We start from the raw sequence: 57,137 nt of genomic DNA on the forward strand, positions 1-57,137 counted from the left end.
CCCCGACGCCGACCCCCCGTCCCACGACCTCGGCGGCCAAGAAGCCGGCGCGTCCCCCCGCCACGGCGACCACCCGCAAGCCCGGTGCCAAGCCGTCGCACGGCTCGGGGACGATACGGCCGCGAACGTCCGCCTCCGCTCCGGCACAGGCGCACGTCACCAAGCCCGCCGCCTCGCCCTCCCCTCGCCCCACCGCGCCTTCACACTCCCCCAAGCCCTCCGCCTCGCCGTCACCCGCCCACGGCCACACCGGGCCGTCGCACGCCCCCACGCCTTCGCACACCGCGACCCCCACGGCGTCGCCCTCTCGCACCCCCAGTGCGTCGCCGTCCCCGGTCCCCACGCCCTCGCGTACGCGGACCGCGGAGCCGTCGCGGAGGCCGACCATCGTCATGCCGCCGCCCGGGAAGCCGGACGCCTCCCCCGAGCCGAGCCGGACCCCCACCGCCACGCCGTCGGCGAGCTGCGGGGCGCCCGACGGTCACGTCACCGCGACCCCGACGGCCAGGCCCAGCGGGCGGCAGCCCCAGGGCAGGTCCGGCCAGAACGGGCGGGGCGGCCAGGGCAACGGCGGCGGCCGCGGCCAGGGCGGTCAGGGCGGCCGAGGCGGTCAGGGCGGGCAGGCCGTCACGACCGTGGCGCAGGCCGAGGCGAAGATCAGCGAGGCCAGGACCGCGCTCCAGAACGCCGAGGACGCCCTCGCGGGAGTCCGGATCAAGGCTCCCGAGAAGGGCACGATCCTCAGCGTGGCGGGCGTCGTGGGCACGCAGGCCAACGCCGGGGCGGCGTTCATCACCCTCGGCGACCTGGACGAGCTCCAGGTCAAGGCCATGTTCTCCCAGACCGACGTGGGCCGGCTGAAGATCGGCCAGAAGGCGTCCGTCTCCCTCGCCACCCGGGCCGGCCGGACGTACGCCGGCGAGGTCACGCACATCGACGTGATGGCGACGAGCACCAACCGGCTCGTGCAGTACGGCGTGATGATCGCCTTCGCACGCCAGCCCGCGGATCTCCTGCTCGGCCAGACGGCGACCGTGCAGGTCACCGTCGACGAGGCGGAGGACGCCGTGTACGTGCCAGCGCAGGCCCTGCGGACCAGGGCGGACGGCGTGCCGACCGTGCTCGTCGGCAACGGCGGGCAAAGCGTCGAGCGGGCGGTGGAGGTCGGCGTGCGTGGCGACCAGTACGTGGAGATCCGTTCCGGCCTCTCGGAGGGAGACCGCGTCGAACTCCCGAACGGCGGCGCCTCCGGCGGCTTCCCCGACGCCACCTTCCCCAGCCTCCCCGCCACCCCGCCCTCGTCCTGAACCCCGAATTGTGATCTGGCTCACAGGCCGTCCCCAGGCGGGCGTGCGAGTGTCGGAGGTTGCCCGGAGGGGAGATTCCGATGCCGTCCGTGATCGCAGCGCGGGATATCAGGAAGACCTATGGCCACGGGGACACGGCGGTCGCCGCCCTGCGCGGGGTGTCGCTGACCGTGGCGGCCGGTGAGTACGTCGCCGTGATGGGCGCGTCCGGGTCGGGAAAATCTACTTTCATGCACATCCTCGGCTGCCTCGACGTCCCCACGGCGGGCCGCTACCTGCTGGACGGGGTCGACGTGACCCGCCTGGACGAGCGGCGGCTGGCGCTGCTGCGCGGCCGGAAGATCGGGTTCGTGTTCCAGACCTTCAACCTGATCCCCCGGATGTCGGCGCTGGCCAACGTGGAGCTGCCGCTCGCGTACGGCGGGGTGCCGTCCTCCGTGCGGCGCGGGCGCGCCCTGGCCGCGCTCGAACTGGTGGACCTGCTGGACCGCAGGCACCACGAGCCGAACCAGCTCTCCGGCGGCCAGCAGCAGCGGGTGGCGATCGCCAGGGCCCTGGTCACGGCGCCGGCCCTCGTCCTCGCCGACGAGCCCACCGGCAACCTTGACAGCCGCGCTACCGCCGACCTGCTGGAGGTCTTCGACCACCTCAACCGGGCAGGACGGACGATCGTCCTCATCACCCACGAACGGGACGTCGCCGACCGCGCCGACCGGGTGATCCGCCTGATCGACGGCCGGATCGCGGACGAGGACGCCTAGGGTCGCGTGTCGTCCGGTTCGGAGGTGTCCTGGAGGACGTCGGGAGAGAGCGGCAGGACCACACGGAAGGTGGCGCCCGCGCCCGGCGAGGTCTCGACGCAGACGGTCCCCCCGTGCGCGGCCACGTACCCCGCGACGATGGCGAGACCCAGCCCGTTGCCCCCGGCCGTCGCCGTCCCAGCGGGCACCTCCGCCGCACGGCCCCCGTCGCCGGTGCCGTTGGTGCGTGAGCGGGACGGGTCGGCGCGGTAGAAGCGTTCGAAGACGCGTTCGGCCTGGTCGGCGGCCAGACCCGGACCCTTGTCGATCACTTCGAGGAACGCGGTGGCCCCGTCGGTGCCCGCGCGGACCCTGATCGGCGTGCCCGGTGGCGTGTGCGCGAGCGCGTTGCTCATCAGGTTGCCGACGATCTGGCGGATCCGCACCTCGTCCCCGGTGACGATCGGCGCCACGTCCCCGGACACCTCCAGCGCGATGTCGCGGTCGTCGGCGAGGATGCGCGCGTCCTGGACGGCGTCGGCGGCCAGGGCGAGCAGGTCGACGGGCCGCATCGCGAGCGGCCGCTGCTGGTCGAGGCGGGCGAGGAGCAGCAGGTCCTCGACGAGGACGCCCATGCGGGCGGCGGCGTCCTCGACCCGGCGCATGAGCCGCGCCGGGTCGCCCGCGGGGTTCTGCCGGTAGAACTCGGCGAAGCCGCGGATCGAGGTCAGCGGGGTGCGCAGTTCGTGGGAGGCGTCGGCGACGAACCGCCGCATGCGTTCCTCGGACGTCCGGGCCGCCGCCTCGGACACCTCGCGGGCCCGGAAGGCGGTCTCGATCTGGGCGAGCATCCCGTTGAGCGACGCCGCGAGGCTGCCCACTTCGGTGCGCGGGTCGCGGTCGGGCACCCGCCTGCCGAGGTCGCCGGCCGCGATGGCCGCGGCGGTGTGCTCCATCTCGGCCAGCGGGCGCATGCTCCGGCGGACGATCACCACGCCGAACAGGGCGAGGACCACCATGACGACACCGCCGCCGAGCAGTTCGGTCAGGGCGAGGCGGGCGCTGATCTGGTCGACCGACGACAGGTCGATCGCGATCACGATGCTGCCCACGCCGGCCGCGGTGGCCACCCGGACGCGCCACTCCCCGCCGCCCTGCACGGCGGGCACGGTCCTCGGCGCCCACGCCGACGCCCCGGCCAGGTCCGGCAGCACGGGTCCTGGCAGGTTCTCGGTCTCCAGCCCGTTCGCCGCGATCACGATCTTCCCGTCGGGGTCGCGGACCTGGATCAGCCCGTCGGGCGGTACGCGGTTGCCGAGGCCGGGCCCGCGCTGCAGGCGCCGGGCGACGTCCTGGGCGAACGTGGCGAGCTGCTGGTCGACCCGGTCGACGAGGTAGCCGCGGAGCACGGACACGCTGCTCACGCCGATGCCGGCCAGCGCGATGGCGACCAGCGCCAGCATCGTGGCGATCAGCTTGATGCGCAGCGGCGTCCGCGCCGAGATGGACGAAATACGCCGCAGGGCCGGCCTCACGACCGATGGGTCCGGGTTCACGTCGGTGGGGTCCGCAGGACGTAGCCGACGCCGCGGAGGGTGTGGATCAGCCGGGGCGTCGAGTTGTCGATCTTCCGGCGCAGGACGGACACGTACGACTCGACGATCCCCGCGTCGCCCCGGAAGTCGTAGTCCCAGACGTGGTCGAGGATCTGGGCCTTGGACAGCACCCGCCCGGCGTTCGCCATGAAGTAGCGGAGCAGCTTGAACTCCGTGGGCGACAGCGGGACGACGGTGCCGTGCCGCCACACCTCGTGGCTCTCCTCGTCCAGCTCGATGTCGGCGAAGGTCATCCGGGGCGGCGGCGCCATCGGGTCGCCGGCCGTGCGTCGCAGCACCGCGCGGATGCGCGCGATCACCTCTTCCAGGCTGAACGGCTTGGTGACGTAGTCGTCCCCGCCCAGCGTGAGCCCCCTGATCTTGTCCTCGGTGGCGTCGCGCGCCGTGAGGAACACCACCGGCGTGTGAGCGCCGCCGCCGCGTAGCCGCCGTACGACGTCGAACCCATCCATGTCGGGCAGCATGACGTCCAGGACGATCAGGTCCGGCCGTCGGCGCTGGGCGGACTCCACCGCTTGGGCCCCGCTCCCTGCCGGGGTCACCTCGAATCCGGCGAACCGCAGGCTGGCGGCCAGCAGTTCGAGGATGTTCGGGTCGTCCTCGACGACCAGCAGTCGGGCTTCCGGCGAATCGGTCACATGCCTATAGTGACCTGGTTTTCTTAAGCCGGGATGAAAGACATGATGTGCCGGGCTATCGCCAGGCTCGAAGTGGCGGCCGGCGAAGGGGCATTGCGCACCAGGATGACCTTGCCGTGCACGTCGATGACGAAGTCGTCGATCAGGCTCCCGTCCCTGGCGACCGCCTGGGCGCGCACACCGCCGGGGGCCCGTACGAGGTCCTCGGCCGTCAGGATGGGGACGTAGCGGCGGGCGGCCCGGAGGAAGGCTTTCTTGACGAGCGAGCCGTAGACCTCGCCGACGCCGGTCCTCCAGTGCGCGGCGGCCATGCGGCGGGTCCCCGGCCAGGTCAGGATGTCGCGCAGGTCGCGGAACGACACGTCCCCCCACGTGTAGCCCTCGCGGGCCAGGGCGAGCACGGCGTTCGGCCCGACCAGCACCTCGCCGTCCACGCGGCGGGTGAGGTGGACCCCGAGGAACGGGTAGCGCGGGTCGGGCACCGGGTAGAGGAGCCCCCTGACGAAGTCCTTGGCGCCCCCGGCCAGCTTGTAGTACTCCCCGCGGAACGGGACGATGCGCACGTCCCCCGCGTACCCGGTCATCGCGGCGACGGCGTCGGATCCGAGCCCCGCGCAGCAGACCAGCCGGTCGAAGGCCAGCCGCGCGGTCCCCGCCAGCACCTCCACCCCGGAGGCCGTCTCGCGGACCGCGCGCACCTGGTGCCCGAGCAGGACCGACCCGCCCAGCTCGGCGACGTCGGCGGCGAGGCGGCGGGCCACGGCGGGGAAGTCGGCGATCGCGGTGTGCGGGGAGTGGACCGCGCCCACGCCCACGGCGTGCGGTTCGACCTCGCGCAGCCCGAGCGCGTCCAGCTCGGCGATGCCGGGGACGCCGTTCTCCCTGGCACGGCCGGCGATGCGCTTCAGGCCGGCCCGTTCGGCGGCCGTCGAGGCGACGACGAGCTTGCCCACCTCCTCGTACGGGATGCCGTGCTCGGCGCAGTATTCGCGGAGCAGCGCCCCGCCGTCCCGGCAGAGGCGCGCCTTGAGCGAGCCGGGGGTGTAGTAGATGCCCGCGTGGACGACGCCGCTGTTGTGGCCGGTCTGGTGGGCGGCGACGTGGTCCTCCTTGTCGAGCACGGTGACCGTGGCGCCGCGCGAGGCCAGCTCCCGGGCCACCGCCAGCCCCAGGATGCCCGCGCCGACGACCCCGATTCGCTCACTCACAAGGCGATATCTTCCTCGCTTTGCGAAGTGCGCGCCAGACGACCGATATATCGGGGTGCGATGTGCCCCGCCTCGGCCAGCCACCGGAGCGTGTCGGCCACCGACTCCTGGACGGGCCGCAGGCGCAGGGCCAGCGCGTCCATCGTCTCGGCGTCGTCGGCGGGGACCGTCGTCACCATGATGTCGACCGCGTCCCGGGTCAGCGGGTAGTCGACGGGCCGGACCTTCTTGACCGTGTCCAGGACGGCGGCGGCGGCCCTGAGCAGCGCCGCCGGGGCCGGGTAGCGGCGGCATCGCCGGCCGGTGACCTCGTCGCAGACGTCGGCCAGTTCGGCCCACCGCAGGAAGTGGCCGCCGAGCAGGAACCTGCGCGCCCCCTTGCCCGGTTCCAGGCAGCGGGTGAGCGCCACGGCGAGGTCGCGCACGTCCATGAGGCCGGCGCCGCCGGTGGTGATCGGCCAGCCCTGGACCAGGCCGCCGCGCAGGCCCTCGACCATCGAGTCAAGTTTGGGCTGGTGCGGGCCGATGACGCCCGGGGGGTAGACGATCGTGACCGGGTGCCCGTCGTCCTGGAGGGCCCGCGCGTACCGCTCCCCGTCGACCTTGGTCCTGCCGTACTCCGTCCTGGGCGAGGAGAGCGGCCCGTCGGCGGTGATCACGGGGCCGCGCGGCGGGATGAAGACCGTCGTCGTGGAGACGTGCACGATCGGGTCGAGGCCCAGCTCGGCGGCCTGGCCGAGGACGTTCCTCAGCCCGGTGACGTTGGTGCCGGCGAGGTCGCCGCCCCGGCCGGTGATGCCGATCTCGGCGGCGGCGTGCAGGACGGCCTCCCCGCGCTCCAGGCACGCCCGTACGGCCCGCGCGTCCCGGATGTCGGCCTTGTGCGTCTCCGGCGTCTCGGTGACGCCGACACTCGCGAGGACCCTCGCCGTCTTTTCGGGGTCGCGGATGAGCAGGACCGGTTCATGACCGGCGGCCTGTAACGCCGCCACCGCGTGGCAGCCGACGAATCCGGACGCCCCGGTGATCACAACACGCATGTAGGCAAGCTAACGCTTGGCCAGGGTAGGCGAAAGGGCCCCGGCCGCCACACCGTGATCGAACATGTATTCGATATACTTCCTGACGTGCACGTTCCGCCCGGGTGGCCCACCGAGGTCCTCCCGCCGGGGAGCCCCGACTGGGAGGCCTCGGCGGTGGCCTGGCTGCTCGACGCCGTGCCGCCCGACTACCGCGCGTACGGCGTGCTCCGGCGCCACCCCCTCGCCTTGGCCCGCATGGCCCGCCACCACGTGAACGCCTCCGTCGAGGCGGCCCGCGCCGGTTACCGAGGCGCGGCGGTCGACCTCAAGGAACACCTGCCGCCGCACGCCATCGAGGCCGTGCTCGCCGCCTACCGCCGCGAGGGCCCCCGGCTGGTGAAGCTCGCCACCTCGGTCGAACTGGTGGAACGCGCCCTCCAGGGAGAGCACTTCATCCCCCGCATGAACGCCTCCGAGCCCGGCCCTAGCCGGCGCGGCGGGCGATGAACGCGATGATGGCCGTGGCGCCGAGCGCGACGCCGAGCCACAGCGCGATCACCCCGGCGGGCACCCCGCCGTCGCCGTCGCGCCCGGCCGCGTTCGAGGCGGCGGCCTCGGGCACCCCGGCGACCCTGGACGGCGCGGCGCTCGACCGCGACGGCGTCCCCACCGGCCTCTTGGGCAGCGCCGACGCCGGGAGCGGCACCTCGTACACCGGGCTGTTCACCCCCTCGGACCCGGTCAGCAGGGCCCTGCCGTCCCGGGTGTAGGCGATCGACTCGGCCTGCCGCAGCGAGGGCATCGACACCCTGCTGATCAGCTCGCCCGGCGCACGGTAGAGCGACGCCGAGAAGTAGGTGCGGATCACGAAGCTCGACCCGTCGGGGGCGTACGCCGCGTCCGTCGCCATGATGGGGGCCGGGCCGACGCGGCGCAGGATGTTCACCCGGTCGGTGCGCAGCTTGGCCGGGGCCGCGTAGATCGAACCGGAGAACTCCTTGCTCACGACGTACAGGCGCCCGGTGATCGGGTTGACCATGATGCCCTCGGCGTTGCGCCCGCCGTCCTTGTACCGGAAGCGGTAGCGGGTCGCCTGGAGCGTCGCGTCGCGCATCGTCGTCGGCTCGGCGACCTTGTAGATCGAGTAGTCGGGCCAGGCGCCGTTGAGGTTGTCCCCGATGTCGGCGAACCACAGGACGCCCGCTCCGGTCGCCGGGTCGACCGAGGCGGCCATGGCCTCCCAGTCACGGGCCGCGGCCCCCGCCAGCGTGAACGCGGCCAGCGTGCGGCCGTCGGAGCCGACGGCGTAGAACCGCGGGCCGGCGCCGCTGTCGTTGTGGGTGTAGATCACGCCCTTGCGCGTGGGCGAGACGGCGAGGCCGCTCGACTCGGCGATCCTCGGGTCCTTGAAGTGGAACAGCAACCTCTCCTTGGCGGCCGACACGTCCTCGACGCCCGTGACCCCCTTGGCGGACGAGGCGCCCGTGACCCCCTTGGCGGACGGCGTTCCGGTGGCGGCCGAGGCGCCCGTGGCGGACGCCGCGAGCGGGCCGGCCACCGCCAGTCCCAGCACGGCAAGGACCCCTGCCCCCATGACCACCCGTCTGCTCCCCATTGGCTCATCATGCCCCGCGATCAGACACACCGCGCCCGACCTGGGCCTGACTTGGGACAAGACTGGCCGGCGCATCCCGCACCACGCCCGTCCCGATCGATCCGCTTGAGTCCTTCCGCCGCGCGCGGGCTGGGCTGGAGTGCACTCCAGGTGCTTAGGGTGAGGGCATGGAATACGTACACCTTGGACGCGCCGGTCTCTCCGTGAGCCGCCTCTGCCTGGGCACCATGAACTTCGGCCCCGAGACCTCGGAAGAGGACTCGTTCGCCATTATGGACAGGGCTCACGAGCTGGGGATCAACTTCTTCGACACGGCAAACGTCTACGGCTGGAAGCAGGGGGAGGGGATAACCGAGAAGATCGTCGGCAACTGGTTCGCCAAGGGCGGCGGGCGTCGCGAGAAGACGGTCATCGCCACCAAGCTCTATGGCTCCATGGGCGACTGGCCGAACGACGACCACCTGTCGGCCCTGAACATCCGGCGGGCGTGTGACGCCTCGCTCAAGCGCCTGCAGACCGACTACATCGACCTGTACCAGTTCCACCACGTCGACCGGAACACTCCGTTCGAGGAGATCTGGGAGGCGATGGAAGTCCTCCGCCAGCAGGGCAAGATCATCTACGCCGGCTCGTCCAACTTCGCCGGATGGCACATCGTCAAGGCGCAGGAGGAGGCCAGGCGGCGCGGCTTCTCCGGCCTGGTGTCGGAGCAGTCGCACTACAACCTGCTCACCCGCAGCGTGGAGCTGGAAGTGCTCCCGGCCTGCGACGACTACGGCCTCGGGGTGATCCCGTGGAGCCCCCTCGCCGGCGGCCTGCTCGGCGGCGTGCTCCGCAAGATCGACAAGGGCCGTTCCGCGTCCCCGACCATGCTTTCGGAGCTGGAGAAGCACCGCGACAAGGTCGAGCAGTACGAGGCGTTCTGCGATGAGCTGGGCGAGGACCCGGCCAACGTCGCGCTGGCCTGGCTCCTAGAGCAGACGGCCGTGACCGGCCCGATCATCGGCCCCCGGACGAACGACCAGCTCGAGGGCAGCCTCCGCGCCCTGGAGATCAAGCTCGACGAGAAGGCGCTCACCCGTCTCGACGAGATCTTCCCCGGCCCCGGCGGCCCGGCCCCCGAGGCGTACGCCTGGTAGACCGGCATCGGCCAGGTGATCGGCGCGGGCTAGGTGACCAGCGCGCCGATCACCACGATGACCACGAGCAGCACGAGCACCGTAGGCAGCAACCAGCGACGAGGACGGTCCACGCCATGGAGCCTAGCCGCGTCCGGTGAGTCGCCAGGAATCGAGCGTCTCGTAACGCACCACCGGCCCGAGATGGCTGCGCATCAGATGGACGGAGTCCGCGAGCCAGGGCGTCCCCGCGAACCCGCTCAGCCCCTCGATCAGCGGACGCGCGTCGACGCCCGTGCGCGGACGCGAGCGCGCGAGGGTCAGGTGGGGGTGGAAGGGCTTCCTGTCGGCGTGATCGGCCCCTGCGCGCCGCGCGCCCGCCGCCAGCGAGGCGGCCAGCCGGCTGAGGGTCGTCTCCCCGCCCGCCACGCCGAGCCACACGACCCGCGCCCGCGCGGCGGCGGGGAAGGTGCCCCCGGCCGCGAACGACAGCGTCATCGGGGGGTAGCGCGCCGCCGCCCGCGCCAGCCGCACGCCGAGGCCGGGCAGCACGCCCTCGCCGACCTCGCCGAGGAACGCCATCGTGACGTGCCACGTCTCGGGCGCCACCCACCGCAGCTCCGGCCAGTCCTTCCCGAGGGAGCCGACGGCCTCGGCGACCTCAGCGAGCCCCTCCGGGGGCGGCGACAACGCCACGAACAACCGCACCGCGCGTCCTTCCCGCAGCGAACCTGGTCAGCAGGATCGCGATTCCGACGCCCACCAGGCACATCACCCCGCAGATCACCATGCCGAGCCGGGGCCCGGCCAGCTCGCCGACCCAGCCGATCAGCGGCGCGCCGATGGGGGCGCCGCCGGTGAACACCAGGACATAGATTCCCATGACACGCCCGCGCATGGCGGGCGACGCCGCGAGCTGGACCGACGAGTTCGCGGCCGTGGTCGTCGTGATCATCGCCATGCCGGCGGGGACCAGCATGATCAGGAAGATCGGGTAGACCGGCGCCATGCCGGCGGCGATCTGGGCGACGCCGAAGCAGATGCCCCCGCCGATCAGCAGGCGGCGGGTCGGCCGCGCCCGCCGCGCGGCGAGCAGCGCGCCGCCGAGCGCCCCGACCGCGAACACGCTGGACGCCACGCCGAACGACGACGCGTCCTGGCCGAACACCTGCTTGGCCATCAGCGCGATGCTCATCGAGAAGCTGGTGGCGAACATCGCCGCGAACGCCACCAGCAGGATCGGCATCAGCAGCTCGGGCCGGTGCCACACGTACCGCAGGCCCTCGCGCAACTGCCCCTTGGCCCGGGCCAGCGGCTCGGGGGTGCGCAGCTCCGACGCGCGCATCAGGAACAGGCCGGTGATCACCGCCGCGAAGGACGCCGCGTTCACCAGGAAGATCGGTCCGGTGCCCCCCAGGGCGTAGATCAGCAGACCGGCGACGGCGGGCCCGACGACCCGCGCGAGGTTGAACGTGGAGCTGTTCAGGGCGATCGCGTTGGCCAGGTCGGCGCGGCCGACCATCTCCACGACGAACGACTGCCGCGTGGGCACCTCGACGCAGGACACCAGACCGAGCATGAACGCCATCACGTAGACGTGCCACGCCTGGGCGTGACCGGTGACGGTCAGCAGGCCCATCGTGAGCGCCAGCATGCCGAGCAGGGACTGGGCGGCCATGAGCAGTGGCCGCTTCGGATACCGGTCGGCCAGCATGCCGCCCCAGAGGCCGAAGACGACGATCGGCAGGAACTGCAGGGCGGTCGTGATGCCCAGGGCCGCCGAGCTGCCGTGGGTCAGCTCCAGGACCAGCCAGTCCTGGGCCGTGCGCTGCATCCAGGTGCCGACGTTCGACACCACGCTGCCGGAGACGAAGAGGCGGTAGTTGTAGTTGCGCAACGAGCGGAACATGCCGCCCGTCCGGGCGGCGGCGGCCGGGGGCCCGGGGGCGTCCTCGGCCTGGACGCCCCTGGTCTCCTCGGCCTGGACCTCACGGAGCTCCGCCCCCTCGACCTCGCGCAGCGCGGCCCGCGCCCCGGGTTCGGGAGGGTCGCCGGCGTCCTCGTCCACAACCTGTGGACGGATCACATCTGCGAGAGTTTCTCCAGGATCGGCGCCGCCGCCCGCAGCGCCGTCCGCTCCTCCGGAGACAGTTCCTGGAGCCGCTGGGCTAGCCACGCCTCCTTGCCCCTGCGCTCCTCCTTCAACAGTCCTCGGCCTGGCTCCGTCACGCTGACGGCCACCTGGCGGCGGTCGGTCGGATGCGGAGTACGGGCGAGCAGCCCCCGTTCCTCCAGCGCGGCGATCACCCGGGTCATCGAGGGGGGCTGCATCTTTTCGAGCTCGGCCAGCTCGCCAGGGGTTATCCCGGAATGCCGTTCGACGGCGGCGAGCGTCGCGAGCTGGGTGGGAGTCAGCTTGTGGGCTCCGGCCTGGCGCCGCAGCCGTCTGGTCAGTCGCGCCAGGGAGACGCGCAGCGCGGACGCCAGAACGGCGTCGCTGCGTAGGTCCAACAGGCGCCCCGTCTTGGGAGTGTTCATTAGCATAAGTCATTACCTTTGCTAACTATATACGACGTCTCATGATTCCTGATGGCCCGATATTTCTACAACCCCGTGCCCGCCGCACGAACCGGCCCGGATGCGAGGCTTCCGCTACCCGGCGGGGGCGGCGGGTACCGAGGGCAGCTCAGGTTCGCCGGAGGGCGAGCGCATCGTGCGCACGTCACGGGAGAGCAGGGCCAGCGCGGACGCCACGACGATCAGCGCCGCCGCGCCGTACTGCGTGGCCGAGAGCCCGGCCACGGCCGCGATCGGGCCGGCGAGCAGGGCGCCGAGCGGCATCGCCATGACCGAGCCGAGCGCGTCGTAGGCCGACACGCGGGCCAGCTTGCCGGGCGGGATGTTGCGGGCCAGCGTCACGCTCCACTGCACCATCATCATCTCGTTGGCCATCCCCAGGAACACGGCGGTCAGGCAGAGCGCGGGGAGCGGCCAGAGCATGGCCAGCGACAGCGGCGAGACCGCTATGGCGCCGCCGAGGCACACCACGAACAGCATGGGCCTGCGCGGCGTGTACCGCAGGGACACCACCCCGCCGACGATCAGGCCGAAGGCCTCGGCGGCGGCGATCGCCCCCCAGGCGGCCGGGCCGCCGAGATGTTCCTTGGCGGCGGCCGGGCCGAGGACCTGGAACCCTCCGTACCAGGCCATCATGATGACGCAGAACTGCGCCACGATCGCCCACAGCCAGGTGTGGGAGACGAACTCCGACCAGCCCTCCTTAAGCTCGCCGACCATACCGGGGCCGCGCGCCCGTTCGTGGCCGACGGCCCGGATGGCGAGCAGCAGGGGGATCGTGCCGAGCAGGCCGGTACCGCAGGCGGCGAGCGCCCAGCCGGGGCCGACGGCCGCGACGACCACGCCCGCGGCGGCGGCACCGCCCATCTGGGCGAGGTTCATCGCGAGCCTGCTGAAGGCGTTGGCCTGCTGGAGCATCGCGTCGGGCACGATCTTCGGCAGCAGCGCCTGCGACGCCGGATAGAAGATCGCCAGCCCCACGCCGGTCAGGGTCTCCAGCACGATCATCTGCCAGATGCGGGCGTGGCCGCTGAGCACCAGCAGGCCCAGGGTCCCCTCGCCCACGGCCATCATGACGTTGGCCGCGACGATCACCTTCTGCGGCGCGACGCGATCGGCGATGACCCCGCTGATCAGCGTGAACACCAGCGACGGGGCGATCTGCGCCGCCAGGACGTACGACAGGTCGGCGGTGGACCCGGTCAGGTCCAGGACGGCGAACGAGACGCCGACCAGCGAGAACGCGAAGGACGCGGGAGCGAGGAGGCGATCGGCCAGCAGGAGCCTGAAGTCGCGGATCGCGAGCACGGGGAAGCGGCGGGCGAGGGCACGCCACAGCATGGCCACCCTCCGATCACCTGCGAGAAACCGACGTTCGAGCCTAGCCACGCCGCCACGGGCCCGGCAATCGAATATCGGCCGCGACCTCGCCGAGCACGCTCGCGGGGGTCTCGCGAGGCACGCTCGCGGGGGTCTCGCCGGACGCGCTCACCGGGGTCTCACCGGACGCGCTCGCGCGGGGTCGTCCCGCGGGATTCTCGCCGGACGTCTCCCCGCCGGTCCTCACCCGAGCTGGGCCGCCTGGAGGCCGGAGTAGGCGCCGCGGCGGCGGACCAGTTCGTCGTGGGTGCCCGTCTCCACGACGCGGCCGTCCTCCATGACGACGATGCGGTCCGCCGTACGGATGGTCGACAGGCGGTGGGCCACCACGAAGACCGTCCTGCCGGCGACCAGCCGCGCGAGCGCCTGCTGGATGAGCGCCTCCGACCTGGTGTCCAGCGCGGAGGTGGCCTCGTCGAGGATGAGCACGCGTGGGTCCCTGATGAGGGCGCGCGCGATGGCGAGCCGCTGCTTCTGCCCGCCGGACAGCCGGGCGCCGCGCTCCCCCACCACCGTGTCCAGCCCCTCGGGCAGCCGGTCCACGAACTCCAGGGCGTTCGCGTCCCGCAGGGCGTCCCTGAGCGCCTCGTCCGGCACGTCCGTCAGCCCGTACAGGACGTTGTCCCGGACGCTCCCCTCGAACAGGATCGACTCCTGGGGCACCACCGACACGAACCGGCGGTAGGTGCGCAGGTCGAGCGACTCCATGTCGCGGCCGTCCAGCAGGATCCGCCCGGAGGTGGGCCGGAGGAAGCCGATGACCAGGTTGAGGATGGTCGACTTGCCCGCCCCGGAGGCGCCGACGAGGGCGACGGTCTCCCCCGGCGAGACGGTCAGCCCGAAGTCCGCGACCGCGGGGCGGTCCTCGCCGTAGGCGTACGAGACGTCCTGGAACTCCACGACCCCCCGGACCGAGTCGATCTCGGCCTTGCCCGCGTTGTTCTCCAGGTCCGGCGCCTGGAGCACCTCGCCGACCGAGCGCACGGCCTCCATGCCCTTGCTGATCACCGGCGTGAGGCTCATCAGCGTGGTCACCGCGGAGGTCAGCGTGGCGAAGAAGGCGCTGAGCATCACCACGTCCCCGGGGGTGATCGCGAGCACCTGGTAGTACGCGACCCACGCCGAGCCCGCGAGGAAGCCGACGCCGAGCGCGTTGAGGGTGATCCACGCCAGCGCGCCGAACCGGCCGTTGAGCAGGTCCAGCCGCAGGCCCGTCCGCAGGACCTTGGACAGCGTCCCGTCGACCCGGTTGATCGCGTCCTGCTCCAGGCCGTGCGCCCTGGTGATCGGGATGAGGTGCGTCATCTCGGTCACCCGCGAGGAGAGCCGCTCCACCTCCTGGCGGAAGCTCTCGTTGTCGGAGCGGAGCCGGTCCCGCATCCGCCTGACCAGGAAGGCGGCGGCCGGCACCACGACGAGGAACACCGGCAGCGCCGCCGGCACCCGCACGGCGATCACGACCAGGCCGCCGCCGAGCATGCACAGCGCCCCGAGGCCCATGTCCCCGCCCTGCTGGAGCATCTGCTCGACGCTCTCCACGTCACGGATGACCTTGGTCTGCAGCACGCCGGCGCTGACCCGCGAGTGGTAGCCGATGGAGAGCTGCTGCATCCGGCGGCACAGCGCCGACCGCAGGTTCGTCCCCATCCGGCGGACCGCCCCGCTGAGGAGGCGGATGTAAGCCAGGTGGAAGGGGTAGTTCAGGATCAGCAGGACGAGCAGAACGCCGATGTTGGCCCACAGCCGCCAGATGGGCAGGTGGCCCACCACGACGTCGACGATGTTCGCCGTGACCAGCGGCAGCAGCCAGGTCGGGCTGTGCTTGACCACGTACGCGCCGAACGCGAGGGCGATGCGGGCGCGGTCCTCGCGGAGCAGGTAGGCGAGCGTGCGTACCGGATGCTCACCCCGGTACCGGTGATCCAGCGCACCGTGCGACACGGCCACGCGACCACCCCTCCGCTTTTCCGACCTCCTACCGACACAAGATCATATATCAGGACAAAGCGCTACACCGTGAACTCCCCGTCTCGGCCAGGTGAACGCTCGGACCCCTCCGGACCCCTCCGGACCCCTCCGGACGCGTCACGGTGCGCCGGGGCCGGTCAAGGTGCGTCCCGGTACGTCCGGGTGCGCCGCGCGCGTCAGGGTGCGTCCGCGCGCGTCAGGTCGTGACCTCGCGCGAGGAGGCGGGGGGCGCCGGCTCGCCTGCGGCGCTCGACGGGCTCGGGACGTACAGCCACGCCTGCCGGTCGAACGCCTTGCCCCGCGCCCGGATCTCGGTGAACCGCGAGGCCGGCGGCTCGGTGCCGCCCGATTCGGTGAACGCGGCGAACCCCTCCGAGGAGAGGACCGCGGCGACGAGGGTGACGTCCGGGTCGCTGTCGTCGAGCGCCGCCACCAGGGGCTCGCACCGGAGCAGGCGGTGGACCTCGTTCACCGCCCTGGCGATGTCCGCGGTCGCGGTCCCCTCCTCCACCGGCCCGACGTGCAGGGCCACCCGCAGCCGGAGCCCGAGGCCGTGCTCGCAGATCTTGAGATCGCTGCTCGCGAGGTCGCCCTGCAGATCGTCCAGGAACGGATGGACCAGCAGGGGCAGCGTCTCCGCCGGGAGCAGCGCGACGATCTCGTGACCCGGGCGCTGCAGCAGCGACACCGACCGCCACGCTTCTCCGAGCGAGTTGCGCTCACAGATGCCGGTCAGCAGCGAATGGATCTCATGGTAGAGAACCGGCAGCAGCACATCGGGCTGCTGACCACACCCTTGCACGTCGACCGCGAGAACCGCGCGAAAAGGCTTCGTCTCAGACATCTAGCCCTCCGATCGTCTTGAGGAGTGATCCAAACTGTGCGGCACCGAACTTGATGCTTCTGTCAGAAACCGGACATCCGCGGGGTTCGGCCACCAAAGCCTCACCCACCGGCAACCCCGCACAACGTCATGGGCCAGTATCGCGCGGTCAGCACGACGCGGTCATCGTCACGCGTTCGCTGTCACGCGGTCCTGGACGACAAAAGGCGGCCCCCGCGGGCTCAGGAGAGGTCGAGCCGGTAGCGGAGCTCGGGCACGGCGGTGCCGCCGACCTCCCACATCGAGCGGGTGCCGTCCATGCCGAATCCGGCCGACCCGTAGAAACGCCGCGCCCGTGCGTTGTCCTCCAGCACCCACAACAGCAGCCGGCGCAGATGCCGTTCCTTGGCCGCCGCCAGCGCCGCGTCCATGAGGGCGTGCCCCGCGCCCGTGCCGATCACGTCGGGACGGACGTACAAGGCGTAGATCTCCCCGTCGCCGGCCTGGGCGTCGGGATCGCGGCACGGCCCCATGGCCAGCCAGCCCACCACGACGCCACCGGACTCGGCCACGAGGTCCAGCGCCCCGCCGTCGCGCCGGGCGAACCGCTCCCGCCGTACGCGGACGTCCTCCTCCGGCGACATCCCGTCCAGGTACGCCTGCGGCACCATGCCCGCGTAGGCGGCCCGCCAGCTCGCGATGCGCACCGACGACACCGTCTCGATGTCCGCCTCGCCCATCTCGCGCACAAACACCATGCCGCCCCGTATCCCCTCGCCCGCGACGCCGCGCCCAGCATGACACGCGGCACGGGTCGTGACGTGCACGGGGATGTCCATCTTCGGCAGGTGATTGAAGGGATACGGATCGTTATCTAGTCTCGCGGGATGGGCATTCCTACCGAACCGATCGGCAGTATCCCCCGACCCCCCGCTCTCCTGGCCGCACTGACCGACCACGCCGCGGGCCGCATCGCGGACACCGAGCTGGCCACGGCTCAGGACCAGGCGGTCGCCGACACGATCACGAGGCTGGAGCACATCGGGTGCCCCGTCCTGGTCGACGGCGAGCAGTCGAAACCGAGCTTCGCCACCTATCCGATCACCGGCCTGGCCGGCCTCGCCCCCGACGGCGCGGTCATCCCGTTCGCCGACGGGCACACCCGGCAACTGCCGCGCCTCACGACCGGCCCGTTCCGCTACGGCGTGCACGCCGACACCTACCTGCGGGCCGCGCGGCGGCACACCCGCCTGCCGCTCAAGCAGGCGGTCATCGCGCCGTCCGCTCTGAGCCTGTTGTATCCCGGGGACGGCATCGACGACTATCCGCGCAAGTCCTTCATCGACGACCTGATCGCCGAGGCCGAGGCCGACATCCGCGGCTGCCTGGACGCCGGCGCGCACGCCGTGCAGCTCGACTTCACCGAAGGGCGGCTGTCGCTCAAGCTCGACCCGAGCGGCGGGCTCCTCCAGGACTTCGTCGCGCTCAACAACCAGGTGCTCGAACGGTTCGGCGCGGAGGAACGCGCGCGGATCGGCGTGCACACCTGCCCCGGCGGCGACCAGGACTCCACCCACAGCCTGGACGTCGACTACGCCGACCTGCTGCCCAAGCTCTTCGCCCTGAAAGCGGGCAACTTCTACATCCAGCTCGCCAGCGAGCCCGACCCGTCCCGGGTGCTGGACGTCATCGCCACCCACGCGCCGCCGGAGGCCCGGATCTTCCTAGGCGTCACCGATCCGATCGACCCACGGGTCGAGACGCCAGAACAGGTGCGCGACCGGGTGCTGGAGGCCGCACGCCATCTTTCCGCCGACCGGCTGGGCACCTGCGACGACTGCGGGTTCGCCCCCTTCGCCGATGACACCTCCACCTCGCGCGAGATCGCGTTCGCCAAGATCGCGGCTCGCGTCGAGGGCACCGCGCTCGCCTCTGAGGCCCTGGGCCTCTGAGACCTCGCGGCCTCAGGCGACCGTGGCGGCGGTCACGGGAAAGCGACGCTCGATGTGGCGGGCGACCGCCAGGGCGACGTGGTCCCGCCACGGATGGGCGACGACCTGGACCGCGACGGGGAGCCCGTCCTCGGTCCCCACGGGGACGACGACCACCGGTGCCCCGGTGAGGCTCCACGGCAGCGTCCACAGGTAGTCGGTCTCGGCCGACTCACGCCACTGCGGCGCCGGGCCGCTCGTGGCGGGAGTGAGCAGGACGTCGATTCCGGCGGTGGCGATCAGGAGCCGCCGCCGGAACCGGTCCCGGTCCCACAGCAGCCGGACGTTCTCCTCGCCAGAGAGTCGGACACGGCCCCAGTGGCGGCGGGTCAGCTCCAGCGCCTCGTCACGGACGTCCGGCACCGCGTCCGGCACCACCGTGACGCCCGCGCGCCCCAGCGCCTCCACCGCCCGCGCCGTCGGCTCGTCGGCGCCCGCGATGACCCCCACCCGCAGCGCCCCGACCTCGACGTCGCCGGGGTCACCGAGCGGCACCGGGACGACCCCGGCGTCCAGGCCGTCGGGGCCCGCGATGACCGCCAGCACGGCGGCCAGGTCGTCGACGCCCCGCGCCAGCGGGCCGATGACGGTGCGCCCGTCCTCCAGCGACCCGCACCGAGGGAAGTGCCCGGTGAGCGGCACCCGGCCGAACGTGGGCTTGAGCCCCGCGACCCCGCACCAGGCGGCCGGCAACCGGATGCTGCCTCCCGAGTCGCTGCCCAGCGCGAACGGCGAGGCTCCTGCGGCGACCAGTGCGGCGGCACCCGACGACGAACCCCCCGGCGCCCGCGAGGGATCATGCGGATTCCTGGTGGGACCGTGCCCCGCGCTGCCGGCCATGGCGCTGCTGATGGCGATGACGATCGCCCCCTCGGCGCGCAGCCGGGCGACGGCGGTGGCGTCGGCGGCCGGCACCCGTCCCGCGCTCCCCGGGCTCGCGGCGGTCGCCCCGGAGACGGGCCAGCCCGCGACGTCGATCCAGTTCTTGACCGTGAACGGGACACCTTCGAGCGCGCCGCCGCCCCCGGCCCGCAGGCGCAGGTCCGCCGCCTCGGCCTCGGCCATGCTCCGCGCGTGGTCGGTGGCGGCCACCGCGCCGATCACCAGCGCCAGCCGGTCGAGCCGCTCCAGCGACTCGCCGACCACCTCGGCCACCGACGCCCGGCCCGCACGGAACTCCGCCGCCAGCCCCGAAGCCGTCCACACCACCCCGGCATCATAGGCCGGGCCTCGCCGCCGGACACGAGGCGCGGCCCTCCGCCACGGACCAACCGGCCACCAGACCGGTCCGGCATGAACACCTCTCGGCCGGCGCGGGCCGTGGGCCGCTATTTCCTCAGGTGGACGGCGAGCTGGGTGCGGTCGCGGAGGCCAAGCTTGCGCAGCACGCTGGACACGTGGTTCTTCACCGTTCCCTCGGTGATGTGGAGACGAGCCGCGATCTCCCTGTTCGCGGCGCCCGCGGCGATCATCCTGGCCACCTCGCCCTCGCGGGCCGAGAGCAGTTCCTGCCCCCTGAACGCGCCACGGTCGCCGTCGCCCTGGCGGAGCTCGGCGACCAGGCGGGCGGCCACCGGACCGCCGAGCACCGTCTCCCCCCTGCTCACCCGGTGCACCGCCGAGACCAGTTCGTCGGGCGAGCAGTCCTTGAGCAGGTAACCGAGGGCGCCGCCACGCAGCGCGCCGAAGATGTACTCGTCCTCGTCGAAGGTGCTGAGCACGATCGCCGCCACGCGCGGGTGCTCGGCGGACAGGCGGACGATCAGCTCGACGCCGTCCATCCCCGGCATCCGCGCGTCGACCAGCACCACGTCGGGACGGCACTCGATCACGGCCCGAAGCGCCGCCTCCCCGTCGGCGGCCTCGCCGACGACCTCGATGCCGCTCTCGACCTCCAGCAGCTTGCGCAGCCCCTGCCGCATCAGCACCTGGTCGTCGACCAGCAGGATCCTGACCGGACTCATGACCACCCACCCGTCCCGTGACCCGTGATCGCGCACCGACCCGCGTACCCGCCCTCGTCGCTCACGAGCGCGCGCCCGCCCGCCTGGTTCACGAACGCGCGTCCGAGGCCGCCGACGGCAGTTCGGCGCGCAGCTCGAAACCGCCGCCCGCCGGGCCGTGGCCGGTCAGCACCCCGCCGAGCGCCCTGGTCCGCTCCGCCAGCGACGTCAGCCCGAAGCCGCCGCTCGACCGGGGATCCCTGCCACGACCGTCGTCGGTGATCACGAGCGTGACCCGCCCGTCGCCGAAGGTGAGCTCACCGCGCACATTCTCCGCCCTGGCGTGCCGGAGCGCGTTGGTCAGGCCCTCCTGGAGCACCCGGTAGAGCACCAACTCGGTGTCGGACTCCAGCGGACGCTCCTCGCCCCGCACCTCGAAGGTGACCGTGATGCCCGTGCCGTCGAACGACGCGGCGAGCCGCGCGAGCGCCGTACTGCCGACCCGGCCGTCCAGCGCGAGCGGGCGCAGCGCGCGCACCCAGCGCCGTGCGTCGGCGAGCGCCTCGACGGTCAGCTGCTTGGCCTGGCGTATCTCGTCCCAGACCGCGTCGGGGCGCCGGTCGCGGAAGCGTTCCGCGTTCTCCAGGCCCATCTTGATCACGGTCAGGTGGTGGCCGATCGAGTCGTGCATCTCCGCGGCCATCCTCGCCCGCTCCTCCGCGACGGCCAGCTCCCTGATCCGCTCCAGCAGGCCCTGCGCCTCCTCGCGCCTGAGGCGCGCCTCCATCACCGCCGACGCCATCCCCAGCACGAACGCGGCGAATATCGCGAACACCGCGACCTGGAGCGCAGCGTCGGTGACCGGCTTGCCGAAGAGCAGCGGCACGGCGGCGAAGAGGCCCGCCGACACCGCGACCAGGATGGTCACGGCGGTGCGCATGCCGTACAGGAAGGCCAGGTTGGTGATGGCGATGAGCGTCATCAGCATGTGGGTGCCGGCCGAGCCGGTGATGCCCAGCGTCAGGGTGGCCAGCAGGAACGCCGGGGCCACCACGCGGCGGCCCTCCGATGGATCCCACGGGAGCGCCAGCCACAGGCCGGCGACCAGCACCAGGTTCGCCCCGAACAGCACGTCGCGCGCCGGGCCGCCGGGCGACAGGAGGTAGACGGCGGTGGTGGTCGCGAACACCACCCAGAACACGACGCTGAACAGGAATGGCCGGGCCGGATCACGCGCCTCACCCGCGCGCGTCCCGCCCGGCCACACCGTACGTGTCCCGAGCGACTCGCCCGTCATGAGCGACCCGCCCGTCCCGAGCGCCCCTCCCTAGGTCTCCTGAGTGACAGAACCACACGAACCATGAGACGAGCGTAAGGTCCGCACCGTGACCGTGTGATCCCCCCAGAGTGACCGTGCCAAAGGTCATGGTCGGTTCTATCCGCCGCTCGATGCGCCGCCCGGTGATCGTTTCCTAGCGTTGACGGTATGAAGGCAACGCACCCCGCATGGGCCGTACCGATCGCCATGGTGACCCTGTTCGCGCAGGTCATCCTGGGCACCGCACCCGTGGCCCTGTTCATGGACCCGTCGGACCCCCTCTACGAACCGCTGGGCATGATCGGCATCACCGTCGCCTCGGTCGCGCTGGTGTGGGCGATCCGCCGCCTGTCCGGCCGGCTCCCCTGGTCGGGCCTGCGGCTGACGCGGTCCCGGTCGGCGGTGCCGCACGCATTGCTGGGCGTGCTCGCCGGCGCGGCGGCGGTCGTCGCGGCGAACGCCGCCTCGGTGGCCATCGGCGTGGCCACCTGGCTGCCGTGGGACAAGGTGGTGGCACCGGCGCTGACGTCCCTGCCGGTCGCGGTCGCCTACATCGTGCTCGGCCAGGCGTTCCCCGAGGAACTGCTGTGGCGGGGACACCTGTACGACACGCTGTCGAGGCGCCTTTCGCCCCGGATGGTGCTGGTCGTCGTCTCGGTCGCGTTCGGCGCCATGCACATCGTCTCCCAGAGCCCGGCCGACACCGTCGCCGAGAAGCTCCTCTACCTCGTGCAGGCCGCGGCGCTCGGCTTCGCCTGCGCGGCGGCCCGGGCGCGCAGCGGGGCGCTGTGGATGGCGATCGGGGTGCACACCGGCTACCACCTCGGCGACACCCTGCTCCCCACCCAGGACCGCCAGTTCGGCGCGCAACTCGCCCTGCTGGCCCTCACCCTCACCCTGACCGGCCTGATCACGTTGCGCACGGCCAGGAATGACACCCACGATCCGAGCGAGCCGGTCTCACCTCACGGCGGTGTCGAGCCGCTCGACTTCCTGGCGACCAGCCGGGTGTGATCGGGTCGCTCTCCGGCCCGCCTCGCGACCGTCGGCGCACCCGCGGCGGGCTCCTCCGGGGAGTCCGGGCGGTCGAAGATGTCGATGTCGACCTCCTCGCCGCCGACGACCAGCGTGTCCCACGCCCCGCTCACCCGCAGGGCGCGCAGTGTCTCGCCTTTGAGCTTTCTGAGGTGCTCGACGAGGACCGTGTCATCGGGCAGGCCGGCGATACGCGGTGCCAGGCGGCTCCGGATCCGCCGGAGTTCGTCCATCAGCGCGTCGATGTCCGCGTCCTTGTCGGGCCCTTCGCTTCCTTCCTTAATGCCCTGGACGATCTTGTCCTTGATCGCGCACGTGACCCCGTTCTCGTCGGTGGTCACCATCGCCTTCCAGGCGCGGCTCTTGTGCCGGTACTGGAGCATCGACATCGCCGCCTCGTGGCGGATGAAGTCGGCGTCGCGGAAGGGCCTCCCGTGCCAGGCGCGGTTGAGGGACCGGGCCATCGAGATGGCCGACGCCAGCCCGCTGTTGAGCCCGCGCCCCGGCCAGAAGTGGATCGCGTTCGCGGCGTCCCCGAGAAGGAAGCCGTACGTCCCCGGGGTGGTCGACGTCGGCGAGTACAACTGGGCGGTGAACCTCGGCCGCTGCACCATGTCCAGCCGGAAGGCGGTGACGGCGCTCAGGTTCTCCTCCCTGACGCCGAAGAGCACCAGCCCCTCCATCACCCTTTTCCACAACGCCGAGCTTCTGACCAGGGCGGGCAGGAACAGGGTGCCGTGGGTGGAGCAGTGGAAATCGCCGTCGTCGGTGCGGCCCATCAGGCAGGGGCGGGAGGCGATGCACTCCTCGAACACGTGCCGGATGGGGTCGATCCCGATGACCTCCTCGGCCTCGTCGTCGGTGAGGCGCATGTTCAGGAAGCCCTCGCCTCGCAGGGCGTTCAGCAGGAAGCGGTTCTGGGCCACCGTCAGCAGGATGGTCATCGGATCCGACAGGTCGGACTTCACCCGCAGGCCCAGCACGACATCCTGAATGTGCCGGCCCTCCAGCGAGTAGATCGACGTGTCGGCGGCGCCGAACTTGGCGGTGAACAGGTCCCGCGTGCGCGAGCGCCCTCCCTCGCAGATGGCGAGCACGTGGTCCTCGGCCACGGTCTCACGGTGCTCGGCGAGGTCGAAGAAGGCGGGCACGAGGCGGATACGGTCGGATTTCTCGTTCGCGATGTCGAGCAGTTCGTCCTCGACGAAGGCGATGCGGACGTTGCGCGGGCTGAAGCCGCGCACCGAATCGGGGCCGGCCGGCCACATCTCGGAGTACGACCCGGCGCTGAACAGCCGCGCCTGGACCTCCTCGGGCAGGTTCAGGTACTGGCGGCTCTGGATCGTCACGACCTGCTGCCGCCGCACGTTGCCCTGCGACTGGTCCTTCCAGACGACCCGCGACCCGTCCCTGGTCCAGCGACCGTCGTACAGCGTGATGGACACCCGCTGGCCCATGAGGTTCTCGAGGAGCAACGCCAGACTCAGCCCGACCGGGCCGCCACCGGAGATCGTGACCCGCAGCACCGGGCCCGGATCCACGACGGACTTGATCAACGACCGGATCACCAGGGCATCCATGATCGTTTCCATCTCGCCCGGCGCCTCGAACGAGAACGTCTCGTCGCCGATGGCGATCACGTCGCCCTGCTTGAGCACGTGCGACGTCACGCGGTTCCCGTTGACCAGCGTCCCGTTGCGGCTGCCCCGATCGTGGAGCACGTAGCCGCCGGCCTCCCGGAGCACCTCCGCGTGCAGGCGCGAGGCACGTCCGCTGGCGATCACTACGGTGTTGTCGTCCCTGCGGCCGAAGGTGATCGGCGCCTCACCGATCGGAAATCTTTTTCCCGTGAGCGGACCCGCACTCCCGACGATCGCAGGTGGCATTGGTCGCATCCCTTTCCGCAGACCACAGAACCGCTGCATTCACCACAAAAGGCGCTTTCCACCACACCGTGCGCCACTCACCAGCTACACCACGATTTCCTCGCGTCCGGCCCCTCCCGCGACCGCCCATCGTGCCAGGCTTACCGCCCCCAGAAAATAACCCACACCCGCCCAAACGGCTTACCACCCCTCCCGAAACCTCACCAGGGTCGACCCGGCTGCGGCCCAGCGCGTCGAGCCGGCTCCTTTTAGATCAGCCCCAGCTCTTCACGGCGAAGCCGTACCGCCTCTATCAGTTCAAGGCGAATGCGAGCCGCTTCGTAGGCGGCACCGGCTCCCGGGCGGCCCATGATCTCCGCCCGCCTTTCGCTCCACGCTCCGTGTTCGGCCACTTCGCCCATCCTTCCTGCCATGCGATCCAGAGTCATCACAGACGTTATTCGCGAGGCGGGAGCCGGACATCCTGAACACGAAGCCGGTGCGATCTCCGGTGTGGTCAGCGGATGAGGCGGGCGTAGGTCGCGGGGGGCAGGCCGATGGCGGCGGTGAAGTCCCGGGTCAGGTGGGCCTGGTCGGTGTAGCCGAGTTCGGTGGCCAGTGTGGCGAGGTCGAGGCCCTGGTGGATCCGGTCCGCGGCCTCGTGCAGCCGGAAGCGGCGGATCACCCACTTGGGGCCGACGCCGACGTAGTCCCGGAACAGCCGTTGCAGCGAGCGCACCGACCGTCCGGACGCGGCGGCCAGTTCGTCCACCCTGGTCAGGGACACGTCGGTCTCCGCCATCGCCACCAGCGCCGCGACCTCCTCGGCCACCGGATCCGGCTCAGGCCCGAGATCCCGCAGGAACCGCTCGATGAGCGTGATGGCGGCCTTGGCGTCGGGCTCGGCCAGGACCTGCTCGACCAAGGTCGCGCCCGCCGCGCCGTACATCTCGCCGATCTCCGCGAAGCGGCCGGTCAGCTCCGATACGGGCCGGCCGAGGAACGGGCGGAAGCCGCCGGGACGGAAGCGCGTGCCGAGCACGCGGCCGGAACCCCGCATCGTGTACGCGAAGCCGCCCTTGATCACTCCCGCGACGCGGTGGAAGTCCTGGGTGATCGTCATGTTCACGGTGGGATGCGAGACGATGCGCTGTTCGTACGGTTCGGCGAGGCCGGTCCAGGTGACGACCCAAAAGTGCTCCACATACGCCGAAATTTCAGGCGACGGCGCTTGACGGGCGAAATCGAAGGCATCGAGTCCCGCGTACGGGTCGACCCAACCACGCTGTCGCGTTTCTACAAGCCGCGCCCCAGGTGGGCGGGGCACCATGGCCGCCATGAACGACATGATGCCGCTGATGACGCGCGCCACCGAACGAACCGCGCGATTGGTCCGCGCGGTCGGGGCGGAACAGCTCGGATCACCGACGCCATGCGCGAAGTTCGACGTCAAGGACCTGATCAACCACCTGGAGTGGGTGGCGACCATGTTCGAGTCGCTGGGCCGCAACGGCCCGCGCGTCGAGCAGGAGCCCTACGCGGGCGACTTCCCCGAGCGGGCGGAGCGCATGCTCGCCGCCTGGTCGCGCCTCGAGGCCTGGGAGGGGATCAGCCCCGGCATGGGCCTGCCGATGACCTCTCTGGCGCACATGTGGCTCGTTGACATGGTCGTCCACGGCTGGGACCTGGCCAGGGCCACCGGCCAGGCGTACGAGCCCGACCCCGAGGCCGTCGCGCGGGGCCTGGACTTCACGATTCAGATGGTGGAAATGGGCAGGCAACGCGGCGCCTTCGGCCCACCGGTACCGGTCCCGGACGACGCCTCGCCGTTCGACCACCTGCTCGGCACCATCGGCCGGAACCCCACCTGGACCCCGTGACCGCACCGGGCGCTATCTGCGCGGGTCGAGGACGAGCTTGCCGATGGTGCGGCGGCCACCGAGGTCGGCGTGCGCGCGCCGTACCTCCGACATCGGGTGGTCTCCGCCGTGGACCACACGCAGCTCACCCGTGGCCACCTGCGCGGACATCTCCGCGTACGCCTTGCCGAGCGTCGCCGCGCGGGCGAGGGCGTTCACCAGCCAGAAGCCGCTGACGGTGACGGACCGGCGCTGCAGCTCGCGCGGCGAGACCCGCTCGGGCTCGACCCTCCCGGCCATCCCGTAGAAGGCGAGCCGGCCGAAGGGGGCCAGCGCGGCGATGCTCTGGCCGGTGACGCGTCCGCCGATCATCTCCAGGACCACGTCAACGGGCTCGCCGCCGTTCGCCGCGCACAACGCCCCGGTGAGGTCCTCGGTCGCGGGATCCACGGCCGCGTCCGCGCCGAGGGAGAGCGCGAACTCCCGTTTCTCCGGCGTGCTCGCCGTGGCGATGACCCGGCCCGCGCCGCGCAGCCTGGCCAGTTGGACGGCGAGCGAGCCGACGCCGCCCGCCGCCGCGTGCACGACCACGCTCTCCCCCGGCCGCACACGGGTGGTGTGGTCGATCAGCCACCAGGCGGTCAGCCCCTGGGCGAGCAGCGCGACGGCCGCGACGTCGTCAACGCCGTCGGGCACCGGGAAGGCGGCGTCCTCCGCCACCACGGCCCGCTCCGCGTACCCGCCGTCAGAGATCAAGGCCGCCAGCCGCCGGCCGTCGTCGGTCCGGCCGACGACCTCGCTTCCGGGGATCAACGGCAGCGTGGCCGAGGCGAGGTAGGCGTTCTCGCGCAGCAGCGTGTCGGCGAAGTTCACCCCGGATCGCGCCACCTCGATGAGGACCTGACCGGCTCCCGGCCGGGGCTCGGGCACGTCTCGCACGGCCACGACCTCGGGCCCGCCGAACTCGGTGATCTGTACTGCTCGCATTGTCCACTCCATGAGGGATCAAGTACCTAATTGGTACTGAGTACCATAACGGATCGATGTTCCTCCGGGCTAGACTGACCTGATGTCCCGACCCACCCTCCGGGCGCGCAACCAGCAGCGGGCCCGCGACGAGATCATCGCGGCGGCCTACGAGCTGTTCTCGGAACGCGACTACGCCGATGTGACGGTGGCGGACATCGCCGATCGGGCCAAGGTCGGCCGGACCACGTTCTTCCGCTACTTCGGCGACAAGCAGGAGGTCATCTTCGCCGGCGAGGAGGAATGGCTGGACGGCGTCGCGCGACACCACCGCGAGCTGCGGCTCGACCATCCGCCGTCGCTGGCCGAGGCGCTGGCCATGCTGCGCGGCACCACGGAGGCCATCTGCGCGTCGGCCACCCAGGACACCGCGCGCTACGTCCTGCGCGCGCGCCTGATCGCGGAGAACCCCGAACTCGGCGACCGCGCGGCCCGCAAGCAGCGCCGTTTCGCCGAGCTGATGGCCGAGGACCTACGAGAGCAAGGAGCCTCGGCGGACACGGCCGCCCTGGCGCCCCAGCTAGCCCTGGCCTGCTACAAGACCGGCCACGAATTAGCAGCCAACGACCCGAACACCCTGTGGCCCAGCGTCGCCGCAGCCTTCGACCAACTCGGATTCGTCACTACCCCTGCCTGAAGGGACCCGTCACATCACAGGCACAGCGTCACGCCGAAGGCTCTAAAAAACACAGCCCGAGCGGAGCGAGGCCCTTTTCGAGCGGGGCGTAGGCCTTCCGGGAGAGCGAGGCCCTTCCGGGCAAGCGGGTCTCCAGGACGGCGGGGCCGGCCGTTCCGGGTGGGGGGGCGGAACGGCCGGGGGGTCAGGTGAGGCCGAGGAGGATTTTGACGGGGCCGATGGCGAAGTAGACGACGAAGAGGGCGGTGACCACCCAGAGGAGGGGGTGGACCTCGCGGGGCTTGCCCTTGACGGCCTTGATGAGGACGTAGGTGATGAAACCCGCGCCGATGCCGTTCGAGATGGAGTAGGTGAAGGGCATCAGGACGATGGTGAGGAAGGCGGGGATGGCGATCTCGTAGTCGGTGAAGTCGATGTCCCTGATCGCGGTCATCATCAGGAAGCCGACGACGACCAGCGCGGGGGCGGCAGCCTCGTAGGGGACGACGTTGACCAGCGGGGACAGGAAGACCGCCAGCAGGAAGAGCACGCCGGTGACCACGCTGGCGAAGCCCGTGCGGGCGCCCTCGCCGACGCCGGCCGCCGACTCGATGTAGGTGGTGTTGGAGGACGTGGAGGCGGCGCCGCCGGCGGCGGCCGCGATCGAGTCGACCAGCAGGATCTCCCGCGTACGCGGAAGGGTGCCGTCGTCGCCCACCAGCCCGGCCTGGCGGCCGACGCCCACGATCGTGCCCATGGTGTCGAAGAAGTCCGTGATGAGCAGGGTGAAGACGAAGAGCACGGCCAGCACCGCGCTGACCCTGCCGAACGAGCCGAACAGGCTGAACTGGCCGATCAGGCTGAGGTCCGGGGCGCCGACGATCTGGTCGGGGAGCGTGGGGACGACCAGGCTCCAGCCGAGCGGGTTCTTGCCGCCGAGGGACGGCCCGACCTTGGCGACCGCCTCCACGATGATCGCCAGGATCGTCGTGCCGACGATGCCGAGGAGGATCGCCCCCTTGACCTTGCGGGCGACCAGCAGCACGGTGGCCAGCAGGCCGATCACGAAGACGAAGATCGGCCAGCTCGTGAGGGAGCCGCCGATGCCGAGCTCGAGCGGCGTCCCGGCGGCCTTGCGGACGAAGCCGGAGTCGACGAAGCCGATCAGCGCGATGAACAGGCCGATGCCCACGCTGATCGCGGTCTTCAGCTGGCCCGGGATCGCGTGGAACACGGCCGTGCGGAACCCGGTCAGCACGAGAACCGTGATGACGAGGCCTTCCAGCACGATCAGGCCCATGGCGTCTTCCCAGGACATGCTGGAAGCGATGCCGAAGGCGACGAAGGCGTTCAGCCCGAGTCCGGCGGCCAGGGCGAACGGCACCTTGGCGACGACGCCCATCAGGATGGTGAGGACGCCCGCCGTCAGCGCGGTCGCCGCGGCGATCAGCGCGTAGTTGGGAGTGCTCCCGTCGCCGAGGTACTGGCCGTCCGCGTCCTTGACACCGCCGAGGATCAGCGGGTTCAGGACGACGATGTACGCCATCGTGAAGAACGTGGCCAGGCCGCCGCGGATCTCACGGTTCAGTGTGGACTGTCGCTCGGAGATGTGGAAAAAACGGTCAAGCCAGCCGAGACGTCCGGTCGGCTGGGTTACGGGGGCAGTAATCTCGCTCACGCGGGCAGAGTGGCAGGCGATACCACAGCCGCCAAGACCCCCGAGGCGCTCGTCGTCTGAATGAGACCAATTTGTTCATGATTTGGATCCGAGGGCGGTCACCGCAGGTCGGCGGAAGATCGACTGACGATCGTGGAACGCCGGACGTGCGGCCGCCGTGGGTTCCGCGGCAGGCCGGCCCGGCGTCCTTGGAGGTCGGCCGCCCCGGCGAGCAACGCGAGAAACGTTCTCGCCTAGGGTGGAGTGTGTGAACGAGCCGCGCCCCCCGGACCCCTCTCCGCTGGAGACCAACGACACCGCGACGATTCTCGCGGGTACGGGCCTGTGGGTCGTGGCGCTCGTCGTGATCCTGATCATGAACCCTTCGCCCGACCACCAATGGTGGATCTGGACGTGCGTGGCCGGCATCGGGCTCGGGATCTTCGGGTGCGCGTACGTCTGGCGTCGTGACCGCCACGCCACCGGCCAGGGCGAGGCCACGCCGAAGACGGACGACCCCACGGGCCGGTCCGTCCACGGCCACACCTCACCCTGACCTCATGGCCTCACTGACATCCCGCTGATCAGCTGTCGAGGTCGGCCTCGGCGAGCAGCAGTGGGACCGCCTCCGGGTCGCGCAGCAGGGCGGCCACGGCGAGGCGGTCGCCCCACTGGCCGCTCGCCCACGCGAGGCCCCGGGCCAGCCCCTCGACACCGGTCGCGTGGACGGCGCCCTCGTAGAACCGCCACGGCACCCGCACGCCGTCGACCATGAGCTCGGCGTGCTCGACGTAGGTCGCGGGCGCCGTCGGCAGCAGGGACCGCACCTGGGCGGGCACCGGGCGCCGCTCGCCCGAGGAGGTGACCTCTCCGGTGACCTCCTCGCCGATCACCGGCAGGTCGAGCAGCTCCGACAGCGCCTCGGCCAGGTCAAAGGGCGCGAGCACCAGCGGGCGCGAGGCGACCAGCGGGAGCAGGTCGGGCGCCTCGACCACAACCGGCCCGCCCTCGGGGACCAGGCCGCGCGGGACCTCCCCCGCGCCCAGCGTGACCCCGTTGCCGCCGATGACGTGGCCGTCGTCGGCGTCCGCGACGACGATCTCGCCGTTCAGCACGGCGCGCACGGCCGTCGGCGGGGCGACCCTGGAGGGTTCCACGGCGGCCAGCGCGATCCACAGCGACCGGAGCTGGACCCGGTCGACCTCCAGGGACGGATCGGCCAGCAGGTCGAGCAGCTCATCCGGGCCGCCGCGCCCGGCGAGGAGCTCGGCGAGCGTCGTCCGTACGCCGATCATGGCCAGCGCCGTCGCGTCCACGCCCTCCGGCGCGTCGCCGTACAGCCCGTACAGCAGGGGGTCGCCCGTGGCCAGGCGCAGCGAGGTGGGACGCCGGTCGCCGAGCACCGGGTGGTGCGACAGCCACCAGGCGGTGTACGACGGCGCCTCGACGATCTCGCCGTTGACCAGCGCGCGGAGCGGCTGGAGCGCGGCACGCAGGGGCGGCCGGGACAGCAGCGCCAGGGCGGAGGGCCAGTCGGCGACGTACTCCAGGTCGCGGATCGCGGTGAACTCGCGCGCCACCGGCGGCACGTCGGCCTCGGGCAGCGCGTCGAGCACCGCTTCGAGCCATTCGTCCTCGGCGTCGAGGTCGTGGTCGCACTCGTCGGGGTCGAGCAGCACGTCGGAGTCGTTGACCACCGCGAAGCCGTCCAGCACCCCCGCGGCCGAGAGGACGCGCGGGCCGTATCGCTCGACGAGGTCCGGGGCGGCGACGCCGAACGGCACGTCCTGGTCGATCAGGCCCGCCAGGGAACCCCCGCCGAGCAGCAGCTCGCCCGCCGGGTAGAGCTCGCCGTCGGCTCCGCGCAGCGCCAGCGCCGACAGCCACGGCGCCTCGCCCGCCGTCAGCCCGGCCGCGTCGACCAGCGCGAGCACGGCCTGCGCCACGGGCTCGGGGTCGGAGCTGTCGAGGGACTCGGAGACGGTCGCGCGGGTGAGCGGGTCGTCCAGGACGCTCTTGGGCGTCGCCTCGGCGGCGCCGAGGCGCAGCAGGAGGGGGTGGGCGGCGTCGGGGTGGACGATGCGCAGGCCGAGCGGTCCGAGCAGCGAGGGGTCCAGGGACGATCCGTCGGCCAGGATGAGGGTGCCGCGCGGGCCGCGGACCAGGCGGCCGTCCGCCAGCGGGACGGGCACGGCGCCGAGGGCCTCGCGGTCGTCGGCGGGCACCAGCTCGTACAGCGAGCGCCACCAGGCCGGGGACCTGTCGTCGACGGCGTCGCCGGACAGCATGTCGATCACGTCGGCCAGCTCGACCCGTTTGACCCCGAGCGTGGTCAGGGCGGGGTGCCGCGAGGCCCAGCCGGCCGGCAGCAGGCCGGGCACCACGCCGGAGACCATGTCGAGGAACTCGGCCGTCCCGGCCACGACGGACGCCTCCCGCCCGGCCACCACGAACGGCCCCGCACCACCGGACGCGGACCGGTCACGCGGGGCGGCGGGGGCCCGGCCGCCGTCGTCAGGGTCGCCGAAGTCGAACCCGGGCACGCCGGCCGGCACGGAGGCGTCGGCCGGCGGCGAGATCGCGGGAAGCAGAGGGGTGTCGGGAAGCCGGCGCAGGATCGCGCGGCGGATCGCCGCGTCCAGCTCGCCCTTGCCCATCAGCCCGGGGACCAGGTCCAGCAGGCGGGGCGTCTTCGGCAGCGACCCGAGCAAGGTCAGGTACGTCTCGGCGGCCCGCTCGACGAGGAAGTCGGCCAGCGGCCCGGGAGCGACGTGGCGCCGGTCGGTGGCGAGCGGGAAGGTGGCGATGAGCAGCGCCGGCAGGTCCAGGGGCTCGTCACTCGGCGTCGGCGCGTGCACGACGGGGGCGACGTCCTTGGGCAGGCGCCCGTGGTCGGCGGGCACGGCCCAGCGGACCAGCCAGAACGGCCGCGTCCGCTCCTCGGTCGGCCGGTCGGCGAACAGCTCGGCCACCTGCTCGGCGGTGAAACGCCCCGACTCCTCCACGACCTGCCAGCCGGTGGCCGTGACCTGGCGCGGGTCGCCGTCCACCTCGATCTCGATCGCGGCGAGGGCGGGCATCGCCAGCGGCAGCGCCGGGCCCGTCTCGTCCAGCATCTGCCGGACGGCCTGCTCGACCGACTTGTCCCTCAGCGGCAGGCGGATGACGGTGTCGAAGCCCTCGGGGACCTCCACGGGCCCGGCCTCGAACGGCAGGCGCAGCAGCGGGACGTGACCGCCCCGGGTGGCGAGCTCCTTGGCCAGGGCGGGCACGGCGCCGGCCAGGGAGGTGGTCTCCGCCCGCGACCAGCGCACGGCGCCCGTGGCGCGCGAGGCGATCAGCGGCTCGTCGCAGACGGACACGACGGCGGCGAAGCCGACCCCGAACCGGCCGATCGACCCCGCCTCGTCGCGTTTCCCCGACACGCGCAGCGTGGACAGGCCCTCGACACCGGCGGCGTCCAGCGGGGCACCGGTGTTGGCGGCGACCAGCACCCCGTTCTCCAGCGTCAGCCGGAGCCGTCCCGGGACGCCGGCGCGCAGGGCCGCGTCCGCGGCGTTCTGCGCCAGCTCGACGATCAGCCGGTCGCGGTACCCGCCGAGGGCGAAGTCCTCCTCGGCGTTGGCGTCCTCGCGGAACCTCGCGGGCGAGGCCGTCCAGGCGGCGAGGACGGTCGTGCGCATGCGTTCGGTGCCAAAGGTGTCAGTCACCAGTCATGTCCCAAGGTGGAGGAGGTGGGCCGGCCGCCGCCGGAGACCGTACGTGTGCGTGAGCGTTCACCGGCTCTGCCGCCGTACTGCGAGGCGCCGTACTGCGAGGCGCCGGCCGCACCCCGCCCGTCGAGCGGCGGGAGGGCCGGGGAAGGCGGGTGGTCACCGGGTCAGGAGTGGCCGAGGGGCTCGGAGACCTCTTCCTCGACGGAGCCGACGGCCGGAGTGCCCTCCTCCATCAGGTCGTAGCCGAGATCGTCCAGGATGGGCACGGCCTGCTCGACGCCGGCCGGGGTGACCACGGCCGCCTCGGAGTGCGCGCCGCACCCGTGGTCGGCGGCGACGACCTTGCCGTCGTCGGGGGCGTACTCGTTGGCGCAGACGCCGAAGCCGAGGCGGAGAGCGCCGGCGAGGGGCCAGTAGAACCCGCAGGTGGAGCACTGCGCGGGCGCGGCGTGGGCGAGCGGGGTGTGCGGGCCGGAGTCGCCGGCGTGCCAGCGGTGGACCGCGCGGTCACGCCCGATCGCCGAGAGCACCCGCGCCCGGCCGAGCCCGTACTCGAAGATCATCTGATGGTCGGAGTCGTCGTCGGTCTCGGTGAACCCGGGGGCCAGCCGGTCGTCGTCGTCCGAGGTCGGGAGCAGGTCGCCGACGCCGAGGTCACCGGGCAGCAGCCGCTCGCTCCACGGCACCCACGCCGGCGGGAGCAGCGCCCCTGCGCCCGGCAGCAGCACGGTCTCGCTCACCGTCACGTTGCGCGCGCGGGAGGCGCGGGTGACCGTGATGGCCCACCGCCAGCCGCGGTAGGCGCGGTCGAGGCACGCGAAGTAGTGCGTGACGAGGCGCTCGGCCTCGCTCTCGAAGCCGAGATGCTCGCCGACCTCGCCAGGACGGGCGATCTCCTCGGCGGCGGCCCTGGCCAGGTCCACGGCGGCGGCACAGGCCTGGTCGACGGCAAAGGTGCGGGAACGGGTGCGGCTCACACGTCAATTCTCACCCATGCTACGAGCGGACATCACGTGGACGGGTCAGGTATGACTGTAAACCAAAGCGGCACACCGGATTAGGGAGATCCACTGCCACGAGCGGACGTCACCGAACACGCAAGAGGAGGAAGCGTGGATCGCCTGGCCACGAGTCCAGGTGACCGGTCCACGCGCATGTGATGGCGGGTGCCTGGGACCGAGCTCGACATTCGCTGGCCCGCGCGGGACGCTCGGCGGCCGACGCGGGGCGCGGCACCCTGCACGCGAGCCGTACGGCGGCCAGGAAGACGGCGGGCGCGAGCCGCGCCGCCGCCAGGGGGACGGCGCGGGCGGGGCGGGGCGTCGGCCACGCCACCCGCAAGCTGACCCACGCCCAGGGCGCCGACCGCACGGGGCTCGGGCGCCTGATCGAGCTCACGGCCGCGCACAGCGCGGGGGACGCGCTCATCACGGTCGGCCTGGCCGGCACCCTGCTGTTCGGCCTGCCGGTGGACCAGGCGCGCGGGCAGGTGGCCCTCTACCTGCTGATCACGATGGTGCCCTTCACCGTCGTGGCGCCCTTCGTCGGGCCCGTGCTGGACCGGTTCAGGTCCGGCCGCCGCTACATCATGGCGGGCACGCTGTTCGCGCGGGGGCTGCTCTGCTGGGCGATGGCGGCGGCGATCGGCCCAGCGGACGGCCTCACGCTGTTCCCGGCCGCGCTGGCCGTCCTCGTCCTGTCCAAGGCGCTCAACGTGTGCCGCGCGGCCACGATGCCGAGCGTCCTGCCCGCGGACATCAGCCTGGTGACGGCGAACGCGCGGGTCGCCCTGTTCTCGCTGGTGTCGGCCGCGGTGGCGGCCCCGGTCGCCGTCGGGCTGACCGCGTGGCTGGGCGCCGCCTGGATGCTGCGCGGCACGATGGTGATCTTCATGGTCGCGGGTGTGGCCGCCGTACGGCTGCCGCGCCACGTCGACGCCCCCGACCTGGACATCGACGAGGACGACGAGGGCACGGCGCGGCCCCGGTGGCGGACCCTGCTGAACGTCGGCCCGGTGGTCGGCGAGGCCATGCGGGCGAACGCCGCGATCCGCCTGCTGTCCGGATTCTTGCTGTTCTTCCTGCTCTTCCTCGTCCAGGACGGGAACGTGCGCGGCGGCGGGCTGCCGGAACAGGTCATGATCGCGATCCTGGCGGGCGGGGCCGGGGCGGGCGGCCTGCTCGGCGCGGCCGTCGCTGCGTGGGTGCGCGGGCACTCCCCGCAGATCATCGTGCTGGCCGCCCTGGCGCTGGCCACGGCGACCGCCACGGGCAGCGCGTTCCTGTTCACCCTGTGGACGGCGGTCGTGCTGGCGGCGGTCGCCGGGTTCGCGCAGGAGGTGGGCAAGCTCGCGCTCGACGCCATCGTCCAGCGGGAGATCGGCGAGGAGGTCCGCTCGTCGACCTTCGGCGTGGTGGAGGCCCTCCTGCAGATCGCCTGGGTGGCGGGCGGCCTGGCCGGGCTGCTGCTGTCGCTGCTGTCGGGCCGGTCGGCGGGCCCGATCGGGCTGGCCGTGATCGCGGTGGCGCTCGTCGCCGCGCTGGCGTGGCTGCTCGTCACGCGCCGGCGCAGGCTGCGCACCCGCTCGGAACGCATCCGCGCCGCCCAGGCCCAGGCGCCGCGCGAGCCGGGCGCCCCGAGGACGCCGGACGCGCAGGCGCCTCCCGGGCCGCCACGGCCCCCGGCCCACGCGGACCCCGTCCAGGACGAGCCCCGCACGGTCGCGGAGCCCGGCAGGCCGGTGCAGGGCACGACGAAACCACTGACCAACCCGCACGGGTGATCTGTGGGCCCCCGGCGTGGACGCCGCCGGGGCCCGCGCGCTCAGGCGTCTATGTCGTCGGCGACGGCCCGCAGCACGGTCGCGATCTTCTTGCCGTGCGCGGCGTCGGGGTGCTTGCCGCGCTGGTAGGAGTTGGACACATCGTCGAGCAGTTTGATCAGGTCCTCGATGATGACGACGAGTTCGTCCGGCTTTTTGCGCTTGCCCTTGGGCTTCACCGTCTTGGCGAGCGTCGGCGGCTGCTCCAGCACGTGGACGGAGAGCGCCTGCTGGCCACGGCGGCCCTCGGCCACACCGAACTCGACCTTCTGACCTGGCTTGAGCGCTTCCACGCCCTTGGGGAGCGCTGAGGAATGCACGAAGACCTCACCGCCGTCATCGCGGGTGAGGAAACCGAAGCCCTTGTCAGCGTCGTACCACTTGACCTTGCCAGTAGGCACAGGGGTGACCTCGTTCAGACTGTCATGAATGGTAATGGATGTAGGTTATGCCCACCCGGGGCATCCCATGACCGTCGAATCGGCCCCGATTTCCGTGACCGGTCAGGGCTTTCGGGACCCCGCGAAGCCCGCCGGACCCGGGCGTACGGCATCGGCCGGGTGATCGCCGGGAGGGTGCTTGCCTGGGGACCGCGACCGGCGTCTGAGGGACCCTTCCTTGACGCATGCCGAACCTCATGGGCAACGCGTACCGGTGCCGGTTATGGGAACCTTGGCGGGGAGAAAGGGCTTACTTATTCGACGGCCCTCCGCATGCCGGCAGAGCGGTCACGCCACGCGGCGGAGGCGAGTGGGGACCACATGACCAGATCGACGCGTGAACGGATCATCGACGAGTCCCTGAGGTTGTTCGCCGAGCGCGGTTACGCGGCCACCTCGGTCGCCGAGATCGAGGCCGCCGCGGGGCTGTCGCCGGGGGCGGGCGGGCTGTACCGGCACTTCAAGTCCAAGTACGAGGTCCTCGCCGCGGCCATGAACGAGCACGCCACCCGCACCCGCTCACAGATCATCGAGACGCTGGCCGAGGTCGGCGCGGCCGGCACGTCGGTGCCGATCGAGGAGCGGCTGGCCCACCTGTGCAAGGCGGGCCTGGCGAAGGTCCGCGAGGAGAGCGAGCTGACCCGGGTCTTCTTCCGCGACCTGAGCCAGTTCCCCGAACTGGTCGCGACCGTCCGCGAGGGCTTGGCGCAGCCCATGTTCGACGCGATCACCACCTGGTTCCGCGACCAGCCCGAGTACGCGGGCGCCGACCTCGACTGGCCCGCCATCGGCGCGGTGCTCGGCGGCGCCGTCGTGCACTACCGGCTGTTCCTTGAGACGGTCGGCGAGCCGCCGGGGCGGGTGGAGCGCGACCGGTTCGTGGCCTCCTGGGTGACCCTGTCGATGGGCCTGCTCAGCGCGCCGTCCCGAGAGTCCCCCGCCGGGGTGGCGGAGGTGGCGGGTTGAACAGCCGGTAGGCCAGCCACAGCACACCGCCGGCGGTCCCGAGCATGAACATCAGCCCGCTGACCTGCCAGAAGGAGTCGACGAACGCCTGCAGGCCGCCGCCGGCCGTCTCCGGTGCCTTGAGCGCGCCGAGCGCCACGCCTCCGATGAGGTAGGCGGCGATGGGCGCCATGAGCCCGGTCATGCGGTCCCTGAAGATCCAGCCCTCGCAGGCCAGGACGGTCAGCGCGCCCACCGCCCACACGAGCACCGGCAGCGGGAAGATCGCGACGTTCGGCAGGGGGAAGGGGATCAGCAGCGCGGCGAGGGTGAGCAGCGCCATGGCCGCCACCTCGCGCCGGTCGTTGAGCAAGATGGTGCGCGCGTCGCGCCCGTCGGTGGCCATGGGGTTCGCGCCGGCCATCGCGGCCCGGCGCAGGCGGGTCATGATCGGCACCGGCGCCTCGCGCGGCACCGGGCCGAACGGGTCCTCGCGCGGCACAGGGCGGGACGGGCGCTCAAGGGGCGACGAGCCGGACGGGCGCCGCACCGGCGCCGAGCCGGACGGCCCCTTGCGCGGAGCGGAACCGAACGGCCCCTTGCGCGGCGGGGGGCCGAAGGTGGCGTTGCGCGGCAGCGGGGCCGATCCGCGCGGCAGCGGCGGCCCGGCGCGTGAAGGGCGGGGCTGCCGGGGCGGCTCGGTCTCGGCGGCCGGGGCGCCTTCGGTGTCGACGGCGGGGAAGACCTCGGTCGCGGAGTCGCCGTAGTCGTCCACGATGCGCGGCGCCGAGGCGGCGGCGTCGGCCCGGGCCCGGGGGACCGGCCGAGGGACGGGCGGCGGGGTGGTGGCCTGGGTCTCGCGAGAACGGCGTGCGGCCTCCTGCTCGGCGGCGGCCAGCCGCTGGATCTCCCGCTGGAGCAGCGCCGAGGGCTCCCCGAACATCGCGATGACCTTGCGGACGGCGGCGAGGTCGGCGCTGCCGCGCCGCTCCTCCTCGATGCGGGAGCGCAGCCGCCCCACGAAGTCGAGCCGCTGCTCGGTCCGGAGCACACCATGGGAGGCGTCCGCCACCTTGCTGACGAATTCCAGGACGAGCTGGTCGGCGCGCTCGATCACCCTCGTCATACTGCCCGAGCCCATCGGCCCGCGCATCCTTTCCCGGAAATGACCATCCGCTGCGCGGAAATGACCGTCCGCATACGCCCGCTCCGCACGGCTCGGTGAATTGGCAGGCCGTATCGGGATGTTTCGGTGATCAGCCAACTGGCGTGCGATGGTCCGTGGGCTCCTACGATGGAGGGACGGTCCCACCCGGTGGGGCGTGCGGTGACGGGTGACAGGGGGTTCGGTGGACCGTGACGAACACCGACTTCACTGAATGGCTGCGCGGCCTGGCGGACGACCGGCTGCGCGCTCTGGTGACGACGCGTCCCGAGCTGATCACCCCCGTCCCCGCACACCTGGAAGGCCTGGTGATCCGGGCGACCAGCCCGTCGGCGGCCGGTCGTGCCCTGGACCGGCTCGACCGCTTCGCCCTCGCGGTGGTGGAGACGTTTCTGGTGCTCACGGAACAGGACGGCGCCGGGCTGCCGTACAAGGATCTCCGCAAGGCGGTCGCCAGGTCCGTGCGGTCCGGCGAGGCGGGCCGGCTCGACGGCGCCCTGCGCGAGGCCGTCGACCATCTGCGCACGATGGCCCTGCTGTACGGCCCCGACACCGCTCTGCGGCTCGCCCCCGGGGTGCGCGAGGTCTCCGAGGCGCCCGCCGGCCTCGGGCCGCCGGCCATCGAGGCCTTCAGGCACCACCCGCCGGAACGCCTCCAGGAGCTGATCAGGGCCGTCCACCGCGGCAAGGACGGCCAGGGCGAGGTGGCGGCCGAGCGGCTGGCCGGGCTGCTGGCCGAGGGCGGCGTCGTCGGCCGCCTGCTGGACGACGTGGGCCCGCAGGCCCGCGCCGCCCTGGACGAGCTGGCGTGGGGCCCGCCGGCCGGACGGCTGCCGAACGCCCGCCGCGAGGTGAGCGTGGCGACGGCCCAGTCGCCCATCGAGCAGCTCCTGGCCCGCGGCCTGCTCGCCGCCACGGGCGAGGACAGCGTCGTGCTGCCCCGCGAGGTCGGGCTGGCCCTGCGCGGCGGACGCATCCACCGCGACCTGCGCCCGGAGGCGCCCGCGCTCGACGGCGCGGGGCGCGAGCAGGGCCTCGCGGACCGCACCGCCGCGGGGCAGGCGTTCTCCTTCGTGCGCATGGCCGAGGAGCTGTGCGAGCGCTGGAGCGTCGACCCGCCGGGCACGCTGCGCGCGGGCGGCCTTTCCGTGCGCGACATGAAGAAGACCGTGCAGCTCCTGGACGCCCCCGAGTGGATCACCGCCCTGGTGGTCGAGGTGGCTCACGCGGCGGGCCTGGTCGCCTCCAGCGCCCCCGCCGACGGCGAATGGCTCCCGACCACCGCCTACGACGGCTGGCGCGTCAAGGCCACCGAGGACCGCTGGGAGGCCCTGGCGGCGGCCTGGCTGGCCGGTGACCGGGTCCCTGGGCTCGCGGGCGAGCGTGACGACCGCGACCGCCTGCTGAACGTCCTGCACCCCGAGCTGCGCAGGCCGGCCGCCGCCGAGGTGCGCCTGCGCACGCTGCGGGTGGTCGCCTCGGCGGGCCAGGGGCTCGCGCCGTCGGCGGGCAGCGTGCGCGAGCGGCTGGCGTTCGAGCAGCCGCGCCGCCGGGGCACCTACCGCGACCAGTTGGTGGACTTCACGCTGCGCGAGGCCGAGCAGCTCGGGTTCACCGGGCTCGGCGTCATGTCCGTCTTCGGCCGTGAGCTGCTGCCCGCGAGCTCCCCGGAGCCCGCGAAGCCCCCCAGGAGCCCGTCCTCCAGGAGCCGGGCCGTCGCGCCGGCCACCCCCGCCCAGTTGCTGGCGCCGCTGCTGCCCGAGCCCGTCGACCATGTGGTGCTCCAGGCCGACCTGACCGCCGTCGCCCCCGGCCCGCTGACCAGCGAGCTGGGACGCTGGCTGACGCTCGCCGCCGACGTCGAGTCCAAGGGCGGCGCGACCGTCTACCGGTTCGGCGAGGGGTCGATCCGCCGCGCGCTGGACGCCGGGTCCAGCGCGGACGACCTGATCACCATGCTGGAGAAGCACTCCACGACCCCGCTCCCCCAGCCACTCCGCTACCTGGTGACCGACGTGGCCCGCCGGCACGGCCGCATCCGGGTGGGCACCGCCAGCGCCTACGTCCGCTGCGACGACCCGTCGGTGCTGGACGAGGTGATGGCCGACAAGCGTGCGGTGGCGCTGCGGCTGCGGCGGCTGGCGCCCACGGTGGTGGCGTCCAGGAGCACGCGGGCGGCGGTGGTCGACTCACTGCGCGCCATCGGGTACTCCCCGGTGGCCGAGTCCTCCGACGGCGACGTGCTGGTGACCCGCTCCGACGCGCGGCGCACCGAACGGCCGTCCTCGGCCCGGCCGTCGCTCGGCCCGGCCGGTCCCGACCCCGACCTGGTCGCGGCGGCGATACGGGCCGTGCGGGCGGGCGACGAGGCCCACCAGGCACGCAGGAAGCCGGTGGCGGCCCCCGACGGCCAGGTGCCGCGCTCGCCCTCGACGAGCACGGTCCTCGCGCTGCAGGAGGCCATCCGGCAGGGGGCCCGCGTCTGGATCGGCTACCTCGACTCGCAGGGTCACGCCACCAGCCGCATCCTGGAGCCCGCCCGTATGGAGGGCGGCTACCTCACGGCGTACGACGAGACCCGCGCGGCCGTCCACCGCTTCGCACTTCACCGCATCACCGGCGTCGCCGACGTCGGCTGATCACGATCTCCGCCGCCGGAAGGGTTGACGGTGTTCACCGACCGGATCAGTTTGGCGTGCGAAGGAGTAAATCCCCCTGGGAGAAGGTGAGCGCGATGAGCTCGGAACGTACGCTCGGCCGGCTTGCGGAAGATTCGTGGAACAGGCTCGGTGACCACGACGCGCTCTACTACGAGGGGGTCTGGCATCGCGGCCACGACCTCGCGGGGCGCGCCAGGCGGGTCACCGGCGGTCTGAAGGCGCTCGGCGTGCTGCCGGGGGACCGGGTCGTGGTGATGATGGTGAGCTGCCCGGAGGTCCAGATCGCCTACCAGGCGCTGTGGGCGGCCGGCGCGGTCGTGACCCCCGTGGTGTTCCTCGTCGGCGCCGAGGAGCTGCGGCACATCGTCACCGACAGCGAGCCGCGCGCGCTGATCGCCTCCGCCGAGCTGCTGCCGGCGGTGCTGGCGGCGACCGAGGGCCTGGACGTCGCGGTGGTCGTGACCGGCGACCCGGTGACCGGCGACCCGGTGGACGGCGGCCGGCGGGTCACCTCCTTCGCCGAGCTGGAGGAGGCCGCGGAGGCGGGGGCGGCGGTCCGCGACGAGGACGACCTCGCGGCCCTGATGTACACCGGGGGGACCACCGGCCGCGCCAAGGGCGTCATGCTCAGCCACGCGGGCCTGTGGCACGTCTCCAAGGCCGCGCACGACCTCACCTACCGGCCAGAGGTGAACCGGGCCATCGTGCCCGTGCCGCTCTCGCACTCCTACGGCCTGATCATCGCGATCACCAAGATGCACTCCCCCGAGCCCGTGCACACCGTGCTCATGCGGTGGTTCACGCCGAAGGCGTTCCTCCAGCTCGCGACCGAGCAGCGCGTCCAGTACGGCGCGGTGGTGCCGACGATGCTGAGTGAGCTGCTGGCGGAGCCGCTGGAGAGCACGCCGATGCCCGACCTGCTCTACCTGACGTGCGGCGCGGCGCCGCTCGGGCGCGAGGTGCTCGCGGAGTTCGAGCGGCGCGTGCCCTCGGTGCGGGTCATCGAGGGGTACGGCCTGACCGAGACCAGCGCGGTGACGACGTTCAACCCGCTGGACGCCAGGAAGACCGGAAGCGCGGGGCTGCCGCTCCCCGGATACACGATCACGATCAGGGACGACGACGGGGAGCCGGTGGAGCAGGGCGATATCGGCGAGATCTGCGTGCGGGGCGACTCGATCATGCGGGGGTACTGGCGGTCGCCCGACGAGAGCGGCCACGCGCTGGTGGACGGCGAACTACGCACCGGGGACATCGGGTGCATGGACGACGACGGCTACCTTTTCGTGGTCGACCGCAAGAAGGACCTCATCATCCGCGGCGGTTTCAACATCTTCCCCCGCGACGTCGAGGACGAGCTGAACAGGCATCCCGACGTCGCGCTGTCGGGCGTGGTGGGCCGCCCCGACGCCAGGCTCGGCGAGGAGGTCGTGGCCTTCGTCCAGCTCAGGCCGGGCGGCTCGGTCACGGCGGACGGCCTGATGGACTGGGCCAGGGAACGACTGGGCAGGGTGCGCTATCCGCGTGAGGTGCATTTCGTCGAGGAGATTCCGGTGACCAGCGTCCTGAAACTCGACAGGAAGCTCCTGCGCTCGCGGTTCATCTGAAACGCACCGCGTAGTGGGGATATAACTGGTAAAGCTTGGCATATTCGTATTGCCATAGAAGTGAGAGCAACGTGAGCAGCGGCCCTCCCGAGCAATCCGGTCAGGATCCGAAGGACTGGCAGAGTCCCTACGGACCGCCCGGCGGGCACGACGCGTACGGCGACCGGCCGCCGGACGGCGAACCGTACGGCGGCGGCGCCCAGTCGCCGTACGACCAGCGGCCCTACGACCGGCCGCCCGCCGGGTCGCCGTACGACCAGGACCACTCCTCGCCGTACGACCAGCCGCACGACCGGCAGGGATACGCCCAGCCCACCTACGACCAGCAGGGATACCCGCCGCAGCAGGGGTACGCCCCGCAGGAGGGGTACCCCCCGCCGGGCCAGAACCCGTACGCGGCCGGATACGACCCGTCCTACGGCACGCCCTCCCAGGGCCCGTACGGCCAGCCCGGGTACGGGCAGCAGGGCTACGGCCAGCCCTACGGTTACGGCCCCCCGTACGGCTACCCGCCGAGGCCCCCGGCGGACAGCCAGCGGACGCACGCCATCGTCGCCCTGGTCATCAGCCTCGTGCTGGCGATGAGCTGCTACGTCTCGCTGGGCGGCATCGCCGGCGCCATCCTGGCCGGCATCGCGCTCGGCAAGGCCGACACCGATCCCCCCGGGGCGAGGTCGCTGCTGAAGTGGTGCTGGATCAGCATCGGGATCAACGTGGTGCTCCTGGTCGGCGGCATCGCCACCATCATCATCATCGGCGTCACCAACTCCTGACCGGGCGCCACGCCGCGCGCCAGAGCGTCAAGCCGAGGGAAAACGGGACTGATCCGGCCCGCTCTCTTGTTGGATAAGCGGACGGGACCGCCAGCACGGTGGCCGTAGGCGAACCGGGAGAAGGAAACGTGTCTGATGGCCCGCTGATCGTCCAGTCGGACAAGACGCTGTTGCTCGAAGTCGAGCACGAGCGAGCCGACGAGTGCCGCAAGGCCATCGCGCCCTTCGCGGAGCTGGAGCGGGCGCCCGAGCACGTCCACACCTACCGCGTGACGCCGCTGGCGCTGTGGAACGCCCGGGCCGCCGGGCACGACGCCGAGCAGGTCGTCGACGCGCTGATCGAGTTCAGCCGCTACCCCGTGCCCCACGCGCTGCTCGTGGACATCGCCGAGACGATGTCCAGGTACGGCCGGCTCAGGCTGGAGAAGAGCGAGGACCACGGCCTGACGCTGACCAGCACCGACAAGGCCGTCCTCGAAGAGGTGCTGCGCGCCAGGAAGATCCAGCCGATGCTGGGCGAGCGCCTCGGCGAGGACTCGGTGGTCGTCCACCCGAGCGAGCGCGGCAACATCAAGCAGGCCCTGCTGAAGCTCGGCTGGCCGGCCGAGGACCTCGCGGGGTACGTCGACGGCGAGTACCACGAGATCACGCTGACCGAGGACGACTGGACGCTTCGCTCCTACCAGCGGGAGGCGGCGGACGCGTTCTGGCACGGCGGGTCGGGCGTGGTCGTGCTGCCCTGTGGCGCCGGCAAGACGATCGTGGGCGCGGCGGCGATGGCGCACGCCCAGGCGACGACGCTCATCCTGGTCACCAACACGGTCTCCGCCCACCAGTGGAAGCAGGAGCTGCTCAAGCGCACCTCGCTGACCGAGGACGAGATCGGCGAGTACACCGGGACCAAGAAGGAGATCAGGCCGGTCACCATCGCCACCTACCAGGTGATGACGACCCGGCGGCAGGGCGTCTACCGGCACCTTGAGCTCTTCGACGCGCGCGACTGGGGCCTGGTGATCTACGACGAGGTCCACCTGCTGCCCGCGCCGATCTTCCGGATGACCGCCGACCTCCAGGCCAGGAGGCGGGTCGGGCTCACCGCGACGCTCGTCCGCGAGGACGGCCGCGAGGGGGACGTGTTCTCCCTCATCGGCCCGAAGCGGTACGACGCGCCGTGGAAGGAGATGGAGAACCAGGGCTGGATCGCCCCCGCCGACTGCGTGGAGGTCCGGGTCACCCTCACCGACCAGGAGCGGCTGGCGTACGCGATGGCCGAGGCCGAGGACCGCTACCGGTTCTGCGCGACGACGCCGTCCAAGACCCGGGTCACCGAGACGCTGGTTCGGCGGCACGCCGGCGAACAGGTGCTGGTCATCGGGCAGTACATCGACCAGCTCGACGAGCTGGCCGAGCATCTCGACGCCCCGGTGATCAAGGGCGAGACGCGGGTGAAGGAGCGGGAGCGGCTGTACCAGGCCTTCCGCGAGAAGGAGATCCAGGTGCTGGTGGTCTCCAAGGTCGCGAACTTCTCGATCGACCTGCCGGAGGCGTCGGTCGCCATCCAGGTGTCGGGGACGTTCGGCTCGCGCCAGGAGGAGGCGCAGCGGCTCGGGCGCGTGCTCCGCCCGAAGGCGGACGGCGGCGGGGCGCGTTTCTATTCAGTCGTCAGCCGGGACACCGTCGACCAGGATTTCGCGGCGCACCGGCAACGCTTTCTCGCCGAACAAGGTTATGCCTATCAAATAATCGACGCGGACGACGTGCTCGCCAGCGAGTGAACTGATTCGCTGAGCGGCACGCCGTCCCCCCCCTGCACCCGTCCCCTGAAAACCTTTGTTCACAGGACGGGTATTCAGGTCCAGGAAAGACCTTCGGCCCTGTGCAATCGCCTCACCCCCTCGCTTGTTGGCCCCCACAGCGCCAACTGCGACGTACCCAATGTTCTAACCCGGCCACCGCGACTGTCATGCTTTATCGCGATTTTGGTATGTATTAACGGAACGTGTTGCCGGGGTCACCGGCCGACCAGCCCGCCGACGTAAAGCACCGCCAGGGCGATTAGCCAGGAGGCGGTGGCGATCCCGACGAGCACGAGCGACTTTTCCGGAAATCTGCGCATTACCGGTGGCAGCAGTCCCGCCGCCGTGCAGATGGCGGCCACGAACGCGAACAGCCCCGACATCGTGGAGACCATGGTCAGCCGTTCCATGCACGAGTCGGGCGACTCCCCTTTTCCACAGAACGCGGCCAGCCCCCATCCCGCGAAGACCGAGAACGTCCACAACCCGCCGAGGAGCAGATTGGCCACGGCGGGAATAACAGGCGAGACCCCCACCTGAGTACGTGTCATCACCCTCACGGCGTACCCAACGCTCAAGAGTCGGCAAACTCCGGACAAGCAATACATCGTACGGCCATCCGGGCGGGCCCGGGCCATCGAGCACGCCGGCGACCAGGCGTAACCATATAGGCTTGTTGGTTCGCTGCCTTTGTCCACCGCCCTCCGGCCCCCAAGGAGCCCTTCAGCATGCCCGGACACCAATTGGCCCCCGACATATCCGGCGACGACGACCCCTCTGACGTCCTGTCCGCCGAGCGGGCCCACCTCACCACCTCGCGCGCCGCGCTCCGGGCGATGCGCGAGCACGCTGGCTCGCTGTCGGCCGACGCCGCGGGCGACTGGGTGTCGCGCCAGGTCCTGCAAGGTCTGCTCGACCAGCGCGTGGCCGCGCTCGCCGACCACCCCGACACCCCGCTGTTCTTCGGCCGCCTCGACAGGACCGGCGACGACGATCTCCCCATGACCATCCACGTCGGGCGCCGCCACGTGCACGACGACAACAGCCGCGCCCTGGTGATCGACTGGCGTGCGCCGGTCTCCCGAGCCTTCTACCAGGCCCGCCCGTCCGACCCGATGAACGTGCGCCGCCGCCGGCGCTTCGGGTTCCACGGCGGCGAGCTGACCGCGTACGAGGACGAGCCGCTCGACCAGGGCGTGCCGCTCCGGGAGTCCAGGATCCTCACCGAGGAGATCGAGCGGCCGCGCACCGGCCCGATGCGCGACATCGTGGCCACCATCCAGCCCGACCAGGACGAGATCGTCCGCGCCGACCTCGGCCAGACCGTCTGCGTCCAGGGCGCGCCCGGCACGGGGAAGACCGCCGTCGGCCTGCACCGGGCCGCGTACCTGCTGTTCACGCACCGCGAGAAGCTGGCCAGGTCCGGTGTGATGATCGTCGGGCCGAACCGCGCCTTCCTGTCCTACATCTCCTCGGTGCTGCCCGCCCTTGGCGAGGTGAAGGTCGACCAGACCACCGTCGCCGGGCTCGTCGGCGACCACTCCGCGAGCGAGGACGCCACCGTCGCCACCATCAAGGGCGACGCCCGGATGGCGCCGGTCCTGCACCGCGCGCTGTGGATGCACATCAGCAAGCCCGAGGAGGGCCTGCTGATCACCCGTGGCGTCAACCGGTTCCGGGTCCCCGACCACGAGGTCCGCGAGATGGTCGCCTCCCTGCGCGGGACCACCCGGTACGGCCCCGGGCGCGCGGCGCTCGCCCAGCGGCTGGCGCACGCGGTCCTGGTCCGGATGGAACAGCGCGGCGAGTCGCCCGACGACCGCGTGCAGGACGCGGTGGCCCGCTCCAAGCCCGTCAAGCAGATCATCGACCAGGTGTGGCCGCGCGTGACCCCGGGGCAGGTGCTGTTCCGGCTGCTGTCCGACGCCGAGTTCCTCGCGCGCGCCGCCAAGGACGACCTGACGGCCGGGGAGCGCGAGACGCTGCTGTGGGCCAGGCCGCCACGGTCGTGGAAGTCGGCCAAGTGGTCCGCCGCCGACGCGGCCCTGCTGGACGAGCTGGCCGACCTCCTCGAGCGCACGCCCACGCTCGGGCACGTCGTCGTGGACGAGGCGCAGGACCTGTCGGCCATGCAGCTCCGCGCGCTCGGCCGGCGCTGCCGCACCGGCTCGGCCACCGTGCTCGGCGACCTCGCCCAGGGCACCACCCCGTGGTCGGCCCGGTCCTGGGAGGAGGTGCTCGGGCACCTCGGCTTCACCGACGGCGCGGTGACCGAGCTGACCCTCGGCTTCCGCGTCCCCCGGGAGGTGCTCGACTTCGCCGCCCGCCTGCTCCCGTCGGTGGCGCCCACCCTGGCGGCCCCCCGTTCCCTGCGCCCCGGCGCCGGCTCCCTGTCCGTACGGCGCACCGCCGACCTGGCCGAGGCCGTCACGGCGGCCGTGCGGGAGTACGCCGGGCACGAGGGCTCGATCGGCGTGATCGCGGCCGACGCCGCCGTCCCCGCGCTCGCGTCCTGCCTCGCGGCGGCCGGGGTCCCGCACGACGTGCTCGGACCCGACTCCTCTCCCGAGCAGCGGATCTCCCTCATCCCCGCCTCCCTGGCCAAGGGCCTGGAGTACGACCACGTCGTGGTCGCCGAGCCGGCGGACATCGTCGACGCCGAACCCCGCGGCCTGGCCCGTCTCTACGTCGTCCTGACCCGGGCCGTCACCTCCCTCACCGTCCTGCACGTCCGCGACCTGCCCCCGCATCTGAGCTGATCCGCACCGGGCGATCACGGCCCCGGTCACGGCGAGTCGTCGCGGAGATCGTCTTCCACTCATGTCCGGCGCCGAAGCGGTGGAAGGTGATAAAGAGATACCGGTGCCGCCCTACGGCGGCGGAACGGTGAACAATCGCCGCCACGGATGCGCGCGCCATTTAAACGCAATACCTAAATCGGAACAGTGATAATTTTCCGTTTTAAGCATCCTGACCTAGATTGGGCGATTTGCACATACCAGCAGGAGGGCAACTGTGCAGAGTCCGACGGTCAAGCGGCGTCAACTCTCCGCGACGCTTCGCCAGTTGAGAGAGAGAAGCGGTCTCACCTCCACCGAGGCCGCGAAACGTCTTGAGTGGACGGCCAGCAAACTCACCAGAATCGAACGCAACGAATGGAAGCTGCCCAACGTCCACGACATTCGCCTGCTCCTTGATATCTATGGCGTCACCGACCAGCGTCAGCGGGAAGCTCTCATCACCCTCGCCCGTGAGTCGCGCCGGCGGGGGTGGTGGGCGGATTACAAAGACGTGTTCCGCAGCAACCTGCCGGCCTTCGAGGCCGGGGCCTCGGTCATCAGGACCTACGAGGCGGTCCTGGTCCCCGGCCTGCTCCAGATACCGGAGTACACCGCGGCGGTCTTCCGGGGAAGCCAGGTCCTCGACGACGCCGTCGTCGGCCGGCACGTCGAGGCCAGGCGCGCCCGGCAGCAGATCCTCGACCGCGAGGACCCCCCCTCGCTCATGGCGCTTATCGACGAGGCCGCGCTTCTCAAGTTGATAGGCGGAAAGTCGGTGATGCGCGACCAGCTCGCCCATCTCATCACCATGGCGGTCCGGCCGAATATCACGATTCAAGTCGTCCCGAACACGGTCGGCGCGCATTCCGCGGTGACCGCCGGTCCCTTCGTCATTCTGGACTTCCCGGGCGACCCCAGTCTGGTGTACATGGCGACGGCGACCGACAGCCTCTGGCTGGAGCAACCAGAGGAGTATCAGCGGTATAGCCTGATTTTCAATCACGTGTCGACGTCGGCCCTTTCTCCCGAGGAGTCGGCCGCGTACATGACCACCCTGATGGATGGACAGACGAGGTAAACGAGAACCGTGGACTTACGCATGCTCACCTGGCACAAGAGCAGTCACAGCGGCACGGACGACAACTGCGTCGAGGTGGCCGGCCTTCGCGGCGGCCGTGTCGTACGGGACGGCAAGAACCCGAGCGGGCCGATGCTGCGCTGCAGCGAGAATGAGTGGCAGGAATTCATCGGCGGTGTCAAGGGCGATCGGCTCCGCTGAACCACGAGAAGACCGTTAAGGGTGGTCCTCGACACAGGCGCCCCGGCGTACCGGGGACCACCTCGCTCAACGATCAGGCGCGCTGAAAGCGGCCTGCAAGCGACGCGCCTTATCAATTGAGGTGTACGGTGCCGCCCCCTGACGGCGGCGCCCCTCCAGGGGGAGACTTCTCATGGATTCACCTGATGACCCCGTGCATTCGAAGAAACACGTTTTCGACTGGCGCCGCCCCCCGAAGTGGTTCAGCCTGCTGCTGATTCCCATCTACGGCATGGTGGCCGTCGACCTCGCGCGCGAGCGCGGCCCGGTGGTCGGCATCGCCGCGGGCGTCCTCTACGGCCTGTTGATCGTCGTAGGGCTGACCCTGAAGTGGTGGACGTCCTGGGCGCAGGTGCATCCGAGGCTGGACAGCCTCGTCATCGTCCCGCTGATCTTCGTCGCGCTCGCCTACCTCACCTCCCTGTCCCTGCTCACCTGCGGGATCATCACCGCCGCGATCTCCGTGCCCGTGCTGGCCGTCTCCGTGCTGACCCGGCGCCCGAGGACCGGCGCGGCCGAGGAACTCCCCGGCGGGTGACCCCACCGGGGAGCGGCCCCGCCGGAACCGGCCGCGGACCGGGCCGTGCCGTCAGTGGGCGGGGCGCCCGTAGTCGAGGGGAAGCGCCTGGAGCCGCTCCACCGGGATCTCCGAGAGGACCACGTACTTCTCCGAGCCGTCCGGCACCACGTCGTCGGGGTCGAAGAGCGCGGTGTAGGGGTCTGCGCCGCCGTGGGCGGCCATGTACGGCCGGGGGTCCTCGGCGTAGGTGACCAGCGCGCCCCCCTTGTCGGTCATGATCAGCCCGTACTCCTGCATCGCGCGGGCGATCGTGCGGGCGGCCGGGCTCGTCAGGGTGCGGACGTCGAAAGCGGGATCGAGCCGGAACCGCTGGCCCTCGCACGGGATGTCCTCGCCCTCGGCGAAGCCGTCGTTGCGGGTGGCCGGCCATGAGGTGCATCCGGCCCGGGTGCGGACCGTGACGATGTTGAGCGCGTGGTCGATGCGGCCCCGCCGCAGTTCCTCGATCCGGATGGTGAACGCCCCGAAGGGCAGGCCGGTGGCGGTAGCGCCCAGCGGGTTGTCGAAGATCCCCGGGTTCTTCGAGTAGTGCTCGATCTTCCCGCCCCAGCAGGCGGACCAGTGCCCGGCGGCGTCCTTCTCGGCGCGCCAGAAGTCCCAGTAGGTGTCGGTGGACGGCTGGTAGATCGTGACCGAGGCGTCGGTCCCCTGGGAGGCCAGCATGTCGGGCGGCGTGGGGACCGCGGCGAGACTGCCGGCGATCACCGGTCCCAGTTCCGGCATGTTCAGGCAGTCGGAGAAACTCCACCGCTGGGTCGGCGTCCGGCGGCCGACCTGGTAGATGGGCGTCGAGTAGGTGTCGGTGTTGACCGCCCACGAACCGTAGTTGTTCACCTTGTCGAGCTTGATGTTGTCCACGATGGCCTGCGAGTTGGGCGCGAGCGGCACGTTCCTCGGCAACCTGGTGTTCCACGGGCCGCGCGCGGAGAACCCGTTGACCGGATCGGGGTGCGGCCGGTGCGCGCCGGCCCTGCCGGGGCCGTCCGCCGTCGAGGGCGGCGGGACGACCAGGCCCCCGGCGAGGGCCATGGACGCGGCCGCCAGCACCGAAATCGCACGTCTCGCACTTGCGCGCATGTGAAAAGGCCTCTCCCTTGTCGCCGCGCCGGCACGGCCCCGACGGCCCGGTCGTACTAGACACTGGATCGGCGGGGGGACCGCGACAAGGACCCGGTGACCGGCGCGCACCCGACCTGGCACGGACGCTGAAACTTTCAGCCGCACCCACCACGGACGCCGGCCCCGCCCGCCACGAACGCCGGCCCGGCCGCCACGGACACCGGCCCCGCCCGCCGCCGGCGACACTCTCACCGTCTGGACGACCCGATATCCTGCTTTCCGATATATCCTGGCGTGTATGAGTTCCCGAGCGATGACGGAGCCCGCGTTCCTCGTGCTCACGGCACTGGTCGACCGGCCCCGGCACGGGTACGGCATCGTCCAGGAGGTCGAGAAGCTGTCGGAGGGCCGGATGCGGCTGAAGGTCGGCACCCTGTACGGCGTGCTCGACCGGCTGGCCGCCGACGAACTGGTCTCCCTCGACCGCGAAGAGGTGCTGCAAGGGCGGCTGCGCCGCTACTACCGGCTCACCGAGCACGGCGTGCGCGCCCTGGACGCAGAAGCGGCCCGGCTGGCCGAGAACGTCAGAAGCGCGCGCGACCGGCTGCGCGACCGGCACGCGGAGGGCACGGCATGAGTCTCCTGGAGGACCGTTACCGCCACGTGCTCCGGCTGTTGCCCGCCTCCTACCGCGCCGGGCGGGAGGAGGAGATGGTCAGCGCCTTCCTCGAAGGATCGGCGGACCTGTCGGACGAGGACGCTCCCCGCCCGCGCTGGTCGGAGATCGCCAGCGTGGCCGCCCTGTCGGTGCGGGTGCGCCTGGGCGGCACGGGGGCGGCCCCGAGGTTCCTCGCCTGGGGCGACGCGGTCCGCCTGGTGGCCGTGCTCGGGCTGGGCTTCTCCGCGACCCTGGGCTGCGTCTGGTTCGGCGCCTTCCTGGACCGGTACGGCCTGTTCGGCCCGCCGTCCGCCGGGCAGGCCGACCTCGGGCCCGGCGGGTCGGCGGGCCGGCTCTGGGACATCGCCCAGGGGTTCGCGAACCTGCTGTGGCTCGCCGCCTTCGCCGCGCTCGTCCGTGGCCGGCTCCGCGCGGCGAAGGCCCTGGTCCCGCTCGCTCTCGCCGCGACCTGCGCCGGCGTCCTTGGGCAGGTCGCCACCGACCGGGACGCGGCCCTGTCCGGCCTGGTCCTCCAGGGCGTCCTGCTCGCGGTCCCCGTGCTGGCGCTGGCGGCCGGGTTCCACCGCGACGCGCCGCGCACACGCCACCCCGCCTGGGTGGCCGCGCTCCCCGCCGCCACGGGCGTCCTGCTCTACGGGCTGCTGACCCTGCTCGGCGTCTGGTCGGCGGGGCCGGTCGCCGACCCCCGGGCCTGGTCGTGGGTCTGGCCGTGGCTGGACGAGCCGGGGCTGGCCTGCCTCGCGCTCCTCGCCGCGGGCGTGGCCTGCCTCCGCCGGCGGGAGCGGACCTTCGCCCTGCCGATGGCACTGGCGATCCTGACCGTGCCCGTGGCGCTCGCCCGGATCCTCCGGCTGGACCCGCGCGGCGCCGACCCGGCCACCCAGACCGTCGCGGCCGTGAACGCCGGCCAGATCATCGCGCTCGTGCTCTGCGGTGTCACCCTGGCCGTGCTGGCCGTGCGGGCGATGCCCGCGCGGGCACCCCTGGCCGAGGAGGGACCGCGCTGACCCGGCCTAGGATCGAGGCCATGAGAGAACCGGTCGGCCTGCGCGAGCGCAAGAAGCGGGAGACGCGGCTGCGCATCGCCGACGTGGCCATGGGCCTGTTCATGATCCGCGGTTTCGAGAGCGTGACCGTCGCCGAGGTCGCCAGGGCGGCGGACGTCTCGGTCAACACGGTCTTCAACTACTTCAAGACCAAGGAAGATCTGTTCCTCGACCGGATGGACGTCGTGGAGGACCTGCCGAGCCAGGTCGTCCGGGAACGGCGGCCGGGCGAGTCGGTCGTCGCCGCCCTGCGGCGCGACTTCCTCGACGCCCTCGACGAGCGGCACTGGCGCATCGGGCTCAACGAGGGCGTGGACGTCTTCACCCGCCTGATCAACGAGAGCCCGTCGCTGGTCGCCAGGGTGCGCGAGATGGCCGAGCGCCGGGAGGAGCTCCTGGCGCGGACCCTTGCGGAGGACGCGGACGCCGACCCGGACGACATGACCCCCTGGCTGGTCGCCGCCCAGATCTGCGCGGTCACCCGCCGGCTGACGGACCACGCGGTGCGCCGCAAGATGGCGGGCGAGCCCCTGGACCGGATCGCCGCCGACCTGCGCGTCCAGGCCGAGCTCGCGTTCGGCATGCTGGAGGGGGGCATCGGCGGCTACGGCACCCGCCGGCCACCCCCCTCCGCCTCCCGCTGAGCCTCGCTCAGCGCGGCCGGATCCCCTACGCGGGGCTGCCGAGCCAGGTGAGCAGGGCCTTCTCCAGCGACCCGAGATCGACCTCACCGGCCGCGCCCGGAACGCCCGTGCCGCCCGTACCGTCCTGGGCCTCGCCGCCGTCCAGGATGTCGCCGTCGCCCAGGGTCCCGCCGGCGGCCCAGGCGATGAATCCGTCGGGCCTGACGAACAGGCCCGACAGCTCCGGCCGGTCCGGGCAGCCGAGCGTGAGCGTCTTGAGGCGGTCCTCGTACCCGGCGGCCACCTCGCGTGCCGCGCCGGCCGGGTCGAGCAGGACGGCCAGGCCGTCCTGGAGGTGCTCGGCCAGCTTGGACCCGTCGGCGAGCTCCAGGTCCGGCACGCTGGCGCCGGTCAGCGGGTGCCCGCCGCCGAGCTCGTAACGCTGCCAGACGCCGGAGATCCTCTTGGCGAAGTACGTGGTGCCGGTGACGGTCTCGATCAGATCGTTGACCACGCTCCGGAGCGCACGCGCGCGCGGGTCCGGGCGCATCAGCGCGATCTGGGCACGGGTCCAGTCGAGCACCCAGGCGCCGATCGGGTGCCGCTCGGTGGTGTAGGTGTCCAGCAGCCCCTCGGGCGCCCAGCCGCGCACGGTGGCGGCGAGCTTCCAGCCGAGGTTCACGGCGTCCCCGATGCCGAGGTTCAGGCCCTGCCCGCCGAAGGGCGAGTGGACGTGCGCGGCGTCCCCGGCCAGCAGCACGCGGCCGATCCGGTAGGTGGCAGCTTGGCGGGCGTTGTCGGTGAACCGGGTGGCGCTCCTGATCCCGGTGACGGTCACGTCGACGCCCGTGACGTACCGGATGGACTCCTGCAGCTCGTCGTTGGAGACGGGGGTGTCGCGGTCGGCGCGCGGGCCGGTGAACCGCACGGTGAGGATCCGGCCGGGCACCGGGCCGTGCGCGTACACGCCGGTGGGGGTGGCCCGCCACCCCGGGAGCAGGTCCTGCGAGCCCTCCATCTCGGCGATGGCCTGGTAGGCGGTGATCTCCGGCTCGGTGCCGGGGAACTCGAAGCCGGTCAGCTTCCTGACCACGCTCCGGCCCCCGTCGCAGCCGGCCAGCCACCGGCCGCGGACCATCCCCTCACTGGTGGTGACGGTGACCCCGTCGGCGTCGGCGTCGAGGCCGGTGACCTCGACCCCCCGGCGCACCTCGACACCAAGCTTCCCGGCGCGCTCGGCGAGCATGGTCTCGACCTGCTGCTGGCTGACCAGGCCGATCGCGTCGGCCGGGCCGTGGCCGGTGAGGTCGGGGTCGGCCGCGTCCAGCCGATCGCCGCTCAGCATGATCCCGGCGAAGTGCCCGGCGAACCTCGGCGGCGTCTTCGGCGCCTTGGGCGGCCCCGCCGGAGCCCCCTGGGACCCCTCCCGCCCCGAGGGACCCTCCGCCGCCCCGGGCGCCGAGGCGGCGCCCTGGCGCTGGCGCATGAAGGCGGCGAACTGCTCCAGGTTGAGCTTCTGGGCCTCCTCCAGCGCGGGCAGCAGACCGCGCCGGTACAGCGCCTCCACGCTGGGCGTGGTCAGCGCCCCGGCCTTGATGGTGGGGTCGATCTCGGTCAGGCGTTCCAGCACCACGACCGAGACCCCGTGGATCGCCAGCTCACAGGCCAGCATCAGGCCCACGGGGCCGCCCCCGGCCACCACCACGTCAGCGTCGTACGACATGTCGTCCTCCCGTTGAAATCTACCCTCGATAAAAAGTTACTCTAACAGTACTTTTCTACCAACTGTATAGTGCTCTCGTGAGCACCGAACTCGGGTTGCGCGAACGGAAGAAGCGGCAGACCCGGCAGCTGATCTCCGACGTGGCCTCGGGGCTGTTCATGCTGCGCGGGTTCGACAACGTCACGGTGGCCGACGTGGCCGAGGCGGCGAACGTGTCGACCAAGACGGTGTTCAACTACTTTCCGCGCAAGGAGGACCTGTTCCTCGACCGGATCCCCGAGGCCGTCGAGCTGGTCACCCAGGCCGTACGCGGGCGGCGCGAGGGCGAGGAGCCGCTGGCGGCGCTGCGCCGGCTCTTCCTGGACCTGCTGCGGGACGGTCACCCGCTGGGCGGGATCGGCGACGGCTACGAGATCTTCTGGCAGGTCATCCTGGACTCGCCGGCGCTCCAGGCGCGGGCCAGGGAATGGGTGCAGGAGATGGAGGACCGGCTGGCCGAGCTGCTGGCGGAGGCGAAGGGGACCGGCCCCGGGGACCCGGGGGCCCGGATGGCGGCGGCCATGATCGTGACGGTCTACCGCACGGCCTACGTCATCACCGCACGCAGGATCCTGGCCGGCGAGAGCGGCGCCGGCCTCGTCCAGGACCACATGGCCCTGCTGGACCGCTCCTTCGCCGCCCTGGAACTCGCCCTGACGGCCCTGTGAGCCCTACGGGAACGCCAAAGGGCCACCCCCGGTGGATCCGGGGATGACCCTTTCGGTGACTCGCGAGCCGGAGGCTCAGAAGTCCATGTCGCCGCCGCCGGGCATGGCGGGAGCGGCAGGGTTCTTCTCGGGCTTCTCGGCGATGACCGCCTCGGTCGTGAGGAACAGGGCCGCGATGGACGCGGCGTTCTGCAGAGCCGAACGCGTCACCTTGGCGGGGTCGATGATCCCCGCCTCGAGCATGTTGACGTACTCGCCGGTCGCGGCGTTGAGGCCGACGCCCAGTTCGAGGTTGCGAACACGCTCGACCACGACGCCGCCTTCGAGGCCGGCGTTCACGGCGATCTGCTTCAGCGGCTCCTCGAGCGCCTTGCGCACGATCGCGGCACCGGTGGCCTCGTCGCCGAAGAGCTCCAGCTTGTCGAACGCCTTGGCGCCCGCCTGCAGCAGAGCCACACCACCGCCGGGGACGATGCCCTCCTCGACGGCCGCCTTCGCGTTGCGAACGGCGTCCTCGATGCGGTGCTTGCGCTCCTTGAGCTCGACCTCGGTCGCCGCGCCGGCCTTGATGACGGCGACGCCGCCGGCCAGCTTGGCGAGGCGCTCCTGGAGCTTCTCGCGGTCGTAGTCGGAGTCGGTGTTCTCGATCTCGGCGCGGATCTGGTTGACCCGGCCGGAGATCTGCTCGGGGTCACCGGCACCGTCGACGATCGTCGTCTCGTCCTTGGTGATGATGACCTGGCGCGCCCGGCCCAGAAGGTCGAGCGTGGCGGTCTCGAGCTTGAGGCCCACGTCCTCGCTGATGACCTGACCACCGGTGAGGTAGGCGATGTCGCCCAGCATGGCCTTGCGGCGGTCGCCGAAGCCCGGGGCCTTGACGGCCACGGACTTGAACAGGCCGCGGATCTTGTTGACGACCAGGGTGGCCAGGGCCTCGCCCTCGACGTCCTCAGCGATGATCACGAGCGGCTTGCCGGACTGCACGACCTTGTCGAGCAGCGGAAGCAGGTCCTTGTTCGCCGACACCTTGGAGTTGACGATCAGGATGTAGGCGTCGTCGAGGACGGCCTCCATCCGCTCCGGGTCGGTCACGAAGTAACCGGAGATGTAACCCTTGTCGAAGCGCATGCCCTCGGTGAGTTCGAGCTCCAGCCCGAAGGCGTTGCTCTCCTCGACCGTGATGACGCCTTCCTTGCCGACCTTGTCCATGGCCTCGGCGATCATCTCGCCGATCTGGGTGTCGCCGGCGGAGATGGAGGCGGTCGAAGCGATCTGCTCCTTGGTCTCCACGTCCTTCGCAATCTTCGAGAGCTCCTCGCTGACGCGCTCGACGGCGGCCTCGATGCCCTTCTTCAAAGACATCGGGTTGGCGCCGGC

The 57,137-nt window shown here is 71.9% G+C and carries 50 protein-coding genes and 1 pseudogene (1 of these 51 running past the window's edge); 23 read left to right on the plus strand and 28 right to left on the minus strand.

The features are described from left to right. A pseudogene (locus NYZ98_RS33720) lies at nucleotides 1–394 on the minus strand (hypothetical protein); the annotation flags it as partial. On the opposite strand from NYZ98_RS33720, the gene NYZ98_RS33725 reads away from it, so the two are divergent. Together NYZ98_RS33725 and NYZ98_RS33730 are read left to right on the plus strand one after the other, a co-directional pair. Then, nucleotides 393–1,307, plus strand: coding sequence for an efflux RND transporter periplasmic adaptor subunit (locus tag NYZ98_RS33725; protein WP_262847858.1), 915 nt, complete (start codon nucleotides 393–395; stop codon nucleotides 1,305–1,307). The pseudogene NYZ98_RS33720 and the gene NYZ98_RS33725 sit on opposite strands and share 2 nt — an antisense overlap. An 80-nt stretch (nucleotides 1,308–1,387) precedes the next feature. Further along, nucleotides 1,388–2,068 carry an ABC transporter ATP-binding protein gene (locus tag NYZ98_RS33730; RefSeq protein ID WP_262847859.1) on the plus strand — a complete coding sequence of 227 codons (681 nt, stop codon included), beginning with the start codon at nucleotides 1,388–1,390 and terminating at the stop codon, nucleotides 2,066–2,068. Here NYZ98_RS33730 and NYZ98_RS33735 read toward each other — a convergent pair. Genes NYZ98_RS33735 through NYZ98_RS33750 form a run of 4 tightly spaced genes read right to left on the minus strand, consistent with a single transcriptional unit; the run spans nucleotide 2,065 to nucleotide 6,549 of the window. After that, nucleotides 2,065–3,582 carry a sensor histidine kinase gene (locus NYZ98_RS33735; RefSeq protein ID WP_316249631.1) on the minus strand — a complete coding sequence of 506 codons (1,518 nt, stop codon included), beginning with the start codon at nucleotides 3,580–3,582 and terminating at the stop codon, nucleotides 2,065–2,067. The two genes, NYZ98_RS33730 and NYZ98_RS33735, sit on opposite strands and share 4 nt — an antisense overlap. 17 nt (nucleotides 3,583–3,599) lie before the next feature. Further along, on the minus strand, nucleotides 3,600–4,301 hold the full coding sequence (locus tag NYZ98_RS33740) for a response regulator transcription factor (protein ID WP_262847860.1): 702 nt from the start codon (nucleotides 4,299–4,301) through the stop codon (nucleotides 3,600–3,602). 23 nt (nucleotides 4,302–4,324) lie between these two features. Beyond that, nucleotides 4,325–5,509, minus strand: coding sequence for an L-2-hydroxyglutarate oxidase (gene lhgO, locus NYZ98_RS33745; protein WP_262847861.1), 1,185 nt, complete (start codon nucleotides 5,507–5,509; stop codon nucleotides 4,325–4,327). Then, entirely contained in the window at nucleotides 5,506–6,549 is a 1,044-nt protein-coding gene (locus NYZ98_RS33750) for an NAD-dependent epimerase/dehydratase family protein (RefSeq protein ID WP_262847862.1), read from the minus strand. The genes lhgO and NYZ98_RS33750 overlap by 4 nt, the downstream gene beginning before the upstream one ends. A gap of 87 nt (nucleotides 6,550–6,636) precedes the next feature. Here NYZ98_RS33750 and NYZ98_RS33755 point away from each other — a divergent pair, with 87 nt between their 5' ends. After that, entirely contained in the window at nucleotides 6,637–7,038 is a 402-nt protein-coding gene (locus tag NYZ98_RS33755) for a hypothetical protein (RefSeq protein ID WP_262847863.1), read from the plus strand. Here the strand turns inward: NYZ98_RS33755 and NYZ98_RS33760 are convergent. Then, nucleotides 7,016–8,146 (minus strand): hypothetical protein, encoded by a 1,131-nt coding sequence (locus NYZ98_RS33760; protein WP_262847864.1) that lies wholly within the window; start codon nucleotides 8,144–8,146, stop codon nucleotides 7,016–7,018. The two genes, NYZ98_RS33755 and NYZ98_RS33760, sit on opposite strands and share 23 nt — an antisense overlap. Nucleotides 8,147–8,313: 167 nt before the next feature. Between NYZ98_RS33760 and NYZ98_RS33765 the strand changes: the two genes are divergently transcribed. Further along, nucleotides 8,314–9,285 (plus strand): aldo/keto reductase, encoded by a 972-nt coding sequence (locus NYZ98_RS33765; RefSeq protein ID WP_262847865.1) that lies wholly within the window; start codon nucleotides 8,314–8,316, stop codon nucleotides 9,283–9,285. Nucleotides 9,286–9,408: 123 nt separating this feature from the next. On the opposite strand, the gene thpR is transcribed toward NYZ98_RS33765, so the two are convergent. The 7 genes from thpR to NYZ98_RS33800 form a co-directional block, all read right to left on the minus strand. Then, nucleotides 9,409–9,972, minus strand: a complete 564-nt coding sequence (thpR, locus tag NYZ98_RS33770) for an RNA 2',3'-cyclic phosphodiesterase (RefSeq protein ID WP_262847866.1) — start codon at nucleotides 9,970–9,972, stop codon at nucleotides 9,409–9,411. Next, complete coding sequence (locus NYZ98_RS33775) at nucleotides 9,926–11,350, minus strand: MFS transporter (protein ID WP_262847867.1); 1,425 nt, start codon at nucleotides 11,348–11,350, stop codon at nucleotides 9,926–9,928. Before NYZ98_RS33775 ends, thpR begins: the two co-directional genes overlap by 47 nt. Beyond that, nucleotides 11,347–11,808 carry a MarR family transcriptional regulator gene (locus tag NYZ98_RS33780; RefSeq protein WP_380708704.1) on the minus strand — a complete coding sequence of 154 codons (462 nt, stop codon included), beginning with the start codon at nucleotides 11,806–11,808 and terminating at the stop codon, nucleotides 11,347–11,349. The genes NYZ98_RS33775 and NYZ98_RS33780 overlap by 4 nt, the downstream gene beginning before the upstream one ends. A 108-nt stretch (nucleotides 11,809–11,916) precedes the next feature. Continuing rightward, on the minus strand, nucleotides 11,917–13,182 hold the full coding sequence (locus NYZ98_RS33785; protein WP_262847869.1) for an MFS transporter: 1,266 nt from the start codon (nucleotides 13,180–13,182) through the stop codon (nucleotides 11,917–11,919). A 222-nt stretch (nucleotides 13,183–13,404) separates the two neighbouring features. Beyond that, nucleotides 13,405–15,168: an ABC transporter ATP-binding protein gene (locus NYZ98_RS33790; protein WP_262847870.1), complete on the minus strand. Its 1,764-nt coding sequence runs from the start codon at nucleotides 15,166–15,168 to the stop codon at nucleotides 13,405–13,407. A gap of 217 nt (nucleotides 15,169–15,385) precedes the next feature. Then, entirely contained in the window at nucleotides 15,386–15,964 is a 579-nt protein-coding gene (locus NYZ98_RS33795) for a hypothetical protein (RefSeq protein ID WP_262847871.1), read from the minus strand. Between the two features lie 290 nt (nucleotides 15,965–16,254). Continuing rightward, nucleotides 16,255–16,770 carry a GNAT family N-acetyltransferase gene (locus NYZ98_RS33800; RefSeq protein WP_262847872.1) on the minus strand — a complete coding sequence of 172 codons (516 nt, stop codon included), beginning with the start codon at nucleotides 16,768–16,770 and terminating at the stop codon, nucleotides 16,255–16,257. A 129-nt stretch (nucleotides 16,771–16,899) separates the two neighbouring features. Between NYZ98_RS33800 and NYZ98_RS33805 the strand changes: the two genes are divergently transcribed. Beyond that, nucleotides 16,900–17,964 (plus strand): cobalamin-independent methionine synthase II family protein, encoded by a 1,065-nt coding sequence (locus NYZ98_RS33805; protein WP_262847873.1) that lies wholly within the window; start codon nucleotides 16,900–16,902, stop codon nucleotides 17,962–17,964. Between the two features lie 12 nt (nucleotides 17,965–17,976). On the opposite strand, the gene NYZ98_RS33810 is transcribed toward NYZ98_RS33805, so the two are convergent. From NYZ98_RS33810 to NYZ98_RS33820, 3 genes are all read right to left on the minus strand, one after another. Beyond that, nucleotides 17,977–19,212, minus strand: coding sequence for an amidase (locus NYZ98_RS33810; protein WP_262847874.1), 1,236 nt, complete (start codon nucleotides 19,210–19,212; stop codon nucleotides 17,977–17,979). A gap of 119 nt (nucleotides 19,213–19,331) precedes the next feature. Beyond that, the gene (locus tag NYZ98_RS33815; protein WP_262847875.1) at nucleotides 19,332–19,967 is read right to left on the minus strand and encodes a response regulator; all 636 of its coding nucleotides are present in this window, start codon (nucleotides 19,965–19,967) and stop codon (nucleotides 19,332–19,334) included. Nucleotides 19,968–20,055: 88 nt separating this feature from the next. Further along, nucleotides 20,056–21,243 carry a sensor histidine kinase gene (locus NYZ98_RS33820; RefSeq protein WP_262847876.1) on the minus strand — a complete coding sequence of 396 codons (1,188 nt, stop codon included), beginning with the start codon at nucleotides 21,241–21,243 and terminating at the stop codon, nucleotides 20,056–20,058. 189 nt (nucleotides 21,244–21,432) lie between these two features. On the opposite strand from NYZ98_RS33820, the gene NYZ98_RS33825 reads away from it, so the two are divergent. Next, on the plus strand, nucleotides 21,433–22,278 hold the full coding sequence (locus NYZ98_RS33825) for a CPBP family intramembrane glutamic endopeptidase (protein WP_262847877.1): 846 nt from the start codon (nucleotides 21,433–21,435) through the stop codon (nucleotides 22,276–22,278). Here the strand turns inward: NYZ98_RS33825 and NYZ98_RS33830 are convergent. Beyond that, complete coding sequence (locus NYZ98_RS33830) at nucleotides 22,230–24,224, minus strand: FHA domain-containing protein (RefSeq protein ID WP_316249632.1); 1,995 nt, start codon at nucleotides 24,222–24,224, stop codon at nucleotides 22,230–22,232. The two genes, NYZ98_RS33825 and NYZ98_RS33830, sit on opposite strands and share 49 nt — an antisense overlap. Before the next feature lie 457 nt (nucleotides 24,225–24,681). After that, a complete protein-coding gene (locus NYZ98_RS33835) occupies nucleotides 24,682–25,512 on the minus strand; it encodes a helix-turn-helix domain-containing protein (RefSeq protein WP_316249633.1) in 831 nt (276 codons plus the stop codon). Here NYZ98_RS33835 and NYZ98_RS33840 point away from each other — a divergent pair. Then, nucleotides 25,502–26,044, plus strand: coding sequence for a TIGR03086 family metal-binding protein (locus NYZ98_RS33840; protein WP_262847883.1), 543 nt, complete (start codon nucleotides 25,502–25,504; stop codon nucleotides 26,042–26,044). The two genes, NYZ98_RS33835 and NYZ98_RS33840, sit on opposite strands and share 11 nt — an antisense overlap. Nucleotides 26,045–26,056: 12 nt before the next feature. Here NYZ98_RS33840 and NYZ98_RS33845 read toward each other — a convergent pair whose 3' ends face one another. Beyond that, nucleotides 26,057–27,010, minus strand: coding sequence for a quinone oxidoreductase family protein (locus NYZ98_RS33845; RefSeq protein ID WP_262847886.1), 954 nt, complete (start codon nucleotides 27,008–27,010; stop codon nucleotides 26,057–26,059). An 82-nt stretch (nucleotides 27,011–27,092) separates the two neighbouring features. Between NYZ98_RS33845 and NYZ98_RS33850 the strand changes: the two genes are divergently transcribed. After that, complete coding sequence (locus NYZ98_RS33850; RefSeq protein ID WP_262847888.1) at nucleotides 27,093–27,686, plus strand: TetR/AcrR family transcriptional regulator; 594 nt, start codon at nucleotides 27,093–27,095, stop codon at nucleotides 27,684–27,686. A 184-nt stretch (nucleotides 27,687–27,870) separates the two neighbouring features. On the opposite strand, the gene NYZ98_RS33855 is transcribed toward NYZ98_RS33850, so the two are convergent. Further along, complete coding sequence (locus NYZ98_RS33855; protein ID WP_456115263.1) at nucleotides 27,871–29,334, minus strand: NCS2 family permease; 1,464 nt, start codon at nucleotides 29,332–29,334, stop codon at nucleotides 27,871–27,873. A 256-nt stretch (nucleotides 29,335–29,590) separates the two neighbouring features. Here NYZ98_RS33855 and NYZ98_RS33860 point away from each other — a divergent pair, with 256 nt between their 5' ends. Further along, nucleotides 29,591–29,878 (plus strand): DUF2530 domain-containing protein, encoded by a 288-nt coding sequence (locus tag NYZ98_RS33860; RefSeq protein WP_262847891.1) that lies wholly within the window; start codon nucleotides 29,591–29,593, stop codon nucleotides 29,876–29,878. A gap of 28 nt (nucleotides 29,879–29,906) precedes the next feature. On the opposite strand, the gene NYZ98_RS33865 is transcribed toward NYZ98_RS33860, so the two are convergent. Continuing rightward, nucleotides 29,907–33,032, minus strand: coding sequence for a sacsin N-terminal ATP-binding-like domain-containing protein (locus NYZ98_RS33865; RefSeq protein WP_262847893.1), 3,126 nt, complete (start codon nucleotides 33,030–33,032; stop codon nucleotides 29,907–29,909). A gap of 170 nt (nucleotides 33,033–33,202) precedes the next feature. Then, entirely contained in the window at nucleotides 33,203–34,015 is an 813-nt protein-coding gene (locus tag NYZ98_RS33870) for a DUF3027 domain-containing protein (RefSeq protein WP_262847895.1), read from the minus strand. A 182-nt stretch (nucleotides 34,016–34,197) separates the two neighbouring features. Between NYZ98_RS33870 and NYZ98_RS33875 the strand changes: the two genes are divergently transcribed. Further along, nucleotides 34,198–35,820 carry an MFS transporter gene (locus NYZ98_RS33875; RefSeq protein ID WP_262847897.1) on the plus strand — a complete coding sequence of 541 codons (1,623 nt, stop codon included), beginning with the start codon at nucleotides 34,198–34,200 and terminating at the stop codon, nucleotides 35,818–35,820. Between the two features lie 41 nt (nucleotides 35,821–35,861). On the opposite strand, the gene NYZ98_RS33880 is transcribed toward NYZ98_RS33875, so the two are convergent. Next, a complete protein-coding gene (locus tag NYZ98_RS33880) occupies nucleotides 35,862–36,260 on the minus strand; it encodes a cold-shock protein (RefSeq protein ID WP_262847899.1) in 399 nt (132 codons plus the stop codon). Nucleotides 36,261–36,620: 360 nt separating this feature from the next. Between NYZ98_RS33880 and NYZ98_RS33885 the strand changes: the two genes are divergently transcribed. Then, complete coding sequence (locus tag NYZ98_RS33885) at nucleotides 36,621–37,265, plus strand: TetR/AcrR family transcriptional regulator (RefSeq protein WP_262847900.1); 645 nt, start codon at nucleotides 36,621–36,623, stop codon at nucleotides 37,263–37,265. Here the strand turns inward: NYZ98_RS33885 and NYZ98_RS33890 are convergent. Beyond that, on the minus strand, nucleotides 37,213–38,385 hold the full coding sequence (locus NYZ98_RS33890) for a hypothetical protein (protein ID WP_262847901.1): 1,173 nt from the start codon (nucleotides 38,383–38,385) through the stop codon (nucleotides 37,213–37,215). The genes NYZ98_RS33885 and NYZ98_RS33890 overlap by 53 nt on opposite strands. 215 nt (nucleotides 38,386–38,600) lie before the next feature. Here NYZ98_RS33890 and NYZ98_RS33895 point away from each other — a divergent pair, with 215 nt between their 5' ends. The 4 genes from NYZ98_RS33895 to NYZ98_RS33910 all read left to right on the plus strand — a co-directional run bounded on the left by NYZ98_RS33895 (nucleotide 38,601) and on the right by NYZ98_RS33910 (nucleotide 45,224). Next, on the plus strand, nucleotides 38,601–41,048 hold the full coding sequence (locus NYZ98_RS33895; RefSeq protein WP_262847903.1) for a helicase C-terminal domain-containing protein: 2,448 nt from the start codon (nucleotides 38,601–38,603) through the stop codon (nucleotides 41,046–41,048). Nucleotides 41,049–41,143: 95 nt separating this feature from the next. Next, the gene (locus tag NYZ98_RS33900; RefSeq protein ID WP_262847905.1) at nucleotides 41,144–42,676 is read left to right on the plus strand and encodes an AMP-binding protein; all 1,533 of its coding nucleotides are present in this window, start codon (nucleotides 41,144–41,146) and stop codon (nucleotides 42,674–42,676) included. 71 nt (nucleotides 42,677–42,747) lie between these two features. Further along, entirely contained in the window at nucleotides 42,748–43,449 is a 702-nt protein-coding gene (locus tag NYZ98_RS33905; protein ID WP_262847907.1) for a hypothetical protein, read from the plus strand. A gap of 128 nt (nucleotides 43,450–43,577) precedes the next feature. Beyond that, nucleotides 43,578–45,224: a DNA repair helicase XPB gene (locus NYZ98_RS33910; RefSeq protein WP_262847909.1), complete on the plus strand. Its 1,647-nt coding sequence runs from the start codon at nucleotides 43,578–43,580 to the stop codon at nucleotides 45,222–45,224. Between the two features lie 236 nt (nucleotides 45,225–45,460). On the opposite strand, the gene NYZ98_RS33915 is transcribed toward NYZ98_RS33910, so the two are convergent. Continuing rightward, nucleotides 45,461–45,754: a hypothetical protein gene (locus NYZ98_RS33915; protein ID WP_262847912.1), complete on the minus strand. Its 294-nt coding sequence runs from the start codon at nucleotides 45,752–45,754 to the stop codon at nucleotides 45,461–45,463. Between the two features lie 219 nt (nucleotides 45,755–45,973). Here NYZ98_RS33915 and NYZ98_RS33920 point away from each other — a divergent pair, with 219 nt between their 5' ends. The 4 genes from NYZ98_RS33920 to NYZ98_RS33935 all read left to right on the plus strand — a co-directional run bounded on the left by NYZ98_RS33920 (nucleotide 45,974) and on the right by NYZ98_RS33935 (nucleotide 49,881). Next, nucleotides 45,974–48,004 carry a HelD family protein gene (locus NYZ98_RS33920; protein ID WP_262847914.1) on the plus strand — a complete coding sequence of 677 codons (2,031 nt, stop codon included), beginning with the start codon at nucleotides 45,974–45,976 and terminating at the stop codon, nucleotides 48,002–48,004. Nucleotides 48,005–48,260: 256 nt separating this feature from the next. Then, the gene (locus NYZ98_RS33925) at nucleotides 48,261–49,103 is read left to right on the plus strand and encodes a helix-turn-helix domain-containing protein (protein ID WP_262847916.1); all 843 of its coding nucleotides are present in this window, start codon (nucleotides 48,261–48,263) and stop codon (nucleotides 49,101–49,103) included. Between the two features lie 9 nt (nucleotides 49,104–49,112). After that, nucleotides 49,113–49,304 (plus strand): DUF397 domain-containing protein, encoded by a 192-nt coding sequence (locus tag NYZ98_RS33930; RefSeq protein ID WP_262847918.1) that lies wholly within the window; start codon nucleotides 49,113–49,115, stop codon nucleotides 49,302–49,304. A 172-nt stretch (nucleotides 49,305–49,476) separates the two neighbouring features. Beyond that, a complete protein-coding gene (locus NYZ98_RS33935; RefSeq protein ID WP_262847920.1) occupies nucleotides 49,477–49,881 on the plus strand; it encodes a hypothetical protein in 405 nt (134 codons plus the stop codon). 51 nt (nucleotides 49,882–49,932) lie between these two features. Here the strand turns inward: NYZ98_RS33935 and NYZ98_RS33940 are convergent, their stop codons facing one another. Beyond that, on the minus strand, nucleotides 49,933–51,000 hold the full coding sequence (locus tag NYZ98_RS33940; protein ID WP_262847922.1) for a hypothetical protein: 1,068 nt from the start codon (nucleotides 50,998–51,000) through the stop codon (nucleotides 49,933–49,935). Nucleotides 51,001–51,280: 280 nt separating this feature from the next. Between NYZ98_RS33940 and NYZ98_RS33945 the strand changes: the two genes are divergently transcribed. From NYZ98_RS33945 to NYZ98_RS33955, 3 genes are read left to right on the plus strand one after another with little or no spacing between them, the layout of a single operon-like run. Then, a complete protein-coding gene (locus NYZ98_RS33945) occupies nucleotides 51,281–51,619 on the plus strand; it encodes a PadR family transcriptional regulator (protein ID WP_262847924.1) in 339 nt (112 codons plus the stop codon). After that, nucleotides 51,616–52,668, plus strand: coding sequence for a hypothetical protein (locus NYZ98_RS33950; RefSeq protein ID WP_262847926.1), 1,053 nt, complete (start codon nucleotides 51,616–51,618; stop codon nucleotides 52,666–52,668). Before NYZ98_RS33945 ends, NYZ98_RS33950 begins: the two co-directional genes overlap by 4 nt. Nucleotides 52,669–52,688: 20 nt before the next feature. After that, nucleotides 52,689–53,351, plus strand: a complete 663-nt coding sequence (locus tag NYZ98_RS33955) for a TetR/AcrR family transcriptional regulator (RefSeq protein ID WP_262847928.1) — start codon at nucleotides 52,689–52,691, stop codon at nucleotides 53,349–53,351. Between the two features lie 25 nt (nucleotides 53,352–53,376). On the opposite strand, the gene NYZ98_RS33960 is transcribed toward NYZ98_RS33955, so the two are convergent. Then, nucleotides 53,377–55,053 (minus strand): FAD-dependent oxidoreductase, encoded by a 1,677-nt coding sequence (locus NYZ98_RS33960; protein ID WP_262847930.1) that lies wholly within the window; start codon nucleotides 55,051–55,053, stop codon nucleotides 53,377–53,379. 77 nt (nucleotides 55,054–55,130) lie between these two features. On the opposite strand from NYZ98_RS33960, the gene NYZ98_RS33965 reads away from it, so the two are divergent. Then, nucleotides 55,131–55,760 (plus strand): TetR/AcrR family transcriptional regulator, encoded by a 630-nt coding sequence (locus tag NYZ98_RS33965; RefSeq protein WP_262847932.1) that lies wholly within the window; start codon nucleotides 55,131–55,133, stop codon nucleotides 55,758–55,760. Between the two features lie 75 nt (nucleotides 55,761–55,835). Here NYZ98_RS33965 and groL read toward each other — a convergent pair. Continuing rightward, nucleotides 55,836–57,137: part of a chaperonin GroEL coding region (groL, locus tag NYZ98_RS33970; protein WP_262847935.1), annotated on the minus strand (this coding region is incomplete at its 5' end). The annotated region continues 126 nt past the right edge of the window; the window shows 1,302 of its 1,428 annotated nt.

The organism is Sphaerisporangium corydalis (assembly GCF_025506355.1).
GTDB lineage: Bacteria > Actinomycetota > Actinomycetes > Streptosporangiales > Streptosporangiaceae > Sphaerisporangium > Sphaerisporangium corydalis.

Coding starts and splice junctions, on each gene's coding strand:
- NYZ98_RS33725 (WP_262847858.1), top strand. CDS start 393: ATGCCGCCGCCCGGGAAGCCGGACGCCTCCCCCGAGCCGAGCCGGACC.
- NYZ98_RS33730 (WP_262847859.1), top strand. CDS start 1,388: ATGCCGTCCGTGATCGCAGCGCGGGATATCAGGAAGACCTATGGCCAC.
- NYZ98_RS33750 (WP_262847862.1), bottom strand. CDS start 6,549: ATGCGTGTTGTGATCACCGGGGCGTCCGGATTCGTCGGCTGCCACGCG.
- NYZ98_RS33760 (WP_262847864.1), bottom strand. CDS start 8,146: ATGGGGAGCAGACGGGTGGTCATGGGGGCAGGGGTCCTTGCCGTGCTG.
- NYZ98_RS33765 (WP_262847865.1), top strand. CDS start 8,314: ATGGAATACGTACACCTTGGACGCGCCGGTCTCTCCGTGAGCCGCCTC.
- NYZ98_RS33780 (WP_380708704.1), bottom strand. CDS start 11,808: ATGCTAATGAACACTCCCAAGACGGGGCGCCTGTTGGACCTACGCAGC.
- NYZ98_RS33785 (WP_262847869.1), bottom strand. CDS start 13,182: ATGCTGTGGCGTGCCCTCGCCCGCCGCTTCCCCGTGCTCGCGATCCGC.
- NYZ98_RS33800 (WP_262847872.1), bottom strand. CDS start 16,770: ATGGTGTTTGTGCGCGAGATGGGCGAGGCGGACATCGAGACGGTGTCG.
- NYZ98_RS33805 (WP_262847873.1), top strand. CDS start 16,900: ATGGGCATTCCTACCGAACCGATCGGCAGTATCCCCCGACCCCCCGCT.
- NYZ98_RS33815 (WP_262847875.1), bottom strand. CDS start 19,967: ATGAGTCCGGTCAGGATCCTGCTGGTCGACGACCAGGTGCTGATGCGG.
- NYZ98_RS33820 (WP_262847876.1), bottom strand. CDS start 21,243: ATGACGGGCGAGTCGCTCGGGACACGTACGGTGTGGCCGGGCGGGACG.
- NYZ98_RS33825 (WP_262847877.1), top strand. CDS start 21,433: ATGAAGGCAACGCACCCCGCATGGGCCGTACCGATCGCCATGGTGACC.
- NYZ98_RS33830 (WP_316249632.1), bottom strand. CDS start 24,224: ATGCAGCGGTTCTGTGGTCTGCGGAAAGGGATGCGACCAATGCCACCT.
- NYZ98_RS33840 (WP_262847883.1), top strand. CDS start 25,502: ATGAACGACATGATGCCGCTGATGACGCGCGCCACCGAACGAACCGCG.
- NYZ98_RS33835 (WP_316249633.1), bottom strand. CDS start 25,512: ATGTCGTTCATGGCGGCCATGGTGCCCCGCCCACCTGGGGCGCGGCTT.
- NYZ98_RS33845 (WP_262847886.1), bottom strand. CDS start 27,010: ATGCGAGCAGTACAGATCACCGAGTTCGGCGGGCCCGAGGTCGTGGCC.
- NYZ98_RS33850 (WP_262847888.1), top strand. CDS start 27,093: ATGTCCCGACCCACCCTCCGGGCGCGCAACCAGCAGCGGGCCCGCGAC.
- NYZ98_RS33875 (WP_262847897.1), top strand. CDS start 34,198: ATGGCGGGTGCCTGGGACCGAGCTCGACATTCGCTGGCCCGCGCGGGA.
- NYZ98_RS33885 (WP_262847900.1), top strand. CDS start 36,621: ATGACCAGATCGACGCGTGAACGGATCATCGACGAGTCCCTGAGGTTG.
- NYZ98_RS33890 (WP_262847901.1), bottom strand. CDS start 38,385: ATGGGCTCGGGCAGTATGACGAGGGTGATCGAGCGCGCCGACCAGCTC.
- NYZ98_RS33900 (WP_262847905.1), top strand. CDS start 41,144: ATGAGCTCGGAACGTACGCTCGGCCGGCTTGCGGAAGATTCGTGGAAC.
- NYZ98_RS33920 (WP_262847914.1), top strand. CDS start 45,974: ATGCCCGGACACCAATTGGCCCCCGACATATCCGGCGACGACGACCCC.
- NYZ98_RS33935 (WP_262847920.1), top strand. CDS start 49,477: ATGGATTCACCTGATGACCCCGTGCATTCGAAGAAACACGTTTTCGAC.
- NYZ98_RS33940 (WP_262847922.1), bottom strand. CDS start 51,000: ATGCGCGCAAGTGCGAGACGTGCGATTTCGGTGCTGGCGGCCGCGTCC.
- NYZ98_RS33945 (WP_262847924.1), top strand. CDS start 51,281: ATGAGTTCCCGAGCGATGACGGAGCCCGCGTTCCTCGTGCTCACGGCA.
- NYZ98_RS33950 (WP_262847926.1), top strand. CDS start 51,616: ATGAGTCTCCTGGAGGACCGTTACCGCCACGTGCTCCGGCTGTTGCCC.
- NYZ98_RS33955 (WP_262847928.1), top strand. CDS start 52,689: ATGAGAGAACCGGTCGGCCTGCGCGAGCGCAAGAAGCGGGAGACGCGG.
- NYZ98_RS33960 (WP_262847930.1), bottom strand. CDS start 55,053: ATGTCGTACGACGCTGACGTGGTGGTGGCCGGGGGCGGCCCCGTGGGC.